General features: G+C 70.2%; 49 protein-coding genes (1 of these 49 cut by a window edge). 23 read left to right on the top strand and 26 right to left on the bottom strand.

Annotation, left to right across the window (positions count from 1 at the left end):
• Positions 1 to 230 precede the first annotated feature (230 nt).
• From R0232_RS33290 to R0232_RS33300, 3 genes are read left to right on the top strand one after another with little or no spacing between them, the layout of a single operon-like run.
• Positions 231 to 821, top strand: coding sequence for an NAD(P)H-dependent oxidoreductase (locus R0232_RS33290; RefSeq protein WP_093351348.1), 591 nt, complete (start codon positions 231 to 233; stop codon positions 819 to 821).
• 31 nt (positions 822 to 852) lie between these two features.
• Complete coding sequence (locus R0232_RS33295) at positions 853 to 1,824, top strand: PDR/VanB family oxidoreductase (RefSeq protein WP_431510772.1); 972 nt, start codon at positions 853 to 855, stop codon at positions 1,822 to 1,824.
• 8 nt (positions 1,825 to 1,832) lie between these two features.
• Positions 1,833 to 2,498, top strand: a complete 666-nt coding sequence (locus tag R0232_RS33300; RefSeq protein WP_296774963.1) for a TetR family transcriptional regulator C-terminal domain-containing protein — start codon at positions 1,833 to 1,835, stop codon at positions 2,496 to 2,498.
• Here the strand turns inward: R0232_RS33300 and R0232_RS33305 are convergent.
• From R0232_RS33305 to R0232_RS33345, 9 genes are all read right to left on the bottom strand, one after another.
• Positions 2,491 to 2,955, bottom strand: a complete 465-nt coding sequence (locus R0232_RS33305; RefSeq protein ID WP_057595876.1) for a RidA family protein — start codon at positions 2,953 to 2,955, stop codon at positions 2,491 to 2,493. The two genes, R0232_RS33300 and R0232_RS33305, sit on opposite strands and share 8 nt — an antisense overlap.
• Positions 2,952 to 4,160, bottom strand: coding sequence for an amidohydrolase family protein (locus R0232_RS33310; RefSeq protein WP_431510773.1), 1,209 nt, complete (start codon positions 4,158 to 4,160; stop codon positions 2,952 to 2,954). Before R0232_RS33310 ends, R0232_RS33305 begins: the two co-directional genes overlap by 4 nt.
• Positions 4,142 to 4,960 carry a 2-oxo-tetronate isomerase gene (otnI, locus tag R0232_RS33315; RefSeq protein ID WP_208509074.1) on the bottom strand — a complete coding sequence of 273 codons (819 nt, stop codon included), beginning with the start codon at positions 4,958 to 4,960 and terminating at the stop codon, positions 4,142 to 4,144. The genes R0232_RS33310 and otnI overlap by 19 nt, the downstream gene beginning before the upstream one ends.
• A gap of 44 nt (positions 4,961 to 5,004) precedes the next feature.
• Positions 5,005 to 5,679, bottom strand: coding sequence for an aldolase (locus R0232_RS33320; RefSeq protein WP_431510774.1), 675 nt, complete (start codon positions 5,677 to 5,679; stop codon positions 5,005 to 5,007).
• Positions 5,680 to 5,955: 276 nt separating this feature from the next.
• Positions 5,956 to 7,227 (bottom strand): 3-oxo-tetronate kinase, encoded by a 1,272-nt coding sequence (otnK, locus tag R0232_RS33325; protein ID WP_431510775.1) that lies wholly within the window; start codon positions 7,225 to 7,227, stop codon positions 5,956 to 5,958.
• 3 nt (positions 7,228 to 7,230) lie between these two features.
• Positions 7,231 to 8,244 (bottom strand): D-erythronate dehydrogenase, encoded by a 1,014-nt coding sequence (denD, locus tag R0232_RS33330; protein WP_431510776.1) that lies wholly within the window; start codon positions 8,242 to 8,244, stop codon positions 7,231 to 7,233.
• 34 nt (positions 8,245 to 8,278) lie between these two features.
• Positions 8,279 to 9,169, bottom strand: a complete 891-nt coding sequence (locus R0232_RS33335; protein WP_431510777.1) for an alpha/beta fold hydrolase — start codon at positions 9,167 to 9,169, stop codon at positions 8,279 to 8,281.
• A complete protein-coding gene (gene ltnD / locus R0232_RS33340) occupies positions 9,166 to 10,089 on the bottom strand; it encodes an L-threonate dehydrogenase (RefSeq protein WP_398500561.1) in 924 nt (307 codons plus the stop codon). The genes R0232_RS33335 and ltnD overlap by 4 nt, the downstream gene beginning before the upstream one ends.
• An 82-nt stretch (positions 10,090 to 10,171) precedes the next feature.
• Positions 10,172 to 10,981, bottom strand: coding sequence for a FadR/GntR family transcriptional regulator (locus tag R0232_RS33345; protein ID WP_398500563.1), 810 nt, complete (start codon positions 10,979 to 10,981; stop codon positions 10,172 to 10,174).
• Positions 10,982 to 11,113: 132 nt separating this feature from the next.
• Between R0232_RS33345 and R0232_RS33350 the strand changes: the two genes are divergently transcribed.
• Together R0232_RS33350 and R0232_RS33355 are read left to right on the top strand one after the other, a co-directional pair.
• On the top strand, positions 11,114 to 11,713 hold the full coding sequence (locus tag R0232_RS33350; protein WP_431510778.1) for a DUF6932 family protein: 600 nt from the start codon (positions 11,114 to 11,116) through the stop codon (positions 11,711 to 11,713).
• Positions 11,697 to 12,665: a hypothetical protein gene (locus tag R0232_RS33355; protein WP_431510779.1), complete on the top strand. Its 969-nt coding sequence runs from the start codon at positions 11,697 to 11,699 to the stop codon at positions 12,663 to 12,665. The genes R0232_RS33350 and R0232_RS33355 overlap by 17 nt, the downstream gene beginning before the upstream one ends.
• Here R0232_RS33355 and R0232_RS33360 read toward each other — a convergent pair.
• The 3 genes from R0232_RS33360 to mdeB all read right to left on the bottom strand — a co-directional run bounded on the left by R0232_RS33360 (position 12,662) and on the right by mdeB (position 17,602).
• Positions 12,662 to 13,834 (bottom strand): MFS transporter, encoded by a 1,173-nt coding sequence (locus R0232_RS33360; protein WP_431510780.1) that lies wholly within the window; start codon positions 13,832 to 13,834, stop codon positions 12,662 to 12,664. The two genes, R0232_RS33355 and R0232_RS33360, sit on opposite strands and share 4 nt — an antisense overlap.
• A gap of 3 nt (positions 13,835 to 13,837) precedes the next feature.
• Entirely contained in the window at positions 13,838 to 14,857 is a 1,020-nt protein-coding gene (locus R0232_RS33365; protein WP_431510781.1) for a GlxA family transcriptional regulator, read from the bottom strand.
• A 90-nt stretch (positions 14,858 to 14,947) separates the two neighbouring features.
• Positions 14,948 to 17,602 (bottom strand): alpha-ketoglutarate dehydrogenase, encoded by a 2,655-nt coding sequence (gene mdeB / locus R0232_RS33370; protein ID WP_431510782.1) that lies wholly within the window; start codon positions 17,600 to 17,602, stop codon positions 14,948 to 14,950.
• A gap of 105 nt (positions 17,603 to 17,707) precedes the next feature.
• Between mdeB and R0232_RS33375 the strand changes: the two genes are divergently transcribed.
• On the top strand, positions 17,708 to 18,181 hold the full coding sequence (locus tag R0232_RS33375) for an Lrp/AsnC family transcriptional regulator (RefSeq protein ID WP_057595886.1): 474 nt from the start codon (positions 17,708 to 17,710) through the stop codon (positions 18,179 to 18,181).
• Between the two features lie 43 nt (positions 18,182 to 18,224).
• Here R0232_RS33375 and R0232_RS33380 read toward each other — a convergent pair whose 3' ends face one another.
• From R0232_RS33380 to mltA, 3 genes are all read right to left on the bottom strand, one after another.
• Entirely contained in the window at positions 18,225 to 20,216 is a 1,992-nt protein-coding gene (locus R0232_RS33380; RefSeq protein WP_431510783.1) for a PhoX family protein, read from the bottom strand.
• A gap of 223 nt (positions 20,217 to 20,439) precedes the next feature.
• The gene (locus R0232_RS33385; RefSeq protein WP_431510784.1) at positions 20,440 to 22,704 is read right to left on the bottom strand and encodes a PhoX family protein; all 2,265 of its coding nucleotides are present in this window, start codon (positions 22,702 to 22,704) and stop codon (positions 20,440 to 20,442) included.
• Positions 22,705 to 22,928: 224 nt separating this feature from the next.
• Positions 22,929 to 24,080, bottom strand: a complete 1,152-nt coding sequence (gene mltA / locus R0232_RS33390) for a murein transglycosylase A (protein WP_208510294.1) — start codon at positions 24,078 to 24,080, stop codon at positions 22,929 to 22,931.
• On the opposite strand from mltA, the gene R0232_RS33395 reads away from it, so the two are divergent.
• The 3 genes from R0232_RS33395 to R0232_RS33405 all read left to right on the top strand — a co-directional run bounded on the left by R0232_RS33395 (position 24,079) and on the right by R0232_RS33405 (position 25,781).
• Positions 24,079 to 24,240: a hypothetical protein gene (locus R0232_RS33395; RefSeq protein WP_431510785.1), complete on the top strand. Its 162-nt coding sequence runs from the start codon at positions 24,079 to 24,081 to the stop codon at positions 24,238 to 24,240. The genes mltA and R0232_RS33395 overlap by 2 nt on opposite strands.
• A gap of 196 nt (positions 24,241 to 24,436) precedes the next feature.
• Positions 24,437 to 25,099: an OmpA family protein gene (locus R0232_RS33400; RefSeq protein WP_431510786.1), complete on the top strand. Its 663-nt coding sequence runs from the start codon at positions 24,437 to 24,439 to the stop codon at positions 25,097 to 25,099.
• Positions 25,100 to 25,208: 109 nt separating this feature from the next.
• Positions 25,209 to 25,781, top strand: coding sequence for an OmpA family protein (locus tag R0232_RS33405; protein ID WP_093351397.1), 573 nt, complete (start codon positions 25,209 to 25,211; stop codon positions 25,779 to 25,781).
• A gap of 61 nt (positions 25,782 to 25,842) precedes the next feature.
• Here the strand turns inward: R0232_RS33405 and R0232_RS33410 are convergent, their stop codons facing one another.
• From R0232_RS33410 to R0232_RS33425, 4 genes are read right to left on the bottom strand one after another with little or no spacing between them, the layout of a single operon-like run.
• Positions 25,843 to 26,469, bottom strand: a complete 627-nt coding sequence (locus tag R0232_RS33410; RefSeq protein WP_093351399.1) for a response regulator transcription factor — start codon at positions 26,467 to 26,469, stop codon at positions 25,843 to 25,845.
• A 43-nt stretch (positions 26,470 to 26,512) separates the two neighbouring features.
• Positions 26,513 to 28,606, bottom strand: a complete 2,094-nt coding sequence (locus tag R0232_RS33415; RefSeq protein WP_398498049.1) for a nitrogen regulation protein NR(II) — start codon at positions 28,604 to 28,606, stop codon at positions 26,513 to 26,515.
• Positions 28,607 to 28,617: 11 nt separating this feature from the next.
• The gene (locus R0232_RS33420) at positions 28,618 to 29,433 is read right to left on the bottom strand and encodes a carbon-nitrogen hydrolase family protein (protein ID WP_093351404.1); all 816 of its coding nucleotides are present in this window, start codon (positions 29,431 to 29,433) and stop codon (positions 28,618 to 28,620) included.
• On the bottom strand, positions 29,430 to 33,797 hold the full coding sequence (locus R0232_RS33425; RefSeq protein ID WP_431510787.1) for a YhdP family protein: 4,368 nt from the start codon (positions 33,795 to 33,797) through the stop codon (positions 29,430 to 29,432). Before R0232_RS33425 ends, R0232_RS33420 begins: the two co-directional genes overlap by 4 nt.
• 25 nt (positions 33,798 to 33,822) lie before the next feature.
• Between R0232_RS33425 and glnE the strand changes: the two genes are divergently transcribed.
• A complete protein-coding gene (gene glnE / locus R0232_RS33430) occupies positions 33,823 to 36,639 on the top strand; it encodes a bifunctional [glutamate--ammonia ligase]-adenylyl-L-tyrosine phosphorylase/[glutamate--ammonia-ligase] adenylyltransferase (protein ID WP_431510788.1) in 2,817 nt (938 codons plus the stop codon).
• 46 nt (positions 36,640 to 36,685) lie between these two features.
• Positions 36,686 to 37,834 carry a septal ring lytic transglycosylase RlpA family protein gene (locus R0232_RS33435; RefSeq protein WP_431510789.1) on the top strand — a complete coding sequence of 383 codons (1,149 nt, stop codon included), beginning with the start codon at positions 36,686 to 36,688 and terminating at the stop codon, positions 37,832 to 37,834.
• 140 nt (positions 37,835 to 37,974) lie between these two features.
• On the opposite strand, the gene R0232_RS33440 is transcribed toward R0232_RS33435, so the two are convergent.
• The 3 genes from R0232_RS33440 to R0232_RS33450 form a co-directional block, all read right to left on the bottom strand.
• On the bottom strand, positions 37,975 to 38,436 hold the full coding sequence (locus tag R0232_RS33440; RefSeq protein ID WP_093351414.1) for a carboxymuconolactone decarboxylase family protein: 462 nt from the start codon (positions 38,434 to 38,436) through the stop codon (positions 37,975 to 37,977).
• Positions 38,437 to 38,526: 90 nt separating this feature from the next.
• A complete protein-coding gene (locus R0232_RS33445; RefSeq protein WP_431510790.1) occupies positions 38,527 to 39,420 on the bottom strand; it encodes an RNA polymerase sigma-70 factor in 894 nt (297 codons plus the stop codon).
• 96 nt (positions 39,421 to 39,516) lie between these two features.
• Positions 39,517 to 40,374 carry a hypothetical protein gene (locus R0232_RS33450; protein ID WP_057597796.1) on the bottom strand — a complete coding sequence of 286 codons (858 nt, stop codon included), beginning with the start codon at positions 40,372 to 40,374 and terminating at the stop codon, positions 39,517 to 39,519.
• Between the two features lie 129 nt (positions 40,375 to 40,503).
• Between R0232_RS33450 and R0232_RS33455 the strand changes: the two genes are divergently transcribed.
• From R0232_RS33455 to R0232_RS33470, 4 genes are all read left to right on the top strand, one after another.
• Complete coding sequence (locus R0232_RS33455) at positions 40,504 to 41,130, top strand: glutathione peroxidase (protein ID WP_431510791.1); 627 nt, start codon at positions 40,504 to 40,506, stop codon at positions 41,128 to 41,130.
• A 326-nt stretch (positions 41,131 to 41,456) separates the two neighbouring features.
• Entirely contained in the window at positions 41,457 to 42,773 is a 1,317-nt protein-coding gene (locus R0232_RS33460) for an NAD(P)/FAD-dependent oxidoreductase (RefSeq protein ID WP_431510792.1), read from the top strand.
• Positions 42,770 to 43,573, top strand: coding sequence for a DUF1365 domain-containing protein (locus tag R0232_RS33465; RefSeq protein WP_431510793.1), 804 nt, complete (start codon positions 42,770 to 42,772; stop codon positions 43,571 to 43,573). Before R0232_RS33460 ends, R0232_RS33465 begins: the two co-directional genes overlap by 4 nt.
• On the top strand, positions 43,570 to 44,814 hold the full coding sequence (locus R0232_RS33470; RefSeq protein ID WP_431510794.1) for a class I SAM-dependent methyltransferase: 1,245 nt from the start codon (positions 43,570 to 43,572) through the stop codon (positions 44,812 to 44,814). Before R0232_RS33465 ends, R0232_RS33470 begins: the two co-directional genes overlap by 4 nt.
• 65 nt (positions 44,815 to 44,879) lie before the next feature.
• Here R0232_RS33470 and R0232_RS33475 read toward each other — a convergent pair whose 3' ends face one another.
• The gene (locus R0232_RS33475) at positions 44,880 to 45,491 is read right to left on the bottom strand and encodes a glutathione S-transferase N-terminal domain-containing protein (RefSeq protein ID WP_093351431.1); all 612 of its coding nucleotides are present in this window, start codon (positions 45,489 to 45,491) and stop codon (positions 44,880 to 44,882) included.
• Positions 45,492 to 45,607: 116 nt separating this feature from the next.
• On the opposite strand from R0232_RS33475, the gene purB reads away from it, so the two are divergent.
• The 4 genes from purB to R0232_RS33495 all read left to right on the top strand — a co-directional run bounded on the left by purB (position 45,608) and on the right by R0232_RS33495 (position 51,224).
• Positions 45,608 to 46,987 carry an adenylosuccinate lyase gene (purB, locus tag R0232_RS33480; protein WP_057593677.1) on the top strand — a complete coding sequence of 460 codons (1,380 nt, stop codon included), beginning with the start codon at positions 45,608 to 45,610 and terminating at the stop codon, positions 46,985 to 46,987.
• 203 nt (positions 46,988 to 47,190) lie between these two features.
• Complete coding sequence (locus R0232_RS33485; protein ID WP_431510795.1) at positions 47,191 to 48,324, top strand: PepSY-associated TM helix domain-containing protein; 1,134 nt, start codon at positions 47,191 to 47,193, stop codon at positions 48,322 to 48,324.
• Between the two features lie 138 nt (positions 48,325 to 48,462).
• Positions 48,463 to 50,598, top strand: a complete 2,136-nt coding sequence (locus R0232_RS33490; RefSeq protein WP_093351436.1) for a TonB-dependent receptor family protein — start codon at positions 48,463 to 48,465, stop codon at positions 50,596 to 50,598.
• Positions 50,599 to 50,663: 65 nt separating this feature from the next.
• A complete protein-coding gene (locus tag R0232_RS33495) occupies positions 50,664 to 51,224 on the top strand; it encodes a YaeQ family protein (RefSeq protein WP_431510796.1) in 561 nt (186 codons plus the stop codon).
• Between the two features lie 10 nt (positions 51,225 to 51,234).
• On the opposite strand, the gene R0232_RS33500 is transcribed toward R0232_RS33495, so the two are convergent.
• Entirely contained in the window at positions 51,235 to 51,537 is a 303-nt protein-coding gene (locus tag R0232_RS33500; protein ID WP_413762007.1) for a DUF2007 domain-containing protein, read from the bottom strand.
• A gap of 12 nt (positions 51,538 to 51,549) precedes the next feature.
• Positions 51,550 to 52,023, bottom strand: coding sequence for a DUF3717 domain-containing protein (locus R0232_RS33505; protein WP_093351442.1), 474 nt, complete (start codon positions 52,021 to 52,023; stop codon positions 51,550 to 51,552).
• Between the two features lie 495 nt (positions 52,024 to 52,518).
• Here R0232_RS33505 and R0232_RS33510 point away from each other — a divergent pair, with 495 nt between their 5' ends.
• From R0232_RS33510 to R0232_RS33520, 3 genes are all read left to right on the top strand, one after another.
• Positions 52,519 to 53,265 (top strand): TerC family protein, encoded by a 747-nt coding sequence (locus tag R0232_RS33510; RefSeq protein ID WP_057593682.1) that lies wholly within the window; start codon positions 52,519 to 52,521, stop codon positions 53,263 to 53,265.
• Positions 53,266 to 53,343: 78 nt separating this feature from the next.
• Positions 53,344 to 53,808 carry a hypothetical protein gene (locus R0232_RS33515; protein WP_208513039.1) on the top strand — a complete coding sequence of 155 codons (465 nt, stop codon included), beginning with the start codon at positions 53,344 to 53,346 and terminating at the stop codon, positions 53,806 to 53,808.
• 169 nt (positions 53,809 to 53,977) lie between these two features.
• A complete protein-coding gene (locus R0232_RS33520) occupies positions 53,978 to 54,331 on the top strand; it encodes a phage holin family protein (RefSeq protein WP_093351452.1) in 354 nt (117 codons plus the stop codon).
• A 15-nt stretch (positions 54,332 to 54,346) separates the two neighbouring features.
• Here R0232_RS33520 and R0232_RS33525 read toward each other — a convergent pair whose 3' ends face one another.
• Entirely contained in the window at positions 54,347 to 55,933 is a 1,587-nt protein-coding gene (locus R0232_RS33525) for a M48 family metalloprotease (protein WP_431510797.1), read from the bottom strand.
• A 53-nt stretch (positions 55,934 to 55,986) separates the two neighbouring features.
• Between R0232_RS33525 and moaC the strand changes: the two genes are divergently transcribed.
• A protein-coding gene (moaC, locus tag R0232_RS33530) for a cyclic pyranopterin monophosphate synthase MoaC (protein WP_431510798.1) crosses the window boundary here: on the top strand, positions 55,987 to 56,276 show its 5' portion. The gene runs 205 nt beyond the window's last position; 290 of the gene's 495 nt are visible here — the first part of the coding sequence; its start codon is at positions 55,987 to 55,989; the stop codon falls past the right edge of the window.

The raw sequence follows: 56,276 nt of genomic DNA on the forward strand, positions 1-56,276 counted from the left end.
AAGGCGCCCGCGCGCAGCAAGGCTGGCGCCTTGCAAGCGCGGGCAACGCCGCAGACGGCCCCTTTGCGGGGCAACCCGGAGGGAAGCTCGCCAGAGCCCGCCCCTCGGCGTTGCGCTCCTAGCGTGTGCGGACGCACACGCGTCGTCGCGCGCCTTGATGGGCGGGCTCTGGCGAGCTTCGCGACCCCTTGCATAGCGTTAACAGGTCCTATCGGCGAACCGGCCCTCTCATGAAAACGCTCGTCGTTCATTGCCATCCGAACCCTGACAGCTTCAACCACGCGCTCTACCGCACGGCGCTCGCCGCCCTCGAACCCCGCCACCAGGTCCGGGCCATCGACCTGTACGCCGAGGGCTTCGACCCGACGCTGACCCGCGAGGAACGCATCGCGTACCTCGACAACACCCAATTGATCCGCGAACGCGTGCAACCCCACGTCGAAGCGCTGCTGTGGGCCGAGCACCTGGTGTTCGTCTATCCCACCTGGTTCCACGGACCGCCCTCGATGCTCAAGGGCTGGCTGGAACGGGTGTGGCTGCCCGGCGTGGCCTTCCTGCCGGCCGAGCGCAAGGGCCAGGCCGCGCGCTCGGGCATGCGCCACATCCAGCGCCTCACGGTGGTCACCACGGGCGGCTCGCCGCGCTGGTTCGTGATGATCATCGGCGACCCCGGGCGGCGGCTGTTCACGCGCGCGCTGCGCGCCCTGTTCGCCTGGCGCTGCAAGGTGACCTGGCTGCAGCTGCACGACATGAACGCCGTGACCGCGCTCGACCGCACGCGCTTCATCGAGCGCGTGGCGCGCAAGCTGCAGACGCTGTGACCACGACCCCAACGATCCGGGAGAAAACACCATGAGCCTCGAACGCACGCTCACCGTCCGCGTGACGCGCATCGCGCGCCAGACGCCCGAAATCCTGGCCTTCGAACTGGCCCATCCCTGGGGCCGCGCGCTGCCCGGCTACGAGGCCGGCGCGCACATCGACGTGCACATGCCCGGCGGCTTCTCGCGCCAGTACTCGCTGGCGCGCGCGCCCTCGGCGGGCGCCGTCTCGTCCTACCTGATCGGCGTGAAGCGCGAGGCCGCGAGCCGCGGCGGCTCGGCCTCGATGCACGAGCGCGTGCGCGAAGGCGACCTGCTGCCGATCAGCACGCCGCGCAACACCTTCCCGCTGCAGGCGCAGGCGCGCCATCACCTGCTGCTGGCCGGCGGCATCGGCATGACGCCGCTGCTGGCGATGGCGCAGGCGCTGGCCGCGCGCGGCGAGGGCTTCACGCTGTGCGTGTTCGCGCGCGCCGAGGAGCACCTGGCCTTCGCCGAGGCGCTGCGCGATCCGGCGCTGGCGCCGCACGTGCGGCTGCACCTCGACCAGGGCGACGCCTCGCAGCGCATCGACCTGCGCGCGCTGCTGGCAGCGCATGCCGGCGCCGCGCATCTCTACGTCTGCGGCCCCGGCGGCTTCATGCAGGCGGTGCGCGACGCGGCCGCCGCCGCGCAGTGGCCCGAGGACGCGATCCACGCCGAGTACTTCGCCGCGCCCACCGATGCCGCCGCCACCGCGGGCCAGCCCTTCGTGTTGCGGCTCGCGCAGCGCGGCATCGCGGTGCCGGTGGCGGCCGACCAGACCGCGGTCGACGCATTGCACGAGGTCGGCATCGACATTCCGGTGTCCTGCGAGCAGGGGCTGTGCGGCACCTGCGTGGTCGGTGCCGAAGGCGAGGGTGCCGAGCACCGCGACTTCTGCCTCACGGGCAGCGAGCGGCGCCACAAGGTGGCGCTGTGCTGCTCGCGCGCCAAGGGGGCCGAGCTGGTGGTGCAGCTCTGAGACCGCGCATGGCCAGGACCACCGCCGTCGACACCGCCGAGGACGCCGAGGGCCCCGCCACGCGCGGGCGCTCGCGCAAGTACGCGCAGGTGCTCGGCGTGATCAACCAGGCCGCGATCGAGGTGTTCGCGAGCGAGGGCCTGGCCGGCGCCTCGACGCAGGCGATCGCCGACAAGGCCGGGCTCTCGAAGGCGCAGCTGCACTACTACATCGACAGCAAGGAGGCGCTGTACCGGCAGATCCTGCAGGACATCCTCACCGACTGGATCGTGGTCTTCGGCTTCGACGACGAGGCCCTGGGCCCGCGCAAGGTGCTCGGCGACCTGATCCGCCGCAAGATGGCGTTCTCGTTCGAGCACCCGCTGCGCTCGCGCATCTTCACGGCCGAGATGCTGCGCGGCGCGCCGGTGCTCAACAGCCTGATGGACACGAGCAAGCAGCGCACCGACCAGGCGGCCGCCGTGATCCGCAACTGGATGGACCAGGGCCTGATGGACGAGGCCGACCCGATGCTGGTGCTGTTCCACATCTGGGCCGTGACGCAGTTCTATGCCGACCACGCGACGCAGGCCGCGTACTTCCGCAACACCGCGCAGCACGGCGACGCGCAGGACCGCGACTACCTGGTCGAGCAGGTGACGGCGTTCCTGTTCAAGGGCGCGGGCGTCAGGTAGCGCGCACCGGCAGGTACATGGTGGCCTCGACCTCCACCAGCACCTCGTCGCCCGGCAGGAAGCGCGACACCTCCACCACCGTGCTGACCGGCGGCTCGCCCGGATAGAACAAACCGCGCACGCGGTTGTAGAAGGCGTAGTGCGGCAGGTGGCGGAAGTACTGCACCAGCTTCACCACGTCCTCCATGGTGCCGCCGTGCTCGGCCGCGATCTGGCGGATGCGCTCGAGCACGAACCAGCTCTGCGCCACGATCGGCGCCTCGAACACGTCGACCGACATCTGGCCGGTGGCGTAGCCCAGGCCCTGCAGCGCGCTGCGCCCGGCCTCGGGAATGGCGTCGTAGCCGGCGACCGCGCGGCGCGTGGCCGGGTCGACGGCGACCACGCCGCTCATGTAGACGAAATCGCCGACGCGCTTGGCGGCGGCATAGTTGGCCATCGGCTTGCCCATGCTCATGCGGTGTGCTCCAGGATCCGGCCCGCGCGGATGACGCTGCGGCGGCGGCCGCGCGGGTCGATGAGTTCGTGTTCGTCGGTGGCGGCCAGCACCACCAGGTCGGCCGGACAACCCGCGGCGATGCGACCGTCCCAGGCCAGCCCGAGCGCCTGCGCCGGCGCGAGCGTGATGCTGTCGATCCAGTCGAGCGCCGGCGCGAGGTGCGCCACCTGCACGCCGAGGCCGAAGGTCTCGACGAGGTCGTAGCTGCCGTAGGGATAGAAGGCGTCCTGCACGTTGTCCGTCGCCAGGCTCGCACGCAAGCCGCGTGCCGCCGCCTCGCGGATGCGCGTGATGCCACGCGGCACCGGCGTGCGGTCCCAGGCGCCCTGCAGGTAGAGGTTGGTGGTGGGCAGCGCGACCAGGTGCAGGCCCGCGCCCGCGCACAGCGCCAGGGTTTCGTGCGCCACGGCATCGTCCTGCACCGAGAGCGAGCAGGCATGGCCGCAGACCACGCGGCCCGCGAAGCCGCGCGCACGCACCAGCTGCGCGATGGCGCGCAGGCCGCTGGCGTCGGCATCGAGGCCCTCGTCGACATGGAAGTCGAGCGACAGCCCGTGCTTGTGCGCGAGCTCGAACACGCGGTCGAGCTTGGGCAGCAGGGCCTCGTTGCGGTAGACGAAGGCACCCAGCGCGCCGCCCGCGCGCGCCACCTCGCGCGCGATGCGCTCGCCGGCCTCGGCATCGGCGAACAGGTCGAGCGGGGTGAGCGAGACGAACTGCAGCTCGACGCGGCCGCGCCAGGCTTCGCGCAGCGATTCGAACACCGCGAGCGAGACCGGCGCCTCGGGCTGCACCCAGTCGAGGTGGGTGCGCAGCGCGCGCGTGCCGCTGCGCCAGGCGTCCTCGAGCGCGCGTTCCATGCGCGGGCGCAGCGATTCGGCGGTCCAGCCGGCGCGGTGGCCGTTCATGCGCTCGATGGCCGCGAACAGGTTGCCCTGCGCCGCGCCCACTTCCTGCACGGTGTAGTTCTTGTCGATGTGCGCATGCGCGTCGACGCAGGCGCTCAGCACGATGCCGCGCGCCGAATCCTGCCGCGCGCTCGGCGCGACCGAGGCCACGCGATCGCCGTCCAGCACCAGGTCGAACAGCTCGGCCTCCGACGCGAAGCCGCGCAGCGGCTTCGGGATGCGCAGTGCCTCGAGCTTCACTGCGCCTCTCGCCACGCGCGCAGCCAGCCCAGCCCGGCCGAAGTGCCGCCGGGCTCGCTGCCGCGCCGCGGCCGGTATTCGCAGCCGACCCAGCCCTGCCAGCCGGTCTGCGCCGACACCTCGTCGATCACCTGGAACAGGTAGGGATAGTTCTGCTCGCCGATGTCGGGCTCGTGCCGCTCGGGCACGCCGGCGATCTGGATGTGGCCGACGCGGCCGGTGGGCAGGTACTGGCGCAGCTTCATGGCGACGTCGCCCTCGACGATCTGGCAGTGGTAGAGGTCCATCTGCACCTTGAGGTTCGGCGCGCCAATGCCCTCGACGATGGCATGCGCATGGTCCTGTCGGTTGAGGAAGAAGCGCGGGATGTCGCGCGTGTTGATCGGCTCGATCAGCACGTCGCGCCCGGCCTTCGCGGCCTCCTCGGCGGCCCAGCGCAGGTTGTCGACGTACACCTGCTGCACGGCATCGGCCGTGAGGCCCTCGGGCACCAGCCCGGCCATGACGTGGATGCGCGGGCAGTCGAGCGCGACCGCGTAGTCGATGGCCTTGGCAATGCCTTCGCGGAACTCGGCATCGCGCCCCGGCAGGCAGGCCAGGCCGCGTTCGCCGCCCTCCCAATTGCCGGGCGGGCCGTTGAAGAGCACCTGCTGCAGGCCGTTGTGCTGGAGGCGCGCGACGATATCTTCCTTGGAGAAGGCATAGGGGAACAGGTACTCGACGGCCTCGAAGCCGTCCTTCGCGGCGGCATCGAAGCGATCGAGGAAATCCAGCTCGGGATAGAGCATCGAGAGGTTGGCGGCGAAGCGTGGCATGGCGTGTCTCTTGTAGGTTCTGGCGATTGTGGTCTCGAACGGATTCACCAGCGAGCACCGAAGGTCGCGCGCAGTTCGGCGATCTGTTCGGGCGACAGCGGTGCGGGTGGCGTGGCATGGTCGCGCGTCATGAGGTGGAGCCTGGCGGTCTCCTCGAGTTCCTCGAGCACGGCCATCGCGGCGGCGGGGGTGTCGTGCCACACGTTGGGGCCGAGGCGGTCGAGCATCACGGCGCGGATGGGCACGCCGGCCGCGCCGCGCTGCGCGATGACCTGGGCGACCTCGGCCGCCGCTTCGGGCGCGCCCGGGCGGTGGTAGTGGATGCGCGGCACGTGGCCGACCTTCATCACGAAATAGGGCGTGAGGGCGGGCAGCAGTTCGTCGCTGGTTCCGCTCAAGGTGAGTGCGACGCAGTGGCTGCTGTGGGTGTGGATCACGCAGGCGGTATCGGCATCGAAAGCTCTCGCTGCTTCGTAGATGCGCATGTGCAGCGCGATGGTCTTGCTGGCACGGTCGCCACTGATCTGCTGGCCCTGCGCATCGAGCCTCGCGAGCCGCGCGGGGTCGAGGAAGCCCAGGCAGGCATCGGTGGGGGTGATGAGGAAGCCACCGTCTTCCAGGCGCACGCTGATGTTGCCGGCCGTGGCGTGGACGTAGCCGCGGTCGAACAGGCTTTTTGCTGTGCGGCAGATTTCTTCTCTTGCTTTTGTTTCGGTCATTTTTGGCTTCTTGTTCGGGGTGCGTGCACAGGGCATCGGGTACTTCCCTCCGCGAATGTCCCCCGCCCTCCGGGCTCCTCCTTTATTTCGCTGCGGGAAGCACCCGATACCCTGTGCACGGGAGGCGCTGCGGTGGTGCCGGCGGTTCAACAACGATTGCGTCCAGGCTCACGTCGATGGGGTACTCCCCGTAGCGAAATAAAGGAGGAGCCGAAGGCGGGGGACATTCGCGGAGGGGAGTACCCCATCGGCGTGAGCCCGCCCCCACCCCATCAATCATCCAAGCACCGCAAACGCTTTGGTAAAGAAATCATCCCCCCCGAAGTTCCCCGACTTCAATGCGATATGCACCCCAGTGTCAGGCGCCAACGAGGAACGCGCATGACACCAAGGCACCCCCGGATCGATCTGCGGCCCGATCTGCAATTGCGCGATGCCGAGCGCCTGCACGCAAGCCCCGGAGGTCTCGCCGCCCGCCACCACGAGCTGGCGCACACCACGCTCGACCAGCCCGCGCGCGATCGCGGCGATGGTGCGCTCGACCATCGCGCCGGCCTCTTCCACGCCGAGCTGGCCTTGTACCGACTTCACGGCACCGGCTTCGGCCGTGGAGTAGACGAGCACCGGGCCCTTGTCGATCAGCGGCGCGGCCCAGGCCAGCGTCTCGGCCGCGACGTCGATGCCGGCCGCGATGCGCAGCGGATCGATGGCCAATGCGGCGCCGCCACGGCCGATGAAGTCGAGCACCTGCCGGTTGGTGGCGAGCGAGCAGCTGCCCGACACCACTGCCGTGCGGCCGCCGGCCTTCGGCAACGCGCTGGCCTGCGAGGAGGGTGCGAGCCCGAAGTTGGCGGGCAGGCCGATGGCCACGCCCGAGCCCGCGGTGACCAGCGGCAGCTTCGCGAGCGCCGGGCCCATGCGCAGCAGGTCGTCGTTGGACACCGCGTCGACGATCGCGATCGATACGCCCTCGGCCTTCAGCTGCGCGATGCGCGCCTCGATCGCTTCCGCGCCGCGCGCCACCACCGCGTGGTCGATCAGCCCCACCTTGCGCCGGCACTGCGCCTGCAGCACCCGCACCAGGTTCGGGTCGGTCATCGGCGTCAGCGGATGGTTCTGCATGCCGCTCTCGTTGAGCAGCACCTCGCCCGCGAACAGGTAGCCCTTGAACACCGTGCGCTTGTTGTCGGGAAAGGCCGGCGTGGCGATCGTGAAGTCGCTGCCCAGCGCCTCCATCAGCGCCTCGGTCACCGGGCCGATGTTGCCCTGCGGCGTGCTGTCGAAGGTCGAGCAGTACTTGAAGTAGATCTGTTGCGCGCCCTGCGCCTGCAGCCAGCGCAGCGCCTCGAGCGACTGCGCGATGGCCTCGGCCGGCGCGATGGTGCGCGACTTGAGCGCGACCACCACCGCATCCACCTCGGCGGCCAGCGGGCCCTCGGGCACACCGATCGTCTGCACCACGCGCATGCCCGCGCGCACCAGGTTGTTGGCGAGGTCGGTGGCGCCGGTGAAATCGTCGGCGATGCAGCCGAGCAGCAGCTTCGCCATCGCTCAGCCCTTCGCCGCGAGCTTGACCGCCTGCGGGTTCTCGCGCACGTAGTCGCGCAGGATCGCGTCGAAGCTGGCATCGGCCTTCAGGCCCAGCGCCTCGGCACGCGCCGCATGCACGCGGCTGGGCCAGCTCGTGACGATCTTCGCGATCGCCGCGTCGGGTTCCCAGTCGATCAGGCTCGTTGCCTCGGTGCCCGCGATGCGCTCGAGCGCCTGCGCCATCTCGCGCACGGTGGTGGTCAGCGCGGGCAGGTTGACCGCGGTGCGTGCACCCCACTCGGCGCCGCTGGCCGTGGCCGCGCGCACGATGCCCGCGATGGTGTTGCCGGGCGAGGCCAGCGCCACCGGCGTGTCGGGCGCGACCGGGCAGCGCGCGCGCTCGCCGGCCAGCGGTTCGCGCAGCATGCCGCTGAGGAAGCTCGAGGCCGCGCCGTTGGGCCGGCCCGGGCGCACCGATACCGTCATCAGCCGCACGTTGCGACCCTGCACGAAGCCCTTGCGCGTGAAGTCGGCCACCAGTTGCTCGCCGACGAACTTCTGGATGCCGTAGCTGTTCTGCGGCGTGGGCAGCGTCGTGTCCTCGATCAGGGCCGGCAGCCGCTGCTCGGGCGAATCGCCGAACACCGCGACCGAGCTCGAGAACACGAACACCGGCGCATGGCCGGCGCGGCGCGCGGCTTCGAGCAGCGCGCGCGTGGTGTCGAGGTTGCTGCGCATGCCGAGGTCGAAGTCGGCCTCGCATTCGCCGCTGACGGCGGCCGCCAAGTGGAACACGAGCTGGCTGCCCGCGATCGGCAGCGTGCCGCTGTGCGCCTGCTCGAGCAGGTCGCCCTGCAGGAACTGCACGCGCGCGTCGGCCGCGAGGTCGGCCGGCGGCGCCACGCGGTCGGCCAGCACGATGCGTTCGATGGGCTTCGGCGCGGCGCCGGCCAGTGCCAGCGGTCCGTGGGCGAGCAGCGTGCGCGCGAGGCGCGCGCCGAGGAAGCCGCAGCCGCCGGTGATGAGGATGTTCATGGTCGTCTTGTCTCGGTGGTCGTTCGCAAGTGGGTCAGAGGGCCGGCAGGAAGCGCAGCAGCGCATCGGCCACCGCGTCGGGCGCCTCGCGCTGCGGGAAGTGGCCCACGCCGTCCAGCAGCTCGCGGCGGTAGGGGCCGCTGAAGAAGCGCTCCTTGCCCGCCGAGCTGTCCGGATGATTGCACGCATCGGCCGCGCCGTGCAGCACCAGCGTGGGCACCGACAGCACGGGCGCGGGATCGAGCGCCGCGTCGTCGGCCGCGTAATGCGGATCGCCGGGCGCGTAGCCCCAGCGATGGCGGTACGAATGCACCACCACGCGGGCCCAGTCCTCGCCCTCGAAGGCGGCGGCGGTGGTGTCGAACTCGGCCTCGTCGTACCAGCCGGGCGGGCCCCAGGTGCGCCACATCATGCGCGTGAAGGCGAGGCGGTCGTCGTGCACCGTGCGCTCGCCGCGCGGCGTGGCCATGTACCAGTGGTACCAGTAGTTGCGCGCCTGCTCGAGCGGCATCGGCTGGCCCGGCGCGTTGGTGCCGTAGCCCACCGACAGCAGCGCCAGCGCGCTCGCCACGCCGGGGCGCAGCCCGCAGGCATTGGCCACTGCGCGGGCGCCCCAGTCGTGGCCGACCAGCGCGGGGCACTCGAGCCCCAGCGCATCGATGAAGTCGAGCAGGTCGCGGCCCAGCGCCGAGAGCTGGCCGCTGCGCGGCGTGTCCGCATGCAGGAAGCGCGTGGGCGCGAAGCCGCGCAGCGCGGGCAGCAGCACGCGCCAGCCGGCGGCGGCCAGGCGCGCGGCCACGCCATGCCAGCCGCGCGGGCTGTCGGGCCAGCCGTGCACCAGCACCACGGTGGCGGCGCCCGTGGCGTTCCATTCCTCGTAGCCGATGCGCAGCAGCGGCGTGTCGACGGTCCTGTGTTCGCTCACGAGGCATTTCCTTTCGCGGCCGGCAGCTCGATGCCCGGGAAGATCTTGATCACCGCGCTGTCGTCCTCGCGCGCATGGCCCGCGGTCGAGGCCTGCATGAACATCTGGTGCGCGGTGGACGACAGCGGCAGCGGAAACTTGCTGGCGCGCGCCACGTCGAGCACCAGGCCCAGGTCCTTCACGAAGATGTCGACCGCCGACAGCGGCGTGTAGTCGCCCGCGAGCACGTGCGCCATGCGGTTCTCGAACATCCAGCTGTTGCCCGCGCTGTGGGTGATGACCTCGTAGAGCGCGGCCGGGTCCACGCCCTCGCGCAGGCCCAGCGCCATGGCCTCGGCCGCGGCCGCGATGTGCACGCCGGCCAGCAGCTGGTTGATGACCTTCACCTTGCTGCCCGCGCCCGCGCTGTCGCCGAGCCGGTAGACCTTGGCGGCCATCGCGTCGAGCACGCCGCCGGCCTTGTCGTAGGCCGCGGGCGTGCCGGCGGTCATCATCGTCATCTGGCCGCTCGCGGCCTTGGCGGCGCCGCCCGAGATCGGCGCGTCGAGGTAGAGCAGGCCGAGCGTCGCGAGCCGCGCCTCGAGCGCCACCGACCAGTTGGGGTCGACCGTGGAGCACATCACGAACAGGCTGCCGGGCTTCATCGAGGCCGCGCAGCCCGGCGTGCCGCCGTCGCCGAACAGCACCGCCTCGGTCTGCTGCGCGTTCACGACGACCGAGATCACGATGTCGCTGGCGGCACCGAGCGCGGCCAGCGTGTCGCAGGCCGTGCCGCCGTCGCGCGCGAAGGCCTGCGCGACCTCGCGGCGCAGGTCGAACACGTGCGGCGCATGGCCCGCGCGGCGCAGCGACTGCGCCATGCCGGCGCCCATGGCGCCGAGGCCCACGAGGCCGACGACGGGAGGGGAGGAAGTGGTCATGGAAGGAAGGAGTTGGGTGATTTGTCAGGTCATCATACAAATTTGAGATGACTTTGTCTCGCACCGAATTCCAGCCCGCCCCTCAGGAGGCCTTCTTGCGCCGCCCCTTGCTGGCGGCGCCGCTCTCCTGCAGCCCCTCGACCAGCGGCCGCGCGAGCTGCGCGCCCTCCTGCTGCCAGAAGGCCGGGTCGGCCTGCTCGATGCGGCGGATCGCGTTGTCCATGTGGGTCTTGGCGGCCTCGCGCGCGCGCAGCGCATCGCCGGCCTCGATCGCCTCGACGATGCGCGCGTGTTCCTGCGCCACCTCGCGCGCGAAGTCGGCGCGGCGCGCCTCGTTGGCGCGCGTGACGCGGGTGGCGCCGTGCAGGAACTGTCGCAGGTACTGCAGGGTGCCGATCAGGAACGGGTTGCGCGCGGCCTCGGCGATGGCGCGGTGGAAGCGCACGTCCTCCTCGGCGCCGTTGCCGCCCACGGCCACGGCCGCATGCAGCGCCGCGATCGCGTCTCGGATGCGGCGCACGTCCTCGGCCGTGCGGCGCTCGGCCGCCAGCGCCGCCACCTCGGCCTCGAGCGCGCGGCGCAATTCGACCATCTGGATCACCGCCTCGCGCGAGGCCACGTGCGGCATCTCGAAGCGCAACGGCTCGACCCCGGCCGCGCGCACATACACGCCGCTGCCCTGGCGCGAGTCGACCAGCCCGAGCGACTTGAGCCGCGACACCGCCTCGCGCACCACGGTACGGCTGACGCCGAACTGCTCGGCCAGCGCGGACTCGGTCGGCAGCCGGTCGCCCTCGGACAAGCGCCCACTGCGCACCTCGGCCGCCAGCGCATCGGCCACCTGGTCGGCCAGGCGGACGGCGGGGGCGAGCGATTGGAAGCGGGCGGTCATGAATGGGCTGCGACTCTAACGCAGGCCCGCCGGCGGGATGCCATCGCATGTGGATGAAGGCAAGCGCGCAGTTCGGCGCATTTCCCGCGGGCATTTCCTGCGCGTCGAGTGGCGCCGTGGGGCCCGCTCGCTATGCTGCCGCTCGTGATTCCGACCTTCAATCATTCGCACGTGCTGCCGCCGTTCGAGGGCGAGCGGTTGAGTGGCGCGCACAGCTCGCCTTACTTGGTGTCGGCCTGCGAGATGGTGCAGCGCTTCGCGATCGGCACGGCGCGATGCACCATCCTCGACGGCCTGTTGCGCTATCGCGCCGAACTCCGCGGCATCGGGTTCGTCGAAGGCTTTCAGTGGCTCGATGGCAGTTTCGTCGAGGATATCGAGGCACGCGAAGGTCGCCCACCTCGGGACATCGACGTCGTGAGCTTCGCCTACCCGCCGCAGGGAATGAGCAAGACGGAGATCAATCGGATAATGGACGAGCGCCCCGATCTCTTCGATCACGAGCGCTGCAAGCAGGGGTTTCACTGCGACACCAGCATCATCAACCTGACCACCTCACCGGAGCGGTTGGTGCAGCAGACGCGCTATTGGTATGGTTTGTTTTCTCATCGCCGCGGCGATGCCCTGTGGAAAGGCATGCTGCAGTTGCCCATGGATTCCGACGATCACTCCGCCCGTGTGATGCTCGATCGACTCATGCAACAAGGAGAACCGAATGCTGGCTCAACTTGAGAAGCAATTCCTGCAGGCTGACCTGGCGCAGGTTCGTCAGTTGCTGGCGGACGGGCAGGCGCACGACGATCCGATCGCGGTGCATCAATATGCCCAGCGCGTCGCGCGCCTCGAAAAGGAACTGACCGAATTGTCGGAAGCAGGCACGAACGCGCCCGTCGGCGTGGCCTTGTTCTTCGGGGGGCGCCCGGTCGTGGGCTCGAATGGCATCAAGGCGTCGTTCGGGACGCAGGCCATCGGCAAGTTTCAGAAGCTCGTGAGTCAGCGCTATGCGGCCGCCGAGACAGGTCCGCTCTCTTCGCGTGGCCGCGTGCCGATGAGCGACGACACCCAGTTGCTGGTCACCGACGTCGTACGCGGCTCGTTCGGTTTCGTGCTGCAGGGCAGCGAACCCGCCAGCAGCGATGCACCGCTCAAGGACGCCGTGGATCACGTGGCCGATACCCTGTCCCGCATGGCGGCGGCGGACGACGCCCTGTTCGACGAAGCCTCGGCGGACGTGGACAACCGCCAGCTCGGAACCTTGCAGGAGTTCTTCAAGCTGCTCGACGACGAGGGCGCCAGTCTTCGCCTCGTGGAAGGCGAGCGGGACTTCGAACTCTCGACGCAAGCCGTTCGACGCGCACGCCAACGCGCCGAGGCGATGACCATCGAAGACCGCGTCGAGGTGCTCGAAGGCGAGGTCATCGGCTGGGCCGAGTATTCGTCGCGCTTCGAGCTGCGCCTGCATGGCGATCGGAGCGTGGTGGTCGGCACGGTGACGCGTGCCGCCATGGAGCACTCGCTGCAAGAGGGGCTGGCGCCTCTGCATCGGCATGTCCGCGCCAGAGTCAAGGTGCGCGAAGCACGGCTGCGCAACCGCACGCCGCGCAAGACATTCGCCTTGCAGGCGCTCGAAGTCATCGCGCCGCCCGCGGACTGGCCCGCGCGACCGGTCCAACAAGCGTTCTAGGCCCGCTCCACCACCGGCCGCGCGTTGAGCCACAGCAGCGTCAACGCAAACGCCAGCAGCGGCAGCATCGCGAGGTTGATCGCGATCCAGCCCACGCCCGCGAGCAGCGCGCCCGAGCCGAAGGACATCAGCACGGCCGTGGTGCCGTTGCTGAGTTCCATCAGCGCCTGCGCGGGTCCGCGCTCGTGCTCGGCGTGCGCTTCGGCCAGCAGCGTGGTGCCGGCGATCAGCATCAGGTTCCAGCCCAGGCCCAGCAGCAGCGAGCTCGCGAGGAAGTGCGCGAAGTCCTGGCCCGAGAGCGCGACCGCGGCGCTGGTCGCGAGGATCGCCGAGCCCAGCATCGCGACGCGGCGGCTGCCCCAGCGGTCGACCAGCGCGCCGGCGAAGAAGGCCGGCGCGAACATGCCGAGCACATGCCACTGGATCACCTGCGCGGCCGCGGCGGCGGAGAAGCCGCAGAAGTCCATCGCGAGCGGGGTCGCGTTCATCGCCAGCACCATGAGGCCGTGGCCGATGGCGGTCATGAGGATGGCGGCGCGCAGCATCGGCCGCGCGAGCAGCGCGCGCATCTGGGCCCAGCCGCGCGCCACGGCCGGCGGCGCCGCGCCCTCGCGCAAGCGCGACATGGCGACCACGCCGCACAGCGCGAGCACCGCGATCGCGAGGTAGGCGCCCGCGAAGGGCACGGGCAGCGCATTGCGCGTCCAGACCGCGATGGCGGGCGCAAACACCGCCGCGCAGACGCCGCCGCCGACCACCAGCGCGGCGGCGCGGCCCTTGTGGCGCGGCTCGACGGCCTCGAGCGCGGCATAGCGGTAGAAGCCGGCCGAGGCCTGGTAGCCGCCGATGCAGGCGGCGCCGAAGCAGAACACCGCGAAGCTGCCGAGCCCCAGGCCCGTGGCGCAGACCAGCCCGCCCACCACGCCGAGCAGCGCGCCGCCCATCAGGCCGCGGCGGCGGCCGCGTCGCTGCATGAACATCGACAGCGGCGACACGGCCGCGAGGTTGCCGAGCACCAGCAGCGCGAGCGGCAGGGTGGCCAGCGCGGGCCAGGGCGCGAGCCGCAGGCCCGCGACCGAGGTCAACGTGATGCCGATGATCGAGCACGACCAGTAGAGCGCCTGGCCGAGGAACAGCAGCCGGATCGCGGGGTTGCGCAGCAGCTGCATCGTTCAGCCCCCGGCGCGCGGCGCGCCTGCGCCGAAGCGCTCGGCAAAGGCCTGCGGACTCACGGCCAGGTGCTTGTGGAAGCTGCGCCGCAGCGTCTCGGGATGGCCGAAGCCGCACAGCCGCGCCACGGTCGACACCGAGGTCTGCGCATGGGCCAGCAAAGCCGAGGCGGCCTCGACGCGCACGCGCTCGACGTAGTGGCCGGGCGTCATGCCGAGCTCGCGCCGGAACACGCGGCTCAGGGTGCGCGGCGGCATGCAGGCGCGCTCGGCCAGCACCTCGAGCGAGAGGTCGCCCGCGAGCTGGCCCGGGATCCATTCGAGCAGCGACGACAGCCGCGGCGCATGCGTGGCCTCGGGCGCGAGGAAGCGGCTGAACTGCGCCTGCCCGCCGGGCCGGCGCAGGAACATCACGAGCCGGCGCGCCACCGCCAGCGCGATCGCGCGGCCGAGGTCGTGCTCGACCAGCGCCAGCGCGAGGTCGATGCCGGTGGTGACGCCGGCCGAGGTGAAGACATGGCCGTCGCCCTCGCGCCCGCTCGGGTCGTAGGTATGGAGCCGGTCGGCCGCCACCTCGACCGCGGGATGGCGCGTGCGCAGCGCCTCGACGCTGTCCCAGTGGGTGGTGGCGAGGCGGCCGTCGAGCAGGCCGGCCTGCGCGAGGATCAGCGCGCCCGAGCAGACCGAGCCGAGCCGGCGCACGCGCGGCTCTGCGCGCTGGAGCCAGGCCAGCAGCGGCGCGTTGCGCAACTGGGCTTCGGCGCCCCAGCCGCCGGGCACGAGCACGGTGTCGAAGCGCGCCGGGTCCTGGTCCTCGCGCGCGGCCTCGGCCAGCAGCGAGAAGCCGGCCGAGCAGGCCACCGGTCCGGCCGCGTCGGCCAGCAGGTGCAACGAATAGCCGGCCGGTCGGCCCTGGCGCTGCAACTCGACATTGGCCGAGGCGAACACCTGCAGCGGACCGGTGACGTCCAGCACCTGGACATCGGGATAGATCGTGCAGGCGATGGCGCGCGGCGTTTGCATGCGGGCAGTGTCGTGCGCGCGGCGATTGGCCGCAACGACAACGACCCCACGGATCCGGCCACTTTCGGCGTGGCCGGCCGGTGCGGCGGGTCAGCCCAGCGCGTGCCGCGCGGCCTTCGCGATGCTCTGCGCGTCGACGCCGAAGAAGCCGCGCAGGGCAGCGCGCGTGTCGCTGCGCCCGAAGCCGTCGGTGCCCAGCGTGAGGTAGCGGCGGCCCGCGGGCAGGAAGGCGCGGATGCTCTCGGGCACGGCGCGCACGTAGTCGGTGGCGGCCACGATCGGCGCCTTGCCCTGGCCGAGCTGGCGCGCGACGAAGGACTCGCCCGCCTCCTCGCCCGCGATGGCCCGCTGCTCGCAGGCCAGGCCGTCGCGCGCGAGCTCGCTCCAGCTCGTGACGCTGAACACCTCGGCCTCGATGCCCTCGTCGGCCAGCAGTTGCGCGGCCTTCACCACCTCGGTGAGGATCGCGCCCGAGCCCATCAGCGTGACCTTCTTCTTCGCCTTGCCCGCGGCCGGCGCGTAGGTGCCGAAGCGGTAGCAGCCGCGCAGGATGTCGGCCTCGGCGCCCGCGGGCACGTCGGGCTGCGCGTAGTTCTCGTTCATCAGCGTGACGTAATAGAACACGTCCTGCTGCTCGACCATCATCTCGCGGATGCCCGCGTCGACGATCACCGCCATCTCGCCCGCGTAGGCCGGGTCGTAGGCCTTGCAGTTGGGAATGGTCGCGGCCACGAGGTGGCTGCTGCCGTCCTGGTGCTGCAGCCCCTCGCCGCCGAGCGTGGTGCGCCCCGAGGTGGCGCCGAGCAGGAAGCCGCGCGCGCGCTGGTCGGCCGCGGCCCAGATCGCGTCGCCCACGCGCTGGAAGCCGAACATCGAGTAGTAGATGTAGAACGGCAGCATCGCCAGGCCGTGCACGCTGTAGCTGGTGGCCGCGGCGGTCCAGCTCGCGATGGCGCCGGCCTCGCTGATGCCTTCCTCGAGGATCTGGCCGTCGGTGGCCTCGCGGTAGCTGAGCACCGAGCCGATGTCCTCGGGCGCGTAGCGCTGGCCCACGCTCGAATAGATGCCGACCTGCTTGAACAGGTTCGCCATGCCGAAGGTGCGCGCCTCGTCGGCCACGATCGGCACGATGCGCGGGCCCAGCGCCTTGTCCTTGAGCAGGTTGCCCAGCAGGCGCACGAAGGCCATGGTGGTGCTCATCTCCTTGCCGGCGGCCGCGACCGCGAACTGCGCGTAGTTCGCGATCTCGGGCTTGGCCACCGGCTCGCAGGCAGTTTCGCGGCGCGGCATGGCGCCGCCGAGCGCCTCGCGGTGCTGGCGCAGGTAGCGCATCTCGGCGCTGTCCTCGGCCGGGCGGTAGAAATCCATCGCGGCCGCCTGCGCGTCGCTCAGCGGCAGGTCGAAGCGGTCGCGGAACTCGATCAGGTCGACCTCGCCCATCTTCTTGTGCGAGTGCGTGGTCATCTTGCCCTGGGCCGCGCTGCCCATGCCGTAGCCCTTCTTGGTGTGGGCCAGGATCACGGTGGGCCGGCCCTTGTGGGCGGCGGCCGCGGCATAGGCGGCATGGATCTTCACGAGGTCGTGGCCGCCGCGCTTGAGGCGGTCGATCTGCTCGTCGGTCATGCCCTCGGCCAGGCGCGCGAGCTCGGGGTTCTGGCCGAAGAAGTTGTCGCGGTTGAAGCGCCCGTCCTTGGCCGCGAAGGTCTGCATCTGGCCGTCGACGGTGGCGGCGAAGGCGCGCGCCAGCGCGCCGCTGGTGTCGCGCGCGAACAGGCCGTCCCAGTCGCTGCCCCAGACCAGCTTGATCACGTTCCAGCCGGCGCCCGCGAACAGCTTCTCGAGCTCGTCGATGATGCGGCCGTTGCCGCGCACTGGGCCGTCGAGCCGCTGCAGGTTGCAGTTGACCACCCACACGAGGTTGTCGAGCTTCTCGCGCGCGGCCAGGGTCAGCGCGCTCATCGATTCGGGCTCGTCCATCTCGCCGTCGCCGAACACGCCCCAGACCTTGCGGCCCTCGCAGTTCAGCAGGTTGCGGTGGGAGAGGTAGCGCATGAAGCGCGCGTGGTAGATCGAGCTGATCGGGCCGATGCCCATCGAGCCGGTGGGGAACTGCCAGAAGTCCGGCATCAGGTAGGGATGCGGGTAGCTGCACAGGCCGCGCGCGCCGCTGCCGTCGACGAAGGCCGGCGCGGTGAGTTCCTGGCGGTAGTGCGCGAGGTCGTCTTCGCTCAGTCGCCCCTCGAGGTAGGCGCGCGCATAGACGCCCGGCGCGCTGTGCGGCTGGAAGAACACGAGGTCGCCGCCATGGGCCGCGCTGCGCGCATGGAAGAAATGGTTGAAGCCGGTCTCGAACAGGTCGGCCGCGCTCGCATAGCTCGCGATGTGGCCGCCGAGCTCGCCATAGGCCTGGTTGGCCTTGGCCACCATCGCGAGCGCGTTCCAGCGCATCAGCGAGGCCAGCTTCTCCTCGACCGCGAGGTCGCCCGGGAACGGCGGCTGGTCCTCGGCCGCGATGGTGTTGACGTACGGCGTCGACAGCTCCGGCTGCCAGCCGATGCGCTGCTGGCGCGCGAGTCGCGCGAGTTCGTCGAGCATCTGGCGCGCGCGCTGCGGCCCGTGGACCTGCGCCAGCGCGAGGAAGGACTCGCGCCATTCGGCGGTCTCGGCGGGATCGGGGTCGTGCGACAGCGCTGCCTCGTCGAGCAGCAGGGCACGGATCTGGTCGGCGGAAATCGGGGCGTTCATGTCGGCACTTTAAGCCGCCATGAAAAGAATTGGCTACTGCTGCAGCCCGCAGCTTGACGGCTCACCAGCATAAAATTCCGCCAATCCTTCAGATCACGGCATTTCATGCAACTCGACGCGATCGACCTGCGCATCCTCGACGAACTGCAGCGCGACGGCGCGCTGTCGAACGTGGAACTCGCGCGCCGCGTGCACCTGTCGCCCTCGCCCTGCCTCGCGCGCGTGAAGCTGCTCGAGACCGAGGGCGTGATCGACCGCTACGTGGCGCTCGCGAGCGCCAAGGCGCTGGGCCTCGGCCTCAACGTGTTCATCTCGATCAGCCTCACGACGCAGAGCAAGCAGTCGCTGGCCGATTTCGAGCAGCGCATCGCCGAGCACGACGAGGTGATGGAGTGCTACCTGATGACCGGCGACAGCGACTACCTGATCCGCATCGCGGTGGCGGACATGGCGGCGCTCGAGAAATTCATCCTCGAGCAGCTCACGCCGATCCCGGGGATCGAGAAGATCCGCTCGAGCTTTGCGCTCAAGCAGGTGCGATACAAAACGGCGCTGCCGTTGCCGACAGCGCCGTCCTGAGTCGGTCTGCAAGCCGGGTGGAGCACCCGGCTTCGGACCTTGCTTACTTCGAAAGCTTCAGCTGGATCGGGTCGGCCGTGAGGTAGCCGACGGCCGCAGCGTAGCGTTCCTTGTAGTTCGCGCGCACGTACGGATCGAGCGTGGCCTGGACCTTCGAGTGGATGCCGCCCCAGTCGCCCGGGTGCTGGAAGTTGCTCATGATGTAGGTCCAGCCGTTGATCTCGTCCACGGCATGCAGGCCGGTCGACTCGCCACCCGCGGGGATCGACATGATGCGCGACAGCTTCTTGGTGTCGACGTTGTACGCCCACAGGAAGTTGTTGACGTGGCTGCTGCTGTCCTCGCCGATGAACAGCGTGCGCATCTTCTCGGAGAACTTCAGGTTGTCGGGGTTGCCGATGATGTCCGGGTTCGAGGTGTTGCCCAGCGTGTCGGACGCGATGTCCTCGCCCACGATCAGCGCGCGGGTCTGGGTCGGCACCCATTCGCTGGCGATCGCGGCGCCGTCGCCGTCCTTCTGGCCGCCCGCGAGGTTGTGGGCCATCACGCCCCCCGCGCTGAGCTTCTTCGGCAGCGCGATGTTGGTGGCGGCGGTCCAGCCCTTGCCGCCGCTGACCATCGAGTCCTGGATGTTCTGCAGTGCCGAGTAGGCGACCTTGTCCTTGATGTTGACGGTCGTGCCTTCCATCTTGGTGAAGGCCATGCTCGCGCCCTTGAGGTTGGCGTAGCGGTGGGTCTCGAGGAAGGCGGCAGCCTTCTCCATGCCCGGCTTCAGGCGGACCCAGTTGGCGGCACCGTCGCAGAACATCTTGGTGTAGCTCGCGTCGGACGGGTCGGTGTAGACCACGTCCATGATGTCGCTGGCCTTGAGCGTGTTGGCCAGGGCTTCGATCTCGGCGCTGGTGGCGTGGCCGAGCTTGATCCACGACATCTTCGTGGCGGCGGCGGCCGGGTCGATCGAGTAACCCGCGTCGTACTTGGCGACGTAGAGCGTGCCGGCCGAGAGGTCCTTCTCCTTGTCGGCCACGAACATGAAGAAGCCGCCATTGGTGTAGTCGTCGCCCATGATGGCGGTGCGCATGTCGGGCATGACCTGGATCAGCTCGTGCGAGATGCGACCCAGGCAGTAGTGCTTCTTCACGCTGCCGGTGCCGTCGGCATTGACGGTGATCTCGGGCAGGTGGCCGTAGTGGTAGGGGTTGGCCGTGGTCTCGTCGCCGAACACGTTCTTGCTGTAGGCCTTGAACTGCCCGTTGGTCGAGGCGGTGACGGCATCGGGTTCGTACTCTTCGCTCGAGAGGTGCGTGCCCCAGGGCGAGAGGCTCGCGCCGCAGGTGATCCACAGGCCGTGCGCGCTCGACATGTCGACGTTGTGGTACTTCACCAGGCTGAGCTTGCCGGTGGTCTGGTCCTGGTCGAGCGTGAGCACCGCGATCGGCGAGGGCAGCGTGCCGTAGGTGCTGTTGCCGGCGAGGTCGCGCGTGGTGTATTCGAACTGGACCACGGCGAACACCGGCTTGCCCTTGACGCCGTCGACCTTGGCATTGGGCACGGTCAGCAGCGAGGTGCCGTCGGGGCTGTCGGAGTAGAACTGGCGCGTGTTGACCGGCACCGACTTGTCGAGGATCGGCTGGTTCTTGATGTCGTAGTAGCCGCCGGCCAGGACCTTGCCGCCCTTGCCGTCCGGCACGAGGTCGCCGGTCAGGAAGAAGGGCTGGTAGGCGAGGCGGTACTCGGTCGAGCTGCCGTTGTCGAACGAGATCTTCAGCGTGGAACCGACCGTGGTGGTAGCCATGGCCGCGGGATCGGCCAGCGTGGGTGCGGCCATGCCGGTGAATTCGGCGGACTTGAACTGCGCGGCCGGGGCCGGCGCGGGTGCCGGGGGAACGATGGGCAGGAAGCCGTTGCCGCCTCCGCCGCCACCGCAGGCGGTCAGGAAGGCAACGCCGCCGAGCGGCAGCATCGGTGCTGCGCTCAGCAGCTTGAGGGCGTGGCGGCGCGAGGCGCCGGACTGCGCCTTGGTGGAATCGGACATGGATTTCTCCCGAGTTGTCGTGGGGTGTCGTGGGCGACCGTGCAGCCTCTGTTTCTCTCCGCTGCCGGTCAGCCGTGAACCTTAGTTAACTACTGTGACGACGACGTGCATCGCACATGACAAGGCCGTGACACAGCGCACGCGGATGTGACGACATCCGCGTGTCACTCCCACTCGGGAGCCCCATTCGCGGACCGGCAAGGCCGGTCCGCGGTACGGGGTTTCAGAGGCCGATCAGGCCGCCGTCGTCCTTCGTGATCACCAGCGTGGCCGAGCGCGGGCGGGCATTGCCGCCCTGTGGCCAGTGGCTGCCGAACTGGGTCGGATCGGAGATGCCCGTGCGGGCCGTGGTTTCGCCCGGATGCTGGATGTTCACGAACAGCGCGCGGCCATCACCCGACTCGGCGATGCCGGTCAGCTCGCAGTCTTTCGGGCCCACCAGGAAGCGGCGCAAACCGTCGGTGCCGGGGGCCTTGCCCACGAAGGTGTTCTGCGTTTGGGTGGTCGTGCCGTCGGTGTTGGTGATCACCTTCGCACCGCCGTCGCCGAGCTTGCCCGGCAGCGCGGCCAGCAGCATGCAGTTGGTGACGTCGGTGTAGGCACCGTCGTCGGTCTGCAGCCACAGCAGGCCCGGGGCGGCGTGGCTGAACCACATGCCGTCGGGGCTCGAGAAGTCGTTGTCGGCCGAGAGCTGCGACACGTTGACATCGGCCGCGGCAGTGGAGCGCGCGCCGAACAGGTAGACGTCCCACTTGAAGCTCAGCGCGGCCGGGTCGGCGTTGTCGTCCGCGAAACGCACGATGTGGCCGTTCGGATTGCCCGTCTGGTTCGTCTTGCCGTCCTTGATGTCGTTGTAGAAGCGCGGATTCGCGCCATTGGTCTGGCCGATGGGTCGCGAGCTGGCATTGGTGTTGGTCAGCGTCACATAGACGTCGCCGTTCTTCGGGTTCACGGCGGTCCACTCGGGCCGGTCCATCTTGGTCGCGCCGGCGGAATCGGCGGCCAGGCGGGCATTGATCACCACGTCGGCCGCATCGGCGAAGGCGTAGTTGGTGTTGCTCGAGGTGATGCCGTTGACGCCGAGCTTGAGCTCGAGCCACTTGCCGGTGCCGTCGGCATCGAAGCGCGCCACGTAGAGGCGGCCGTCGTCCATGTACTTGTCGCCGGCGGCCATGCCGCCACCGATGTCGGCCGCGTCCCAGTTCTTGGTCGAGACGAACTTGTAGATGTACTCGTTGCGCGAGTCGTCGCCCATGTACCAGACCAGCGGCTTGCCAACGACGACCGGGCCGAGGCAGGCACCTTCGTGGCCAAAGCGGCCGAGCGCGGTGCGCTTCTTCGGCGTGCTCGAGGGATTGAACGGATCGATCTCGACCACCCAGCCATAGGTGTTGTGGCCGTTGCGGTAGTCGGCGGTGGCGCTGGCGCCGAGCACCTCGGTGTTCCAGCGGCCGTACTGGTTGTCGGCGGTGTCGGGCGTGACGGTGGCCCAGAGTTCGCGGCCGGTGCCGGAGACGCCGTAGCGAGCGAAGGACGCTTTTTCCTTCGTACTGCGGTTGGGGTTGTCGGTGGCCACGATGCGGCGGAAGTAGCCAGCCCAGTTCTCCTCGCAGGTCAGGTACGTGCCCCACGGCGTGGTGCCGTTGGCGCAGTTGTTGAGCGTGCCGCGGGTCTTGCTGCCGTCGGTCGAGAACTTGGTCTTCAGGTAGTCGGTCTTGGCGGCCGGGCCCGAGAAAGCCATCTCGGTCAGCGTATGGATGCGGCGGTTGAAGCTCGAGTCCTGCTTGTAGCTCCAGGTGTTGCCGGTCTTGTTGACCTCGATCACGCTCACGCCGTGCAGATAGAACTCGCGCAGCACCTCGCCGGGCACGTTGCGTTGGCCGTCGATCAGCGACGCGCTCGTTGCGCTGCTGTAGACCGGGTTGAGCGCCGTCGGGCCCGTGGGATGCAGGAACAGCGGCGTGATCGCTTCATGGTTCATCACCAGCAGGCCGCGCGTCGCATTGGCCGCGTCCCACTTGTTCGAGCCGTTCATGCCGAAGAAGGTCATGCCGTCGTGGTGGTCGCCGGCGCGGCGGTCGTAGGTGGCCGGATCGTCGGTGCCGTCGTTCTTGTACGCGGCCACGCCGGCGGCGATCGGGTCGCCCAGGCGGTAGAGCACGCTGGCGGTGTAGCCGGCGGGCACGGTGACCACGTCGGCCAGGCTCTTGGCCACGGGGTTGAAGTTGAGCTTCAGCGGTGCCGGGGGCGCGGGCGGCGGGGGTGCTGGCGCGGGCGGGGGCGGGACGATGGGCAGGAACCCACCGCTGCTGCCACCACCGCCGCAGGCCTGCAGCAGCGCGGTGCCGGCGGTGCCGACGCCCAGGCCGAACAGATGGCGGCGGCTCAGGCGCGAAGCGATCAGGTCGTTGAACGACGGGTTCTTGCTGGGATTGGTGCCGACGTCGTCGAGATCGTACGAAGGGTCGTCGCGGGTAGGTGCGGTCATGCGCGCTGTCTTTCTCGTGGGTTGGAAAAGTAACCAGCCCGCGAAGTTAGGTAGAACGAATGACAGTTCCGTGAATTGGTCAGCTTCCGTTCAGGTTCATTCGACCTGTGTTTTTGTGGTTGTCACGATGCCGCCATGCGACGGCTCCCGGCATCCAGATGCGGACGAAAAAAAGGGGGCTTCGAGCCCCCGATGAATGGACGAGCATCGAGCCCCGCGCGGAGTCAAGGCGGCGGCAGCTGCTTCGGCCACAGCGCCCACAGGCGCAGCGACTGGTTCATGCTCGCCGCGAAGCGCCCGGCATCGGCGCCGGTGCCCGCGAAGTAGTCGGCGCGCACCGCGCCGACGATGGCGCTGCCGGTGTCCTGCGCCACCACCAGCTTCTGCAGCTGCGCGGACGGGCCGGCCGAGGCCAGCCACACCGGCGTGCCGTAGGGAATGCTCTCGCGGTCGACCGCGATCGAGCGGCCCGCGGTCAGCGGCACGCCCTGGGCGCCGCGCGGGCCGAAGGCGGCGTCGACCTCGTTCAGGTCCTCCTCGCGGAAGAACACGTAGCGCGGGTTGCTCCACAGCAGCTGCGACACGCGCTGCGGGTTCTGCGCCACCCAGGCCTTGGTGTCGTCGGGCCAGCGGCTGACCCGGCTCACGCCCTGCGACATCAGCCACTGCTGCACGCTGCGGTAGGGCTGCTCGTTGGTGCCGGCGAAGGCCATGCGCACGGTGCGCTGCGAGCCGTCGGCCTCGGTCAGGCGCAGCCGGCCCGAGCCCTGGATGTGCAGCATCAGCGCGTCGATGGGGTCGGCCATCCAGGCGATCTCGCGGCCGCGCAGCGCGGCCTGGGCCTCGGGCAGGGTCTCGATCTCCTGGCGCGTGTACCAGGGACGGCGCGGCACGAAGCCCGCGGGCACCTGGTAGAGCGGCACGTTGAACTGCGCGGTCGGCACGCGCGAGGCCTCGTACACCGGCTCGTAGTAGCTGGTGAGCTTGCCCTCGCTCGAACCGGCGAGCGACTCGACGCGGTAGGGCTGCAGCCGCTGGGTCATCCACTGGCGCTGCTCGTCGAGGGTCGCGATCGCGAGCTGGCGCACCTCGCGGCACAGCGGCGCGAAGGCGGCGTTGGGCCGCGAGCAGTTCGCCACCAGCGCGATCCAGGCCTCGTGCAGCGGGTCCTCGCCGAAGCCCGGCAGCTCGGCCCAGCCCACGGGCACCCAGCGGCTCTTGGGATGGGCCATCGATCCGGTGAGGGGGCCGAGGTCGCGCGGCGGCTGCACGACGGGGGGGCGGGCGGGGGTGTCGGGCACGCGCGGCCCGACGGAGCAGCCGGCCAGCGTTGCTACGATCGCGAGCCCAACCAGCCACTGGAGTCCATTTCTCATGGGTTTGATTTTGCTTGAAGCCCTCGCGGCCGGACTCCTGTTCATCGGCATCGTCTGGTGGACCATGTTCTCGGGCCGCAAGAAGGGCGAGCTGCACGAGGAGGACGAGCCCAAGACGGGGGACGCGAAGGACGAACAAGACCCGCCGCCGCGAACGTGAATTCGTCGTGCAGTCCCGGGTCGACGCGCGCTGTCGGAGAACACCGCATCGGCTATTACTTTGGTAGCAACCCATCGAGCAATCACGGGCCCTATCACGGCTTCCGGTGTTTCGGCGCGGCCTCGGAAGCCGTACCATCGCAGCCGCCGCAAGGCTAAGCTGTGCCCGCTTTGAATCAACCTCGAAAGGGATCGCCATGAAGAAACTCGTACTCGCCACCACCTCGCTCGCCATCGTTCTCGCGGGCTGCGCAGGCGGCGGCATGTCCGACACGCAGCGCAACACCGCCATCGGCGCGGGCGCTGGCGCCCTGGGCGGCGCCGTCATCGGCTCGGCCACCGGCGGCAACCGCGGGGCGATCGGCACCGGTGCCGTGGTCGGCGCGGCGGCCGGCGCGCTCGGCGGCTACCTGTGGTCGCAGCGCATGGAAGCGCAGAAGCGCCAGATGGAAGCCGCCACGCAGGGCACCGGCGTGGCCGTCACGCAAACCCCCAACAACGAGCTCAAGCTCGCGATCCCGAGCGACGTCTCCTTCGACGTGGGCCGCTCGAACATCAAGCCCAACTTCGCGCCGGTGCTCGACCAGTTCGCCAACGGCCTGCGCAACAACCCGGCCGCCGAGGTGCGCATCATCGGCCACACCGACAGCACCGGCTCCGACGCGATCAACAACCCGCTGTCGGTCGACCGTGCCGCGAGCACGCGCGATTACCTGGTGGCGCGCGGCGTGAACGCGGCCATCTTCCGCATCGAAGGCCGCGGCTCGCACGAGCCGGTCGCCGACAACAACAGCGACGCGGGCCGGGCGCAGAACCGCCGCGTCGAGATCTACGTCGGCGAGCGCGGACCGCGCGGCTGATCCCCGGTCGGCCGCCAAGGCGGCCGATCACCCGCAGGGAAGGCAGGCGTGCCGGACCACCGGCACCCACATCCACGTCTTGTCCAATGGTTCACCCGAGGGAATATTCATGAGGAAGCTCGTTGTTTCGAGCGCGGCCGCGGCCGTGCTGTTGTTCGTCGCCGGTTGCGCTTCGCAGTCGTCCACGCCACCGGCCGACGGGGCCGCGCCCGCCGCCAAGACCGAGGCCCCCGCCGGCAACAGCTGGACCGCGCGGCTGGCCACGTTGAAGACCGACCTGGAAACCGCCACCAAGGGCACCGGCGTGGTGATCGAGCAGACGGCCGACAACCAGCTGCACCTCGTGATCCCGAACGAGCTGTCGTTCGACACCGGCCGCGCCAACGTGAAGCGCAACCTGGCACAGGTGCTCGACAAGGTCGCCGACGGCCTGAAGAGCGCCACCGCCGCCAGCGTGCGCGTGATCGGCCACACCGACAACACCGGCAGCGAGGAAGGCAACGAGCGCCTCTCGGTGAGCCGCGCCGACAGCGTGCGCAACCACCTGGTGGGCCGCGGCGTGTCGACCACCGCCATCACCACCGACGGCCGCGGCTCGCGCGAGCCGGTGGCCGACAACGGCACGGTGGCAGGCCGCGCGCAGAACCGCCGCGTCGAACTGTTCGTGGCCGAGAAGGCCTGAGCACCGGCCCGGTCGTCGAATCGCCAGCCCTCCCCACGTGGAGGGCTTTTTTACGCGCGGCTCAGAGCCCGCGCAGCTTGTTGGCGAGCTCGACCGCCGACTTCACTTCCATCTTGTCGAACACGCGCGCGCGATGGACCTCCACCGTGCGCACGCTGATCGCGAGCTGGTCGGCGATCAGCTTGTTCGGCAGCCCCTCGATCACCAGCCGCATCACGTCGCGCTCGCGCTCGGTGAGCTCGGCGATGCGGTCGGACAGCCCGCGGCGCGCGCGCCGCGCCTCGAGCGCGTCCTGCGAGAGCAGCAGCGCCTGCTCGATGCGGTCGACCAGCGCGTTGTCGGAGAAGGGCTTCTCGCAGAAGTCGAAGGCGCCGCGCTTGACCGCATCGACCGCGGTCGGCACGTCGGCATGGCCGGTCAGGAAGATCACGGGCAGGGCCGTGAGCAGGCCGCGCTCGACCAGCCGGTCGAACAGCACCAGCCCGCTGGTGCCGGGCATGCGCACGTCGAGCAGCAGGCACAGCGGCTGCTCGGGCAGCGGGCCTTCGGCCAGGCGCTGCTCGAAGGCCTCGGCGCTGCCGTAGTGCTCGCTCGCGAGCCGGCGCGAACGCAGCAGCCAGGCCAGCGCCTCGCGCACACTGGCGTCGTCGTCGACGATGAAGATCAGGCCATCGATCAGCGGTTGCATATCGGTCGGGAAGGAAATCGAAAGGGTGGCGGGGGCGACGGCCTCAGGCCGCGGCCGGGAGGGTAAACCGGAACACGGTGCCGCGCGGCCGATTGGGCTCGAACATCAGCGCGCCGCCATGCTGCTCGACCACGGTGCGGCACAGGCTCAGGCCCAGCCCCATGCCGTCGGCGCGGGTGGTGAAGAAAGGCGTGAACAGGCGCGCGGCGACCTCCTCGCCGATGCCGCTGCCGAGGTCGGCCACCGAGAACTCGAGCCAGCGCCGCGCGTCGTCGACGCCGCTGCCGCCGACCGCCACCGCGCGCGCCACGCGCAGCCGCAGCACGCGGTTGCCGATGTTGTCGGCCGTGTCCATGGCCTGCATCGCATTGCGCGCGAGGTTCAGCAGCACCTGCTCGACCAGCGTGCGGTCGCACATCGCGGCCGGCAGCCGGTCCTCGAGCACCACCTCGATGATCACGCCGAGCTTGCGCGCCTGCAGCCGCACCAGCGGCAGCACGGCATCGATCAACGCCTGCGGCGCGACCGCCTCGCGCGTGCGGTCGCGCCGCCGCACGAAGTCGTGCACGCTGCGGATCACCTGCCCCGCGCGGTCGGCCTGCTCGGCGATGCGGCGCACCGCCATCGCCACCTCGCCCTGCTCGCCGCGCGCGTCGGGGCCGAGCATGTTGAGCGAGCCGGTGGCGTAGCTGGCGATCGCGGCCAGCGGCTGCGTGAGCTCGTGGCTCAGCAGCGAAGCCATCTCGCCCACGGTGGCCAGCCGCGCGCTGGCCTGCAGCCGCTCCTGGCTGGCACGCGACAGCTCCTCGATGCGGCGCTGCTCGCTGACGTCGATGAAGGCGCTCATCCAGCCGGTCTGCACGCGCTGCGCGTTGAGCAGCGGCGCCTCGAAGATCAGCACCGGGAAGCGGGTGCCGTCCTTGCGCATGAAGACCGACTCGAAACCTTCGCGCGGCGGCATGCCGCCGGCCAGCCGGCGCGCCTGGCGCTGCTGGTACTCGTGCGCGAGCTCGGTCGGCCAGTAGGGCGCGTCGTTGGCCTCGCGCGCCATCAGCTCCTCGGCGCTGAAGCCCACCATCTCGCAGAAGGCCGGGTTGACGTAGGTGATGCGGCCCTGCAGGTCGCGCGCGCGCAGGCCGGTGATGACCGAGTCCTCCATCGCCTTGCGGAAGGCCAGCGAATCGGCGAGGTCGCGCTCGGCGCGCAGGCGCCGCCGCGTGTCGCGCGCCAGCAGCACCAGCACCGACACCAGCGCGATCGAGATCGCCGTGACCAGCGCGGTCAGCACGTTCGGGAACAGGTCGGGCGCGGAGCGCCAGCCGTCCACGCGCAGCATCAGCGCGGCGCCGGGCAGGTCGATCAGCTGCTGCGAGGTGAACACGCGCGTGCCGACGCGGCGCGCGGTGCCGATGGCCACGAGGCGCGTGCCGTCGGTCTCGGTGAAGGCCACCTCCTGGCCGCGCGTGAGCGTGGGGCCGACCAGTTCGGCCAGCGTGTCGCGCAGCGAGTAGCTGGCCACCAGGAAGCCGCCGCCGGTGTCCATCGGCACGCACAGCTCCATCACCTCCATGCCGCCACCGCCGCCCAGCGGCACGTAGTGGCTCGGCGAATAGGCCGGCGTGCCGAGCTTGCGCGCGGCGGCGCAGGCCAGCGAGACATCGGACTGCTCGGCCGTGCGGCTCGCGGGATCGAGCACATGCAGCCGGTAGGGCGTGTCGACCGCGTCGAGCGTGCGCAGCCGCGCGTCGCGCCACTCGAGCCGCAGCCATTCGCGGTGCTCGCGCAGCAGCGCGGCCGCCGCCTCGGGCCAGTGCGAGCGGTCGGGGCCGGGCGCCTGCGTGGCGCGCAGGCTCTGGGCATTGCGCTGCAAGCCGCTGCGCAGGTCGGTCACGGCGTCGGCGGTGTCGCGGTCGAGCGCGGCCTGCACCTGCTCGACCTCGTGCTTGCCCGCGAGCCAGACCACGGTGACCAGCAGCGCCAGCACCAGGATCGCGAGCAGCAGCCAGAGGAACCAGCGCTGCCACAGCGAGCGCAGCCGCGCGAAGCCGACGACGAGGCGGCGGTAGGGCGGCACCGGCAGCGGTGGCGGCGCATAGGCCGGCTCCGGCGGCGCGAGATCGGACGCATCCACCGCCATCGCGCCCGGCCCTAAAGGATGCGGTGCGACAGCGCGGGCAGCTGCGTGCGCGCGCGCTCGACCTGCGCGGTGTCGATGTCGAACAGCACCACGCCCTCCTCGCTGGCCTGCTGCGCCACCACCGTGCCCCAGGGATCGACGATCAGCGACTGGCCCCAGGTGCGGCGGCCGTTCTCGTGCGTGCCGCCCTGCGCGGGCGCGACCACCCAGGCCAGGTTCTCGATGGCGCGCGCGCGCAGCAGCACCTCCCAGTGCGCGGCGCCCGTGGTGTGGGTGAAGGCGCTGGGCACCAGCAGCAGGTCGGCGCCCTGGCGCGAGAGCGCGCGGTAGAGCTCGGGAAAGCGCAGGTCGTAGCACACGCTCAGGCCGATGCGCCAGGCATGGCCGTCGCGCGAGGGCAGCTCGAACAGCACCGGCTCGGCGCCCGGCGCGATCACGCGGCGCTCGTCGAAGCGCTCGCGGCCGTTGTCGAAGAAGAACAGGTGGATCTTGTCGTAGCGCGCCACGCACTTGCCCTCGGGCGAGAAGGCCAGCGAGCTGTTGAAGACGTGGTCGGCATCGGTGCTCTCGATCGGCAGCGTGCCGCCGACGATCCACAGGCCGAACTCGCGCGCCGCGTCGGCCAGGAAGCCCTGCACCGTGCCCGCGCCGGCGGTCTCGCGCAGGCCCAGCTTGTCGGTGTCGCGCGCGCCCATCATGCAGAAGTACTCGGGCAGCACCGCGAGCTCGGCGCCCTCGGCGGCGGCGCGCGCCAGCAGGTCGTGCGCGCGCGCCAGGTTGGCTTCGCGGGCGATGGCCGACACCATCTGGATGGCTGCGACTTTCATTGCGTGGTCTCCGGTCTCCTGCCTTCGCCCGCGGCCGGCAGCCCCGGGATGCCCGGCAGGCTGGGAAGCGCCGGCAGGTGCGGCAGGTTGTTCGAAATGTTGGGCAGCAGCGGACGCGCCACCTTCGCTATTTTGGGGTCGGCCCAGGTGCCCTCGATCTGGAACTCCTGCGTGGCCGCGCTCGACAGCGGCTTGCTCAGCACCCACTGCGCGAGGAAGGTGCCCAGGCCGATGGCCGGATTGATCGCGGTCGCGACCAGCGCGGCGGTGCCGGCGTTGATCTCGGGCACCACCACCACGCGCAGGTTCTGCGTCTCGTGGACGATGTCGGCCGAGCCGTCCATCAGCGCGGCGGCGTTCACGCCCTTCATCTGCAGGTTGTTGGTGCTCGCGGTGCCGTTCGCGATCTTCGCGTCGCCGCGGATGAAGTCGAAGGCGAAGCCCTGGCTGAACACGTCGCGGAAGTCGAGCGTGAGCCGGCGCGGCAGCGCCTGCAGGCTCAGCACGCCGAGCAGCTTGGCCAGGCCCGGGTCGGCCTTGAGGAACTGGCCCGATTCGACGTTCACGCCGAGCTGGCCGCCCAGGCTCGGGTAGTCGATGGAGAACGGCGAGCCGCGCCAGTCGACGTTGCCCTCGAGCCGACCGTTGCCGCGCCGCAGCACGCCAGGCATGCCGAAGCGCCCGAGCAGGCTGCCGGCATCGTTGATGTCGAGCCGGAAGGTCATGGCGGTGCGGCGCTGCTCGGCGCGGCCGCCGCCGCCCGAACCCGGGACCGCGGCCCAGGTGCCCTTGGCAGCGAAGCTGGCCTCGGGCATGGTGAAGCTCAGCCGGTTGAGCAGCCATTCGCGGCCCACGCCGCCGCGGTTGACCGCATCGATCTCGGCCCGGCCCAGGCGCTTGCCGAGCAGCTCGAAGTCGTCGACCACGATGTCGAGCGCGGGCAGGGTGCTGGGCTGCTCGTCGAGCAGGGCCTCGACCTGGGTCGCCTCGGTCGGCGCGATCTTCAGCCGCGCCAGCCGCGCATAGAGCCGGCCGGCCTGGGTGTGGCGGTACTCGGCATAGCCGCTGAGCTCGGTGGCGTCGATGTTGGCGCGCCACAGCGCGCCGTCGCGCGTGCCGCCGAGCACCACCTCGTGCAGGGTGCGGCCCGCCACGCTGAGCTGCTGCGCGCGCACCGCGATGCGCGTGGGCAGGTAGGGCGAGGCCTCGTCGCCGGCCGCGGCCTGCATGTCGGCCGGGCCGGTGCCGGCGGCTTCGCCGAAGGCCGCCTGCCAGGCCGCCATGTCGAGCCGCGCGAGGTTGATGTTGGCGAGCACGCCGCGCTCGGGCACGCTCGCGGTCTCGTTGGCCGCGAGGCCGACCGCGATGGCGCCGCGCAGCACGCGCGGCTCGCTGCCCGAGATGTCGCGCACGTACTGCACCGAGCCGACGCGGCCGATCTCCAGGCCGATCTGGTCCTGCGTGGCGACGCTGGCCGCGCCCGCGCTGCCCGCCGTGCCGGCGCGCGCCTCGCGCTGCACGATCTTCTTCTCGATGCGCAGCGGCATCTGCTCCTCGGCGCTCTTCGCGAGCGGCGCCGGCAGCTGCAGCGCCAGGCCCTGCAGGCTGCTGGCGACCGAGAACTCGGAGGCGCCCTCGCGCATCGAGAAGCTCGCGGTGTAGGGCGCGCTGCCGGTGGCCTTCTTCGCCAGCCGCGCGAGCCAGTCGACCTCGCGCGCGGCGCGCATGCCGTCGGCGCTGACGTTGCCCTGCGCGCGGATCGCGAGCTCATGGCTCGCGGCCGGGCCGGTGTAGCGGCCGCGGCCGTCGATGCGCACGTCGCCGCCGAGCAGCCGGGCCTGCACGCCGGCCAGCGCGAAGCCGGTCTCGGTGAAGTTCAGCGTGCCCTTGGTCTGGGTCAGCAGCGGCGCCTCGGGCACCGGCTGCACCTCGTTGTTGTCGCCGAAGGCCACGCTGGCCTGCACCTTCGCCTTGTCCATGGCCTCGAGCGGCAGCTCGAGGTGCAGCTTGTAGTCGGCCACGCCGTTGGCGCGCACGCCGCGCAGGAACTCGCCGGCATCGCCGGCCAGCGGCGCGCCCACGCGCAGCAGCTCGCCCAGCGGCCCGCGCGCCTGCGCGTCGACCTTGAGCAGCGCGGCGTGGTGCGACATGTCGGCGATCTGGGCCTCGGCCTTCGACACCTCGATGGCGGTGGCACCCGCGAGCCGGCCGCGCGCGTTGCGCACCTGCATGCCGGCGCGCTCGAAGATCAGCTCGCCCGACAGGCCGGTGATCGCGGGCCACTGGGCCACGCTGGGCGCGGCGGGCGGGGCGACGGTCGGCGGGGTGGGCGCGGCGGCGACGCGGGCGGCAGCGGTGCCGCGCGCCGTGGCCTGCACGGCGGCGGGCGCCGGCGTGGCGGCCGCGGGCACATGCGGCGGCGCATAGGCGTAGTACACGTCCTGCACCTTGGCCGCGATGCGGAACTCGCCGAGCCGCGGGTCCATGAAGGGCATGTCGTGCAGGTCGCCGCGCACGCGGAAGTCGACGCTGCTCGCGACGCCCTTGGTGACCGCGTCGCGCACGTAGTCGCGCGTGTGCTGCGGGATGTCGAGCGGCAGGTAGCGAAAGACCCGCGTGCCGTCGGCCCGGGTCAGCTTGCCGCGCAGGTCGAGCACGCCGGGAAAGCGCGCCTTGCTGCTCGAGGTGGCCGGGTCGCTGGTGCGCCAACTGGCCTCGGCATCGCCCTCGGCATCGACGTTGGCGAAGCGCAGCTTCGACACCTGCAGCTGCGTGTTGCCGTTGTCGATCTTCCATTGCAGCTGGGCCGAGAGCCGGTCGACCGGGATCGCGGGCTCCTCGAACACGCCGGGGAATTCGAGCCCGCCCTGCGCGATCGCGAGCGTGGCGCTGCCGCCCGCGTGGGTGGCGTCGAATTCGAGCGTGGCGCCGCTGAGGCCGGGGGAGCCCGGATGCACGCGCGGGGGGACGGCCGCGGTGGCCGTGGTGCTCGCCGAAGGTGCGGAAGGCGTCGGGGCGGGCGACTTGGCGGCGGGCGTGGCGGGCGCGGCAGCAGGGGTCTCGGCCGGCGCCGCGCCGGCCTGCGAGGCGATGCGCAGCCCGCTGACACGCCCCTTGGCCTGGTAGCGGTCGGGCGCGCCCAGCGAGCCCTGCCAGTTCAGATCGATGCGCTCGACCAGCCCGCGCGGGCCGTAGGCATCGAGCACGCGGTGGGTGGCGTCTCCGAGCGGCAGCCGGTCGGCGATGAGCGCCAGCGCCGCGAGGTCGAGGCGGTCGGCGCGCAGCGCGCCGTGCTCGGGCGTGCGGCCCTTGGCGGGCGTGTGCTGCAGCCAGAGGTTGCCGCCGGGCCAGCGCAGGCCGTCGGCGGTGTCGAACTGCAGCGCAGTGGTCGAGAACTCCATCGTGTCGACCGTGAGCCGGCCCGCGAGCCGGCCCGTGACCGCGCGCAGCACCAGCGGCTGCAGCCCCTTGCCGAGCGAGGCATCGACCCGGTCGAGGCCGAGGTCGGCGGCGGCGCCGACGATCTGGCCATCGTCCACGTCGGCCCACAGCCGCAGCGCGCCGTTTCCCTCGCGGATGCGCGCATCGATCGATACGTAGCGCCCGAGCCGGGTCACGTCGATGTAGGGCAGGTCGGCGTAGATCTGACCGTCCCAGGTCTGCCAGCGGCCGGTGCGCACCGACAGCAGCGGCTGGCGGAACTGGCCGCGCAGCGTGAAGCGCTCGCCCCAGCCGGCCGGTGGCGTGGCGTCGAGCCGCAGGCCATGGCGGCGGCCGCCGTTGCGCGCCACGAAGCGCACGTCGGTCAGCATCAGCGGCTCGGCCTGGCGCTGCTCGTCGGTCCAGCGCACCGTGCCGCCTTCGATCACCAGTTCGCGCTGCGCGAAAAACCAGTCGGCGGCGCGGGTTTCTCCGGTCGTATCGGTCGACATGTGCAGGCCCGCGACATGGAGTTTTCCCTGAGCGTCGCGGCGCACGTCGAGCGCCGGGCCCTCGATGTAGAGCTGCTCGAAATTGAAGCGCCACAGCGAGCGCGGCGAGACGCTGGCCACCACGCGCACGAGGCGCAGCGCCTCGCGCTGCTGCGCGTCCTGCAGCACCACGTCGCGCAACTCGAAGGCGGGGAACAGGCTGCCCGAGCGGGCCGTGATCGAACCGATGCGCACCGGCACCCCGATCGCCTTGCTGGCCTGCGCCTCCAGCGCACCACGGTAATCGCCGATTCGCGGCACAATCCACGCGTGCAGGACCACGACTGCCAGGGCCAGGAGAAGCCACGCAGCCACGAGAAGACCCAGGAGCCAGCGCGCCGTCACAGCGGTGATCTTGAGCAGACGTGAAGGGGAAGACACCGTGTCGTTCATTGAGGATCGCGCTGTGCCGGGAATTATGACCGCCACCATCGGGACGGGTTCCGCCGCAACCAGCACCAGTTTGAATCAGTTGTCAGCTACAGCATCGACGAACCCCGACGCGGACAAGCCCGCCTTGTCCTCCTATTCGCGCTTCGTGCAGCGCTTGCGCCGCCGCTATGCGGGCGAACTCGCGCTGCTGCCCGAGGGCGAGCCGCGCCGCGCATCGATGACGCAGGCCTACGAGGCACTGCGCGCGCGCGGCGACGGCGTGGGCGACGCCCTGCGCATCGTGCGGCAGCTGGTGATGGAACGCCTTGTCACACTCGATTGCGACCGCCAGGCGCCGCTGGCCGTGGTGACCACCGCGGTCACCGAGCTCGCCGAGTTCGCGCTCGACACCGCCTGCCGCGAGGCCTGCGCCGAGCTCGACGCGGCGCATGGCGCGCCGCTGGGCGCCGACGGCCAGCGCTCGCAGCTGTGGATCGTGGGCATGGGCAAGCTCGGCGCGCGCGAGCTCAACGTGTCGAGCGACATCGACCTCATCTACCTCTACGACCAGGACGGCGACACCGCTGGCGACCCGCAGGGCCGCGGCAAGCTCGCGAACCAGGAGTACTTCGCACGCGCCGTGAAGCGCATCTACGCGCTGGTGGGCGACACCACCGAGCACGGCTTCGTGTTCCGCGTCGACCTGGCGCTGCGGCCCAACGGCAACTCGGGGCCGCCCGTGGTCTCGCTCGATGCGCTGGAGGAGTATTTCCAGGTGCAGGGCCGCGAATGGGAGCGCTTCGCCTGGATGAAGAGCCGCGTGGTCGCGCCCACCGAGGTGGTCGCGCAGGGCCAGGCCCAGGGCCTGCGCGGCGCGGTGCTGCCTTTCGTGTTCCGCCGCTACCTCGACTACAGCGTGTTCGATTCGCTGCGCGTGCTGCACCGCCAGATCCGCGAGCAGTCGGCGCGCCGCAGCGCGGGCCGACCCGAACGCGCGAATGACGTGAAGCTGTCGCGCGGCGGCATCCGCGAGATCGAATTCACCGTGCAACTGCTGCAGGTGGTACGCGGCGGCCAGTTCCCCGAGCTGCGCACCCGGCCCACGCTCGATGCGCTGCAGCGGCTCGCGCGCGCCGGCCTGATGCCGCAGGAAACCGCCGACGCGCTGGCCGCGGCCTACGAGTTCCTGCGCCAGGTCGAGCACCGCATCCAGTACCTGGACGACCAGCAGACCCATGCGCTGCCCGTGGCCGACGAGGACCTGCGCTGGATCGCGCAGACGCTCGGCTATGCCGACTGCTGCCCGTTCCTGGCCCAGCTCGACACCCACCGCGAATTCGTCGCGCAGGAGTTCGACAAGCTGCTGGGCGGCGACAAGCCCTGCAACGGCAAGTGCAACGGCGCGCGCAAGGCCGCCGCGCCGGCCGAGCTGTCGGACCTGCTCGACGAGCTGCCGCCGGCCTTCGCCGAGCGCATCAAGGACTGGTGCGAGACGCCGCGCATGATGGCGCTGCGCGATGAAACGCGCGCGCGGCTGCGCCAGCTGGTGCAGCGCACCGGCCAGTGGCTGCGCGAGCCCGACGGCGACAGCCAGGGCCAGACCAACCACCCTGTCGAGGCCGCGCTGCGCTGGGCCGACTGGATCGAGCCGCTGCTGCGCCGCGAGAGCTATTTGGCGCTGCTGGTCGAACGGCCCGCGGTGCAGGAACGCCTGCTGCGGCTGCTGGGCTCGGCGCGCTGGCCGGCACGCTACCTGATGCAGCACCCGGGCGTGATCGACGAACTGGCCAGCGACGAGATGCTGTCGGGCCGCTTCGTGGCCGCCGAGTTCGAGCGCGAGCTCGAGGCGCGCCATGCCTCGCTGAGCCGCACCGGCGAGGCCGACGAGGAGCGCCTGCTGAACCTGCTGCGCCACGCGCACCATGCCGAGGTGTTCCGCACCCTGGCGCGCGACGTGGACGGCCGCATCACCGTCGAGCAGGTGGCCGACGACCTCAGCGCGCTGGCCGACACCACGCTGCGCGTGACCGCCCGCTGGTGCTGGCCGCACGTGCGCAACCGGCACCGCGAGGTGGCGCAGTTCGCGATCATCGGCTACGGCAAGCTGGGCGGCAAAGAACTGGGCTACGGCAGCGACCTCGACATCGTGTTCGTCTACGACGACGACGACGAGCGCGCCGGCGAGGTCTATGCGGCCTACGTGCGCAAGCTCATCAACTGGCTCACGGTGAAGACGCGCGAGGGCGACCTGTTCGAGATCGACACCGCGCTGCGGCCCAACGGCAATTCGGGCCTGTTGACCACCAGCTTCCAGGCCTACGAGAAGTACCAGCTCGGCCGCGGCAGCAACACCGCCTGGACCTGGGAACACCAGGCCATGACGCGCGCGCGCTTCGTGCTCGGCAGCGAGGACCACGGCGCCGAGCTCGGCGCGCGCTTCGACCAGGTGCGCGAGGCCGTGCTGGTGGCGCCGCGCAACCGCGAGGCGCTGAAGGCCGAGATCATCGCGATGCGCGACAAGCTGCGCGGCGCGCGGCCCGTGAAGGCCGACCGCTTCGACGTCAAGCACAGCCCCGGCGGCATGGTCGATGCCGAGTTCGCGGTGCAGTTCCTGGTGCTGTCGGCCTCGAGCGAGCATCCCGAACTGATCCCCAACCTCGGCAACATCGCGCTGTTGATCCGCGCGGAGGACGCCGGCCTGCTGCCCGCGGGCGTGGGCCGCAACGCGGCCGCCGCCTACCGCGAGCTGCGGCGCGTGCAGCATCGCGCACGCCTCAACGAGGAGCCGACGCAGGTGACGCCACCCGCGCTGGCCGCGCAGCGCGAAGCGATGCTGGCGCTGTGGAGGGCCGTGTTTGGTTGAGGCGCGCGGCGCCCGCCGACCCAGCGCGGCCTGCGCCGCCTGTGCGGTGGCTGTCGCCGTCCTGCTCGCGGGCTGCGCGAGCGGGCCGCGCAGCGGCGGCGGCGGTGGCCGCGACGGCCCGGGCGCCAGTCCGCCCTCCAACCTCGAGCGCGTGCCCGACGCCGAGCCCCGCATCGAGCCGATCCGCGGCAGCGGCGGCACCAGCAAGCCCTACACCGTGCTCGGCCGCGGCTACACGCCGATCACGGATGACCGGCCCTTCCGCGAATCGGGCCTGGCCTCCTGGTACGGACGCAAGTTCCACGCGGGCTCGACGGCCAGCGGCGAGCCCTACGACATGTACGCGATGACGGCGGCCCACAAGACGCTGCCGCTGCCGAGCTACGTGCGCGTGCGCAACCCGGCCAACGGCCGCGAGGCGATCGTGCGCGTGAACGACCGCGGGCCCTTCGTCGACGGCCGCGTCATCGACCTGAGCTACACGGCCGCGCTCAAGCTCGACCTGCTGCGCGGCGTGGCGCCGGTGGAGATCGAGCGCATCACGAACGAGGACATCCGCACCGGCGCCTGGCGGCGCGGGTCGGACACGATGCTGGCGGCGGCGCCTGTCTACACGGCACCCGCGCCCGCACCCGCACCCGCGGCACCGGTCTACGTGCCGCCGCCGCCGATGCCGGCCCGCGCGGCCGCCGCACCGGTGGCCGTGCCCTCGGCCTGGGTCTCGACGGTGGGAACGAACGCGCCCGAGGCTTCGACGATGCCGGTGGCGCCGCCCGCCGCGGCCGGGCCCGCACCCGGCGCCGACGACGAGGTCGAGCCGCCGCCGGGACCGCGCCCGCCCATGGTGGTGAATGCCCTGCCGCCGCTGGCACCGGCCGCGGCCGCGCCGCCGAGCGGGCCGACGCCCGCGGCGGTGGCCGCCGCCGCCGCGGCCTCGCTGGCCGGGCCCGACACGCCGTCGGCCGGCTTCTGGGTCCAGCTCGGCGCCTTCCGCGAACGCGGCGGCGCCGAGACCCTGCGCGCCCAGGCCGCGCGCGGCCTGCCTGCGCTCGCGCCGCAACTGCGCGTGTTCAGCGAGGCCGGCACGCACCGGCTGCAGGCCGGGCCCTTCGCCTCGCGCGGCGAAGCCGGCGAGGCGGTGTCGCAGGTGCGCGAGAGCCTGCGCATCTCGCCGATGGTGGTCGAGCGGCGCTAGGAGCGTCCGGCCGCCGCGCTCACAAGGTGCGAAGAAACCGTAGCGAGCGCCCCGAGGTCGCGCCGAGGACCGGAGCCGTACCTCGTACGGTGAGGACCGCCGCTGCGATCGGGGCGCGCAGCAGGTTTATTCACCCCTTGTCATTCGAGCGGCTTGACCGGCGCGGGCACGTGCATCGCGACGTTCATGCGGTTCCACGAATTGATCTGCGCCACCGCGACCGTGAGCTCGGCGATCTCGAGGTCGCTGAAGGCGGCCTTCAGCGCCTCGTACTCGGCATCGCGCGCATCGTGGCGGTCGGCCATGCGCGTGAGCGACTCGGCCCAGGCCAGCGCGGCGCGCTCGCGCGCGTCGTAGAAGCTCATCTCGCGCCAGGTCGCGAGGCTGTTGATGCGCTGCCAGCCTTCGCCCTCCTTGCGCAGGTCGCGCACGTGCATGTCGAGGCAGTAGGCGCAGCCGTTGATCTGCGAGACGCGGGCGAACACGAGGTCGACCAGCTTCTTCTCGAGCGTGGTGTCGGCGATGGCGGTGTTGACCGACAGCAGGGCCTCGAAGGCCTTGGGCACGGTCTTGAACCAGTTGAGGCGGGGGGTGGTGTTCATGGCGATGTTCTCCAGTGGTTGACGATGAAATCGGGATACACACTGAAGACGCGCCGGCCCGCCGGCCTGTGACACGAAGTCGGAAAAAAATCAGCGCGCGAAGGCCGCGGCGATGCGCGCGAGCTTGTCGGGATTGCGCTGCGCGCGCACGCGCGCGATGCGGTCGCCGTCGAACTCGAAGGTCTGGGCCGACTCGAGCACGCCGCCGATGAAGCGCAGCAGGCCCGGCTCGCCGTTGAGGTCGACCAGCTCGGTGCGCACGCTGCGTTCCGGCTCGCCGAGCGCGTGGCGCCGCTGCACGGCGAAGTAGAGCTGCGCGATGCGGCGCGCGCCGACCAGCCCGTGCGTGAAGGTCTGGACCTTGCCGCCGCCGTCGCCGACCAGTTCGGCCTCCTCGGTGAAGAAGGCCTCGAGCTCGCGCACGCTGCCCTTGGCCGAGGCCTCGGCGAAACTGCGCAGCAGCCGCATCTGGGTCTCGCGCGACACGCGATAGCGCGGCCGCCCTTCCTGCACCTGGGTCTTGGCGCGGTGCACGAGCTGGCGGCAGGCGGCCTCGCTCTTGCCGAGCATGCGCGCGATCTCGTCGTAGTCGGTGTCGAACACCTCGCGCAGCAGGAAGGCCGCGCGCGCCTCGGGCGCCAGCCGCTCGAGCACGGTCAGGAAGGCCACCGAGACGTCGTCGGCGCGCGCCAGCACTTCCTCGGGCGTGGCCGGCGACTCGGTGAGCATGGGCTCGGGCATCCAGTGGCCGCTGTAGTGCTCGCGCTGCACCTTGGCCGCGCGCAGCCGGTCGATCGACAGCCGGGTCACGACCGTGACCAGCCAGGCCTCGGTGCTGTCGAGCGCCTCGGTGGCGGTTTCGTGCCAGCGCAGCCAGGCGTCCTGCACGACCTCCTCGGCCTCGGCCACGGAACCGAGCATGCGGTAGGCGATGCCCTGCAGGCGCGGGCGGTGGCGGTCGAAGGCGAGAGTGGCGGCGTCCATGAAGGCAAGACGGCTGGCGTTGCCGGTTTGTGACGCGGGGCCTCGAAAAAAAAATCGCCCCGGCGTGCGGGGCGATTTTCTGCTGTCTTTGCTTGCTTACGCGCCCTGGTATTCGGGCTTGGGGCCGAGGCTGGCCGCCAGTTCCTTGCGGTAGCGGTTCAGTTCCTGGACCGTCTTGAAGCTGCGGTTCATCAGCAGGCTCAGGTTGTGCAGGATGCGCTCGCCGACCTTGGTTTCCCAGACGGCGTCGAACTTGATCTGCTTGTCGAGCCAGTGCTCGAGCCAGTCCGGATCGGGCATGCGGCTCTGGATCGTGTCGTTCGGGAACAGCGCCTTGTTCACGTGCAGGTTGGTCGGGTGCAGCGCCTGGGCGGTGCGCCGGGCGCTCGCCATCAGCACGCCGACCTTCGTGAAGGCCGAACGGGCCTCGTCGCCGAACTTCTCGAGCGCGCGCTTCATGTAGCGCAGGTAGGCGCCGCCGTGGCGGGCCTCGTCCTGGCTCAGCGTGGTGTAGATGTGCTTGATGACCGGCTCGGTATGCCACTGGGCGGCACGGCGGTACCAGTGGTTGAGGCGGATCTCGCCGCAGAAATGCAGCATCAGGGTTTCGAGCGGGGGCGCCGGGTCGAAGTCGAAGCGCACCTCGTGCAGCTCGGCCTCGGTGGGGGCGTGCTGGGGGCTGAAGCGCTTCAGGTACTCCATGAGCACCAGCGAGTGCTTCTGCTCCTCGAAGAACCAGATCGACATGAAAGCGGAAAAATCGCTATCGTGGCGGTTGTCGCGCAGGAACATCTCGGTGGCCGGCAGCGCCGCCCACTCCGTGATGGCGTTCATCTTGATGGTTTGCGCCTGCTCTTCGGACAGCAGCGAAGCGTCGAACGACTGCCACGGGATGTCCTTGTCCATGTCCCAGCGGACGGATTCGAGCTGTCTGAAGAGTTCCGGATAGAGCATCTATATCTTTCTAAGGCCGCCGATTTTAAACGGCACGTTTGGCGCATCCATGACAGGCGCGCGATGATGCGAATACGTGCGCCGTCGCGGCACGGATGCGCCCCCCTTTTTGTGAACCAGGAGCCCGCCATGCGAACCCCCACCCCATTGTCGGTCCCGATGCTCCGTACGTCGGCAATGGCCCTGATGGCCGGCCTGTTGACTGCAACAGCACCGGCCTTCGCCCAGCAACCCGCGGCACCGGCCGCCGAACCCCAGGCGGCAGCGGGCTGTCCCGCCATACTGCAACACACCTTCCCGCGGCTGCAGGACGAAAAACCACAGTCCCTGTGCCAGTACTCGGGCAAGGTGGTGCTGGTGGTCAACACGGCCAGCTTCTGCGGCTTCACGCCGCAGTACAAGGGTCTGGAAGCGCTCGACACCAAGTACCGCGGGCGCGGGCTGGTGGTGCTCGGCTTCCCGTCGAACGATTTCGCCCAGGAATCGGCCTCGAACAAGGAGATCGCCGACTTCTGCGAAAGCACCTTCGGCGTGAAATTCCCGATGTTCGGCAAGTCCTCGGTGCGCGGCTCGGACGCCAACCCGCTGTTCAAGCAGCTGGCCCAGGCCTCGGGCACGACGCCGAAATGGAACTTCTACAAGTACCTGATCGGCCGCGACGGCAAGGTGGTGCAGGCCTGGTCGAGCATGACGGCGCCCGATGAGAACGCCTTCATCGCGATCATCGAGAAGCAGTTGGCGGCCAATCCGGGCTGATGCCGGCAGGTTCGCACCAGCGATCGAATTCGAAACTGATCAGTTCACACGAAGACGTATCGGTAATATTATTTACCGATGCGTCAATCAGATTGTGAACGGATCGTCACAAATGCTTACCACTGCGGTGGGAACCGTGCGGCAAAGTCCTCGCTCATAACTCGCGTGGGCAGTGAATGCCCCACGGTTTTCATGTTGCGAGGTCTTCCGGGCGCTTGCCGTCTGGTCGAAATCCCGAGGCGATTCTTCTCCTCCTCCCTCCCTCCCTCCTTCGCGTCGGGGCGCCTCGCAGCATTTTTGTCTTCCAGCCAACCCGGGGCGGTGCCATGAGGCCGCCGGCCCGGGTCGCCATCGTCGGCGCCGGCATCTCGGGACTGGCCGCAGCCCACGCGCTGCACGATTCGGCCCGCATCACCCTCTTCGAAGCCAGTGACTACTTCGGTGGCCACGCCCACACGGCCACGGTCTCGCTGCCGACATCGCCCGGTTCGGGCGAACGCGTCGCGCACGGCGTCGACACGGGTTTCCTGGTCTACAACGACCGCACCTACCCCGAGTTGATCCGCCTGTTCGCCGACCTGGGCGTGGCGACCGCCGACTCGGACATGTCGTTCTCGGTCCAGGCCACGCGGCCCGGCGGCGGCCGGCTCGAGTGGAGCGGCAGCAGCCTCGCGACCGTGTTCGCGCAGCGCCGCAACCTCGTCGATCCGCGCTTCCTGGGCATGCTGGCCGACCTGATGCGCTTCAACCGGCTGACCACGCGCATCGCGCTCGCCGGCACCGAGGGCGAACTGGCGCAGCCGCTCGGCGAGTTCCTCGATGCGCACCGCTTCGGCCCGGCCTTCCGCGACTGGTATTTCCTGCCGATGATGGCCTGCATCTGGAGCTGCCCGACCGCGCAGATGCTGGCCTTCCCGGTCGCGACCATGATCCGCTTCTGCCACAACCACGGCCTGATCCAGATCGCCAACCGGCCGCAGTGGCGCACCGTGCGCGGCGGCTCGCAACGCTACGTCGAGAAGATCGTCGCGGGCCTGTCCGATGCGCGCCTGAACACGCCGGTGCGGCGCATCGAACGCAACGCCGACGGCGTGCGGATCGCCACCGACGCCGGCACCGAGGCCTTCGACCACCTGGTGCTCGCCACCCATTCCGACCAGGCCCTGGCGCTGCTGGCCGAGCCCAGCCCCGACGAGGCCGCGGTGCTCGGCGCCATCCGCTACCAGCCGAATCACGCGGTGCTGCACACCGACGCCTCGGTGCTGCCCGAGCGGTCTTCCGCCTGGGCCGCCTGGAACTACCAGCGCGCGGACGGCGCGCGGGAATCGGGCGGCGTCTGCCTGCACTACCTGCTCAACAAGCTGCAGCCGCTGCCCTGGTCGCAACCGGTGATCGTTTCGCTGAATCCGGTTCGCGAGATCGCGCGTAGTGAGGTCATGGCCGAATACGACTACGCCCACCCGGTGCTCGATCTCGAAGCGATCGATGCCCAGTCGCGGGTGCCCGCGCTGCAGGGACAGCGCCGCACCTGGTTCGCGGGCGCCTGGATGGGCTACGGCTTCCACGAGGACGGCCTGAAGGCAGGCCTGGCCGCGGCCCGCGGCCTGCAGGCGCAGCTGGCGACCGGGAAAGCCGCCCCATGACCACGGCGGGGCCGTTGCCGCTGATCGGCTTCGGCGAGGTCCGGCATGCACGGCTGCGCCCGGCCCGCAACGCCTTCGCCTACGCCACCTTCTTTCTCATGCTGCCGATGCGCGCCCTGCGCCGCGACGGCAGCCCGGCGCTCGCGTTCAACCGCCGCGGCGCGCTGTCCTTCCACGACGTCGACCATGGCGACGGCCGCGCGCCCGATGCCGGCGGCGCGCTCGCCTGGCTCGACGAACTGCTGGCCGCCCACGGCATCGACGACGCCGACGGCGAGGCCTGGCTGCACTGCTACCCACGGGTGTTCGGCTACACCTTCAAGCCTGTCAGCTTCTGGTACTGCCACGACCGCGCGGGTGCGCTGCGCGCGATCGTGGTCGAGGTCAACAACACCTTCGGCGAACGCCACTGCTACCTGCTCGACCGGCCGGCCTTCGGCCCCGAGCTGCGCGCGACCAAGGCCTTCCACGTCTCGCCGTTCTGCCGCATCGACGGCAGCTACCGCTTCCGCTTCTTCACCGACGCCGAACGCACGCGCACCCTGGTGCGCATCGACCACGACGACGCCGACGGCCCGCTGCTGCAGACCAGCGTCGGTGGCGAACTCCAGGCGCTCGACGCGGCCAGCCTGCGGCGCGCGCTCTGGCGCTACCCCGCCATGACGCTGGGCCTGATCGCCCGCATCCACTGGCAGGCCGCGCGGCTGTGGCTCAAGCGCGTGCCCTTCGTCCACAAGCCGGCCCCGCCGCTTCATTCCGTGTCGCGCGGCGAGCCGCGCCAGCCGCAGGCGAATCCATGACCCCGACGACGACCACTGCCGACTCGCCCGCCTCGGGCTTCCACCTGCCGCAGGACGCGCCGCGCGCGGCCCGCAGCGTGCTGCGCCTGCTGCAGCGCCTGGCGCACGGCTCGCTGACCGTGCGACTGCCCGACGATTCGGTGCGGCACTTCGGCGCCGCGCCGGGCGAGGGCCCGACCGCCTCGCTCACGCTGCGCAACTGGACCGTCTGCAGCGCCGCGCTGAAGTCGGGCGACATCGGTTTCGCCGAGAGCTACATCGCGGGCGACTGGACCACGCCGAACCTGGTCGAGCTGCTGCGCGTGTTCGTGGCGAACCGGCGCGCGATCGAGAACGTGTTCTACGGCAGCTGGACCGGCCGCCTGCTCTACCGCCTGCGCCACCTGCTGCTGAACCGCAACAGCAAGACCGGCAGCGCACGCAACATCCAGGCGCATTACGACCTGGGCAATGCCTTCTACGAACTCTGGCTCGACGAGACGATGAACTACTCGTCGGCCTGGTTCGAGGGCGACCTGACGCGGCCGATGCCCGAGGCGCAGCACGCCAAGGTGCGGCGCGCGCTCGCCATGGCGGGCGTGCGGCCCGGCGACCGGGTGCTCGAGATCGGCTGCGGCTGGGGCGCGCTGGCCGAGAAGGCCGCGACCGAATTCGGCGCCGCCGTCACCGGCGTGACGCTCTCGCACGAGCAGCTCGCCCACGCGCGCCAGCGCACCGAGGGCCTGCCGGTCGACCTGCGGCTGCAGGACTATCGCGACATCGGCCGGACCACCGGCGACGCGCCCTTCGATGCGATCTGCTCGATCGAGATGGTGGAGGCCGTGGGCCGCGAATACTGGCCGACCTACTTCGCGAGCGTGAGCCGGCTGCTCAAGCCGGGCGGGCGCGCCTGCATCCAGAGCATCGTTATCGACGACGGGCTGTTCGAGCGCTACGTGGACGCCACCGACTTCATCCAGCAGTACATCTTCCCGGGCGGCTGCCTGCCCTGCCCGCGCGAGTTCCGGCGCGCCGCCGAGGCCGCGGGCCTCGAGGTGGTCGACGAATTCGCCTTCGGCGCCGACTACGCCGAGACCCTGCGGCGCTGGCGCGAGCGCTTCCTGGCGCAGCGCGCCCAGGTGCTGCAGCTCGGTTTCGACGAGCGCTTCATGCGGATCTGGGAGTTCTACCTGGCCTACTGCGAGGCCGCCTTCGCCGAGCGCAGCATCGACGTGGTGCAGTACACGCTGCGCAAGCCCTGAGGCCGGGCCGACGGCAAAAAAGCGCCTTTCGGCGCTTTTTTCATGGGCGAAAGCCGTTCAGCGGCTCAGGGCTGGGTGTCGATGAAGCTCGGGCGCTGCATCAGCTTGTCGTAGAGCTTCGCGAGGTTCGCGTGCTCGGCGCGCCACTCGATCTCGGGGAAGCGCAGGTTCAGCCAGCCCAGGGTGCAGCCCACCGCGATGTCCGACAGGCTCAGGTGGATGCCGCTGCAGAAGGGCTTGTCGCCCAGGCCCTTGGCCATGGCGGCCACGCCGGCCTCGACCTTGGCGCGCTGGCGGTCGATCCAGGCCTCGCTGCGCTCGCCGTCGGCGCGGCCGGACCAGGTGCGCTCCAGGCGCCAGAGCACGCCGGCGTCCATCACGCCGTCGGCCAGGGCCTCCCAGGTCTTGACCTCGGCGCGCTCGCGGCTCTGCTGGGGAATCAGCTTGCCGACCGGCGACAGGGTGTCGATGTATTCGACGATCACGCGCGAGTCGAACATCGCCTCGCCGCCTTCCATGATCAGGCACGGCACCTTGCCCAGGGGGTTCGAATTGGCGATGGTCGTGTCGGGCGACCAGACGTCCTCGATCACGAACTGGTAGTCGAGCCGCTTCTCGGCCAGCACCACGCGCACCTTGCGCACATAGGGACTGGCGGCGGATCCGATCAGTTTCATGAAGGCTCTCTCCCTCGACATTGATAACGTTTGTTCATAATCATTTTAGGGGAACGCCAAAGCCCGGCTTTCGGTGTACCGGGTTCGTCCCCGGGCGGCCCGCCTAAAATTCGGGCATGAGCTTCTCCACCGTCTCCGCCCTTTCCCCCCTGGACGGCCGTTACGCGGCCAAACTCGCGGCCCTGCGCCCCCTGATGAGCGAGCAGGGCTACATGCACCGGCGCGTGCAGGTCGAAGTGGCGTGGTTCATCGCGCTGTCGGACTGCGGCTTCGCCGAATTCAAGCCCCTGACCGGCGGCGCCCGCAAGTACCTGATGGGCCTGGTCTCGCACTTCTCCGAGGCCGACGCGCTGGCCATCAAGGAGATCGAGAAGACCACCAACCACGACGTGAAGGCGGTCGAATACTGGATCAAGTCCAAGTTCGAGGCCCGCCCCGAGCTGCTGGCCGCGGCCGAGTTCGTGCACTTCGCCTGCACCAGCGAGGACATCAACAACACCAGCCACGCCCTGCAGATCCAGGCCTCGCGCGACACCGTGCTGCTGCCCGCGATCGACGGCCTGATCGCCAAGCTGCGCGAGATGGCGCACCAGTTCGCCGACGTGTCGATGCTCTCGCGCACCCACGGCCAGACCGCCAGCCCGACCACGGTCGGCAAGGAGATCGCCAACGTGGCGGTGCGGCTGTCGAAGGCGCGCGCGCAGATCGCCTCGGTGCAGCTCCTGGGCAAGATGAACGGCGCGGTCGGCAACTACAACGCCCACCTCGCGGCCTGGCCCGACTTCGACTGGGAGGCTTTCAGCCGCAAGGTCGTCGAAACCCCGGCGCCGCTGGGCCTGGGCCTGAGCTTCCAGCCCTACAGCATCCAGATCGAGCCCCACGACTACATGGCCGAGCTGTTCGATGCCGTGGCGCGCGCCAACACCATCCTGGTCGACTTCTCGCGCGACGTCTGGGGCTACGTGAGCCTGGGCTACTTCAAGCAGCGGCTCAAGAAGGGCGAGATCGGCTCCTCGACCATGCCGCACAAGGTCAACCCGATCGACTTCGAGAACGCCGAGGGCAACCTGGGCCTGGCCAACGCACTGCTGCGCCACCTGAGCGAGAAGCTGCCGATCAGCCGCTGGCAGCGCGACCTGACCGACAGCACGGTGCTGCGCAACATCGGCGTGGCCTTCGGCTACGCGACCCTGGCCTATGCGAGCCTGGCCACCGGCCTGGGCAAGCTCGAGCTCAACCGCGACGCGCTCGCGGCCGACCTCGACGCCTCGTGGGAAGTGCTGGCCGAGCCGATCCAGACCGTGATGCGCCGCTTCGGCGTGCAGGGCGCCTACGAGCAGCTCAAGGAAGTGACGCGCGGCCAGACCGTGACGGCCGAGGCGCTGCATGGCCTGATCCGTTCGCTCGCGATTCCCGAAGAGGAAAAAGCCCGCCTGCTGGCCATGACACCGGCCAGCTACGTGGGCAAGGCGGCCGAACTCGCCGGTAGAATCTGACGCCCTGTGCATCGATGCACCAACCTCTTTTCTAAGCGGTTGGTTCGCTCGCTGAGGCCGCCTGAAGCCGTCCGAGGGCGGCCGATTCGTTTCGATCGCCCTTTCCGGTTTCCTTCCAATTTCCTAGCCAACGCACGCCGCATGCCGGCCGTGCGCCAGCCAGCAACACTTCCGTGCGGGACGCCTCGGCGTCCCCGTTGTCCATGCTGCGCGCTTCCCTGCGACGTCTCTGGCTCAAGATCCACCGCTGGGTCGGCCTCACGCTCGGCCCGATCCTCGCCGTCACCGCCCTGCTCGGCGCGGCACTGGTCGTGGGCCAACCGCTCGACCGCCAGGCCCATCCTGAACTCTTCGTCGCGCGCACGGCCGGCGACGCCACCGCGACGCGGCTGCCGCTGGAACCGCTGCGCCAGCGCCTGCTGGCCGAGTTCGGCCCCGACACCAACCTGACCCTGCGCCCGCCGCGCCAGCCCGGCGACAGCTATTGGGTGCTGGTGCGCGGCAGCTGGGACGGCACGGTCTACCTCGACCCCTTCACCGGTGCCGAACAGGGCCGGCGCGGCACCCAGGAAGGTGCCTACAACCTGATCTACAAGATCCACAACAGCCTGCTGCTCGACAGCACCGGCAAGGGCATCCTGGCCTTCGTCGCGCTGTCCTACCTGGTGCTGCTGGTGACGGGCCTGGTGCTGTGGTGGCCGACGCGCTGGCCGCCCTCGCTGCGCATCGTGCTGAACCGCGGCCTGCTGCGCGGGCTGTTCGACCTGCACCGCACGGGCGGCGCGGTGCTCGGCCTGCTGATCGCGGTGTCGGTCGCCACGGGCGCCTACATGGCCTGGCGACCGCTGGGCGATTTCATCTCCGCCGCCATGGGGCAGAAGCCGGTCAAGCCGCCGACGATCGCCAAGGGCTCGGCGCACGGCCCGCGCCTGCCGCTGGACGAGCTCGTGGCGCGCGCGCAGCAGGTCCATCCGGGCCAGCCGATCGGCTACGTGGCGGTGCCCGGCAAGGCCGACCGGCCCGTGCGCGTTCGCTTCAAGCTGCCCGACGACCCGCATCCCAACGGCATCAGCTCGGCCTGGCTCCACCCGGTCACGGGCGAGGTGCTGGCCGCGCGCAAGTGGCAGGAGCTCGATGCCGGCAACGGCTCGGTGGCGGTGATCTTCCCGCTGCACACCGGCGAGCTCGGCGGCGTGGTCCACGAGATCGTGACCGCGCTGCTGGGCCTCGCGCTCGGTGGCCTGGGCTTCAGCGGCATCTGGCTCTGGTGGCGGCGCCGCCGCACGGCCGCCGAGGCGGCCAGGCGCAGCGCCGCGGTCGCGCGCCCCTCGTCCTGAGCCCCACGCCAGGCGATTCGACGACGGCGCGACGACGCCGGCCTGCCCGAACGACGCGCCCCACGCCCGCCCGTTCCTTCTTCAATTTCAAAAACCCGAGGAGTTCCCGTGTCCCCCTTCCAACGCACCGCCATCGCGATGGCCCTGCTTCCCCTGAGCCTGCCCGGCTTCGCCGCCGAGGGCGATGCGCCCGCGGGCGCCGACGGCAAGGCGCTCGAGGCCATCACCGTCACCGGTGACTGGCTCGGCAGCCCGACCGAGAAGAAGGTCGTCGAGCATCCCGGCGCGCGGACCATCGTCGAGCAGCGCCAGATCCGCGAGAGCGGCTCGTCGAGCGTGCGCGACGTGCTGCGCCAGATCCCCGGCGTGCAGGTACAGGAGAGCAACGGCACCGGCGGCAGCGACATCTCGCTGAACGTCGGCGTGCGCGGCCTGACCTCGCGCCTGTCGCCGCGCTCCACCATCCTGATGGACGGCGTGCCGCTGGCCTACGCGCCCTACGGCCAGCCGCAGCTGTCGCTGGCGCCGCTGTCGCTGGGCAACATCGAGACCGTGGACGTGGTGCGCGGCGCGGGCTCGGTGCGCTTCGGACCGCAGAACGTGGGCGGCATCATCAACTTCGTGACGCGCTCGATCCCCGAGAAGTTCGCCGCCGAGGCCAGCATCGGCGTGGAGAGCGCGGGCCATGGCGGCGGCACCAAGTCGACGCCCAGCGTGTTCGTCGGCGGCACCAACGACAAGGGCCTGGGCCTGGCGCTGCTGTACTCGGGCACGCACGGCGAAGGCTTCCGCCAGAGCAACGACAAGACGAACATCGACGACGTGATGCTCAAGGGCAGCTACCGTTTCTCGAAGACCGACGACATCGCGGTGGCGCTGCACCACTTCGAAGGCCAGGGCCGCATGCCGGGCGGCCTGACGACGGCGCAGTACGCGCTGAACCCGTTCCAGTCGGACCGTCCCTTCGACGAGTTCACCGGACGGCGCACCGACGGCTCGCTGCGCTACACGCACAACGACGGCATCAACAAGTTCGAGCTGCTGACCTACTACACCGACTCGTTCCGCGGCAGCCACCTCGAGCAGGAAGGCACGGGCAGCAGCGCCAACCAGCGCCGCCTGACCGCCGCGCCACGCGAGTACCACACCTTCGCGATCGAGCCGCGCTACTCGCGCCTGATCGACTCGGGCAGCGTGGTGCAGGAAGTCAGCGTGGGCTACCGCTACCTCAAGGAGGCCAGCTCCGAGGTGGCCACGCGCAGCAGCTACTACCGCCCGCGCCTCGGCTTCGACGCCAGCACGCTGGCCCAGCCGGCCTACCAGACCAGCGCCGGCGGCACCACCGCCAACGCCTTCTACATCGACGACCGCATCGACTTCGGCAACTGGACCGTGACGCCCGGCGTGCGCTACGAGGCGATCCGCTCGCACAACGACGTGGTGGGCCTGACCAACGGCCGCATCACCAGCGTGATCGCGCCGAAGATCGATTCCAACGAATGGCTGCCGACCGTGTCGGTGATGTACCGCATGAACGAGCGCTGGTCGCTGTTCGCGAACGCCGGCGTGTCCTTCGGGCCGCAGCAGTACGCGCAGCTCGCCCAGTCCACCGATGGCCTGCATCCCGAGAAGGCGAAGACCTATGAGATCGGCACGCACTACAAGGGCGAGGCCTGGAGCTCGGAGCTCACGCTGTTCAACATCAACTTCGACAAGGAACTGCAGCTCGCTCGCTCGATCACCGGCGACGTCGGCCAGTGGACCGACCTGGGCGCCACGCGCCACCGCGGCCTGGAGTCGGCGCTGCGCTACGAGCTCGGCGACCTGAGCCCGGCCCTCAAGGGGCTGTCGGTGTCGGCGACCTACACCTACACGCAGGCGATCCAGAAGGCCGGCGCCTTCGCGGGCCGCGACCTGCCGTTCTACTCGCGCCAGGTGGCCACGCTGGGCGCGCGCTACGAGCGCGGCCCGTGGACCTTCAACGCCGATGTGTACGCGCAGTCGAAGCAGCGCTCGCCGGGCTCGCCCGACACCAATGCGCGCTACGTCACGCTCGAGGACAGCACCGGCCGCCTGGGCAACATCCCCGGCTACGCGGTGATGAACGTGCGCGCGGGCTACGACTTCGGCCCGACGATGCGCAACCTCAAGCTGGCCGTGGGCGTGAAGAACCTGTTCGACCGCCGCTACTTCAACCGCTCGGTGGACAACAACGGCGGCAAGTACGTGGGCCAGCCGCGCACCGTGTACCTGCAGGCCTCGGTCGCCTACTGATCGGCCGGCGGGCATCTCCCGGGGCCGGCGCCGGCCCGGGAGCGCGCGCATACACTCGCGCACCCATGGCGCTCAAATCCACCATCTTCAAGGCCAACCTCGCGGTGGCCGACATCGACCACGGCTACTACGCCGACCACGCGCTCACGCTGGCGCGCCATCCGAGCGAGACCGACGAGCGGATGATGATCCGCCTGGTCGCGCTGGCGCTCAACGCACACCAGCTGCAGGACATCTGCAAGGGCGACGGCACGCTGGCCTTCGGCGCCGGCCTGTCGAACGTGGACGAACCCGATGTCTGGCTGCGCGACTTCACGGGTCAGACCCGGCTGTGGATCGAGGTCGGCCAGCCCGAGGACAAGCCGGTCATCAAGGCCTGCGGCAAGGCCGACCAGGTGATCGTCTACTGCTTCAACCACGCGGCCGAGATCTGGTGGCGCGGCATCGAGAACAAGCTCTCGCGGCCGCAGAACCTGCGCGTCTACCGCGTGCCCACCGCCGCCTCGCAGGCGCTCGCGGCGCTGGCACAGCGCTCGATGCAGCTGCAGGCGACGATCCAGGAGAACACGCTGACGCTCGGCGATGGCGCGAACAGCGTCGACATCGAGCTGCTGCGCTGGAAATAACGCAGGGGCTTCAGGGCGGCATCATCTCGCCGCACTGCCAGCACTGCTCGAAGCCGCCCTCGATCCGCTCGCCGCAGACGCACTGCCAGCTGCGCTGCGGCCGATGCTGCAGCGCATGCAGCAGCCGCTGGGCGAGCTCGAACTGGCTTTCGTCGTCGATCCAGATCTCGGGCAGGCACTGGTCGGGCGGCAGCTGGCCGGCCGCCGCGCCCAGGTATTCGCGCTGCACCGTCGCGGCCACGCCGTCCTCGCGCAGCGCGTGCACCCACAGCGTCGCGATGGCGAGGTTGGGCGCTTGCGCGAGGCGACGCATGGGGCCGGCCGCTCAGTTCGCGTCTTCGGGCCCGGTGGGCACGGCGGGATCGTCCGGCTCGTCGGGCCACTTCGGCGGCTCGGCCTCGCGCGCGCGCTCGGCATAGCGGTTGAAGCGCCAGGCCGAATCCTCCATGGTGATGCGGCGCCAGGTGACGCGCTTCTCGGCCGGCGTCATCGCGGGCCAGTGCTGCACCTCGTCGAAGCTGCGCCCGCAGCCCTTGCACTGGTCGTCGCCCTGGCTGGTGGAGCAGATCGCGATGCAGGGGGTGTCGGGCGTGCTCTGGTACCAGTCCAGCCAGGCGGCCCAGGCCTTGGCCGGGAAGCCGACCTCGTCGACCTCGTCCTCGTGGTGGTAGACCATGAGCGCATAGACCTCGGCCAGCGCGCGCAGCTCGGGCGCGAGCGTGACGCCATCGGGCGAGGGGCTCTTCTCGCGCCAGTGATTGATGGCGGCCTCGATGTCGGTGATGTGGATGGCGGCCATGAACGCAGAAAGATCGGCAGGGCGGGCGATCATAGTCCGCCAATGTCCCGAGACCGCCGAAGGTTATCTTTGCTACCAAACCTGTAGCAATAGACCTTGCTGCGATGCAGGTTTTGAGCGCCTTCCTTTTGAAGGCTTGAAACTTTCGGTTGCCAGCGCGCGAGCGCCGATGCTCTAATCGCGCCCACGAAGGGGAGTAGCTCCCGGCCGTCGCACCCACGACGGACATCGCCAGGTCGTCAATACGAAGCACAACACTTCCGGCCTGTCGGGCATTGCGCATGTCGGCGAACGGCCGTGCGCATGCCGAGCCAGACCTTCGATTTGAACCTGTGCAGGTTTGGTCGAAGCGTCGTTGGATCCCCCGGTGTCACCCGGTTTCATTTCCTCGCTTCGATCAGCCCGCCCGGGATGAATCGAAACGCATCGCATGTGCCATGCCCGCGGCCACCACGCAACGGTGGGGCGGGACGGTCACAAGACACAGAGGAAACTATGGAACAGTTCATGACCCCGGAATTCTGGGTCGCCGTCGGTCAGATCATCATGATCGACATCCTTCTTGGCGGCGACAACGCCGTCGTGATCGCGCTGGCCTGCCGCAAGCTGCCGCCGGCCCAGCGCACGCAGGGCATCCTGTGGGGCACCGCCGGCGCCATCCTGCTGCGCGTGATCCTGATCTTCTTCGCGCTGACCCTGCTGGCCATTCCGTTCCTGAAGCTCGTGGGCGCGATCCTGCTGCTGTGGATCGGCGTCAAGCTGCTGGCGCCCGAGCATGACGACGCGCACGGCAACATCGCCGGCAGCGACAGGCTCTGGGGTGCCGTCAAGACCGTGATCATTGCCGACCTCGTGATGAGCGTCGACAACGTGATCGCCATCGCGGGTGCCGCCCAAGGCGCCGGCGAAGGCCACCAGATGCCGCTCGTGATCTTCGGCCTGCTCGTGAGCATCCCGATCATCGTCTGGGGCAGCCAGCTCGTGATCAAGCTGATGGACCGCTTCCCGATGATCATCACGCTCGGCGGCATGCTGCTGGGCTGGATCGCCGGCACCATGGCCGTGTCCGACCCCGCCGTGGTCAACCCCGCCGCCTGGACCTGGGTGCCGAAGCTGCCGCAGACCGATGTCGTGAAGTACGCCTCCGGCATCATCGGCGCACTGCTCGTGCTGGCCATCGGCAAGTGGGTGGCTGCACGCCAGGCTCGCGCCAAGGCATCGACGCCGGCCACCGCGAGCTGAGCCCGCTGCCCGTCCCACGAAAGTCCCCTATCCATTTCGACCCGTCTCTGCCACTCTAACTACCTGAAGGAGCACCCTATGGAAAAGATCATTCTTTACGTCGACGACGCCGTCTACGCCTGCGAACAGTTCGCCGAACTGGCGCCGGACGCCGACACCGTCGTGGCGCGTCACTGGGTGCTCGTGGCCTGCGCGCCGCGCATGACGCATCGCATCAGCAAGTGGGTGAGCCACAGCGCACGCGAGAACTGGCGTGCGAAGTGGTTCAGCAAGCTGCAGGCGCAGCTGCTGCCGCTGCTGGAGCGCAATGGGGGGCAGGTCACGGCCGTGCTGGCCAAGGGTCCGCTGACCGAACTCACGCAGCAGCTCAAGCGCGAGCACATGGCCGTCCACGTGGTCGACGCCCGCCGTCCCAAGGTCGGCGTGGACCTCGAGCCGGTCACGCCCGAGCAGAAGCCGGCCGGCCAGCAAGGCTGGGCCTTTCCCGGTGCCGTGATGGGCATGGGCGCGCTGCTGGTGTTGGCGAACGAACTGGCCGAGTAAGAGGACCGCGGCGTCAGCGCCGCGCCTTCCCGCTCAGACGACGGCTCCTTCGGGAGCCGTTTTTTTTGTGCCATGCCGATGGGCATCGCAGTGCCGACGCCCCGTCCCACGCGGGTTCGCGGGCATGTCCGTCTCGCCGCCGCCCCGGCGCTGCGGTATCCTGGGCCGCATGCGCATCCTCCTCAAATGGCTGCTCAGCGCGGTGGCGCTGCTCGCGGTGGCCTACCTCTACAGCGGCGTCCAGGTCAGCAGTTTCGGCTCGGCGCTGATCGCGGCCGTGGTCATCGGCCTGCTCAACATGATCGTGCGCCCGGTGCTGGTGGTGCTCACGCTGCCGGTCACCATCGTCACGCTCGGGCTGTTCCTGTTCGTGATCAATGCGCTGATGTTCTGGGCCGCGTCCGGCCTGCTGGCGGGCTTCCACGTCAACGGCTTCCTCGCCGCGCTGGTGGGTTCGCTGCTCTACTCGGTGCTCAGCCTGCTGATCGAGAGCGCGCTCGGCGGGCTGCTGACGCGCCGCTGATCCGCCACCCCTGGCTCAACGCAGCGCCGGCTCCTCGGCCTGCCGCTTCACCAGCACCTCGATCTCGCGCGCGCGGGTGTCGATGATCGACGCCTCGAAGTGGTCGATCGGCACCGCGCCCGGTCGGCCGCTCTGGCTCTGGCGGATCAGTTCCTGCGCCGCCTTGAAACGGTCGCGCGCGGCCGGGTAGTCGAGGATCGCCACGTTCGACTCGGCGTCCGCGCGCACCGCATGCAGCGTGTCGTTCTGCGCGCCGTAGAGATTGGCCAGCGTGCGCCAGGCCGTGGCATCGCGCGGATTCGCCGCCACCCAGTCGCGCAGCACCGGGATCATCGGCGCGGGTTGGCGGCTCGCCACCGCGACATCGGCCGCCAGCAGCATCTCGGGCCGCGACTTGGCCTTGCCGTCGAGCAGCGAGGCCGCCTTGGCCACGCCAGCGCCGCCGGCCGCCAGTTCGATCTCGGCCTGCAGCCAGCGCGCCTGACGCGCGGCCGGAACGTCTTCCGCCGTGCGCTCGACCAGCCGCTGCGCCAGCGCGCGCGCCGCCTTGTAATCGCGCAACTCCTTGGCCGACAGCGCCGCCGCGTAGAGCGTGCCCGCCTGCTGGGCCGGCGTGCTCTTGGCGAACTCGCCGGCCGAGGCCGCGTCGACCCATTGCCGCAGCACGTCGACGCCGGGGCGCGTCAGCACGCGCGCGCGCGAGGAGACCATCGCATGGTCCATCAGCAGCACCGGCGGCGGCACCGTGTCCATGCGGAACTGGAAGCGGCCCTGCATGTCGGAGATGCGCTCGGTCGTCAGCGGATGGCTGCGCAGATAGGGGAAGGAGCCGTTGTCGTTGAGCCGCGAGGCGTACTGCAGCTTCTCGAACATCGTGGCCGCGCCCTGCGGCGCGAAGCCGGCCTGCGTCATCACGCCGAAGCCCACGCGGTCGGCCTCGCGCTCCATGTCGCGCGAGAAATTCAGCTGGTTCTGCATGAACGCCGCCTGGCTGCCCAGGACCATCGCCTGGCCCGCGTCGCCGCCGCTGCGGCTCTTGCCCGCAGCGATCATGCCGAGGATCAGGCCCGCGAGCATCAGCGGGAACTGCTTGTTCTGCTTGTCCATCATGCGGGCGATGTGCCGCTGCGTGACGTGCGACAGCTCGTGCCCGAGCACCGTGGCGAGTTCGTCGCGGCTGCCCACCGCCGCCACCAGCCCGAGGTTGAGCCCGAGGTAGCCGCCCGGCAACGCGAAGGCGTTGATGTTGCGATCGCGCCCCAGCATCACCACCCAGGCATAGCGCTCGTCGAGTTCGGGCGTGAGTTCGCCGCGCACCCGCGCCGCCGCCAGCAGGCGCTGCCAGATCTCCTGCACGTAGTCGGCGATCACCGGGTCGTCGATGTAGTCGGTGTCGCGGTAGAGCTCGCGCGCGATCTGGTCGCCCAGGTGGCGCTCGGCGGTCGCCGTCATCTCGCCGCCGTCGCCGAGCCCCGGCAGCAATTGCGCGCGCGCCAGCGGCGGCATCAGCACCTGGGACGCTATTAAAACGCTAGCGCAAACCGTCCGCAGGGTGGGGACGAAGGGTCGTTTCTTGCGAGGGGGTGGGGTCCAGCGTGGCATGGCTTGTCCAGAACTCGGGCTCGTATGATGCACCTCCCTCTTGAACGTTCACCATGAGCTCACTCACCCATTTCGACGCCCAGGGCCAGGCCCACATGGTCGACGTCGCCGCCAAGCCCGCCACCCATCGCGTGGCCGTGGCCACCGGCCGCATCGAGATGCGGCCCGAGACCCTGGCGCTGATCGCCTCGGGTAGCGCGAAGAAGGGCGACGTGCTCGGCATCGCGCGCATCGCCGGCATCCAGGCCGCCAAGAAGACCAGCGACCTGATCCCGCTGTGCCATCCGCTGGCCATCACCCGGTTGGCGGTCGACCTCGCGCTGTCGGATGCCGGCGACGCGAC

Source organism: Variovorax sp. DAIF25 (genome assembly GCF_050711835.1).
Taxonomy (GTDB): domain Bacteria; phylum Pseudomonadota; class Gammaproteobacteria; order Burkholderiales; family Burkholderiaceae_C; genus Variovorax.

Coding starts and splice junctions, on each gene's coding strand:
- R0232_RS33475 (WP_093351431.1), bottom strand. CDS start 45,491: ATGAAACTGATCGGATCCGCCGCCAGTCCCTATGTGCGCAAGGTGCGC.
- R0232_RS33500 (WP_413762007.1), bottom strand. CDS start 51,537: ATGCGTCGCCTCGCGCAAGCGCCCAACCTCGCCATCGCGACGCTGTGG.
- R0232_RS33440 (WP_093351414.1), bottom strand. CDS start 38,436: ATGAACACCACCCCCCGCCTCAACTGGTTCAAGACCGTGCCCAAGGCC.
- R0232_RS33400 (WP_431510786.1), top strand. CDS start 24,437: ATGAAGAAACTCGTACTCGCCACCACCTCGCTCGCCATCGTTCTCGCG.
- purB (WP_057593677.1), top strand. CDS start 45,608: ATGAGCTTCTCCACCGTCTCCGCCCTTTCCCCCCTGGACGGCCGTTAC.
- R0232_RS33495 (WP_431510796.1), top strand. CDS start 50,664: ATGGCGCTCAAATCCACCATCTTCAAGGCCAACCTCGCGGTGGCCGAC.
- R0232_RS33395 (WP_431510785.1), top strand. CDS start 24,079: ATGGGTTTGATTTTGCTTGAAGCCCTCGCGGCCGGACTCCTGTTCATC.
- otnK (WP_431510775.1), bottom strand. CDS start 7,227: ATGGCGAAGCTGCTGCTCGGCTGCATCGCCGACGATTTCACCGGCGCC.
- R0232_RS33295 (WP_431510772.1), top strand. CDS start 853: ATGAGCCTCGAACGCACGCTCACCGTCCGCGTGACGCGCATCGCGCGC.
- otnI (WP_208509074.1), bottom strand. CDS start 4,960: ATGCCACGCTTCGCCGCCAACCTCTCGATGCTCTATCCCGAGCTGGAT.
- R0232_RS33305 (WP_057595876.1), bottom strand. CDS start 2,955: ATGAGCATGGGCAAGCCGATGGCCAACTATGCCGCCGCCAAGCGCGTC.
- R0232_RS33415 (WP_398498049.1), bottom strand. CDS start 28,606: ATGGCGGTGGATGCGTCCGATCTCGCGCCGCCGGAGCCGGCCTATGCG.
- R0232_RS33445 (WP_431510790.1), bottom strand. CDS start 39,420: ATGGACGCCGCCACTCTCGCCTTCGACCGCCACCGCCCGCGCCTGCAG.
- R0232_RS33385 (WP_431510784.1), bottom strand. CDS start 22,704: ATGACCGCACCTACCCGCGACGACCCTTCGTACGATCTCGACGACGTC.
- R0232_RS33420 (WP_093351404.1), bottom strand. CDS start 29,433: ATGAAAGTCGCAGCCATCCAGATGGTGTCGGCCATCGCCCGCGAAGCC.
- R0232_RS33410 (WP_093351399.1), bottom strand. CDS start 26,469: ATGCAACCGCTGATCGATGGCCTGATCTTCATCGTCGACGACGACGCC.
- R0232_RS33490 (WP_093351436.1), top strand. CDS start 48,463: ATGGCCCTGCTTCCCCTGAGCCTGCCCGGCTTCGCCGCCGAGGGCGAT.
- R0232_RS33355 (WP_431510779.1), top strand. CDS start 11,697: ATGCTGGCTCAACTTGAGAAGCAATTCCTGCAGGCTGACCTGGCGCAG.
- glnE (WP_431510788.1), top strand. CDS start 33,823: ATGACCGCCACCATCGGGACGGGTTCCGCCGCAACCAGCACCAGTTTG.
- mltA (WP_208510294.1), bottom strand. CDS start 24,080: ATGAGAAATGGACTCCAGTGGCTGGTTGGGCTCGCGATCGTAGCAACG.
- R0232_RS33320 (WP_431510774.1), bottom strand. CDS start 5,679: ATGACCGAAACAAAAGCAAGAGAAGAAATCTGCCGCACAGCAAAAAGC.
- R0232_RS33425 (WP_431510787.1), bottom strand. CDS start 33,797: ATGAACGACACGGTGTCTTCCCCTTCACGTCTGCTCAAGATCACCGCT.
- R0232_RS33405 (WP_093351397.1), top strand. CDS start 25,209: ATGAGGAAGCTCGTTGTTTCGAGCGCGGCCGCGGCCGTGCTGTTGTTC.
- R0232_RS33300 (WP_296774963.1), top strand. CDS start 1,833: ATGGCCAGGACCACCGCCGTCGACACCGCCGAGGACGCCGAGGGCCCC.
- R0232_RS33450 (WP_057597796.1), bottom strand. CDS start 40,374: ATGCTCTATCCGGAACTCTTCAGACAGCTCGAATCCGTCCGCTGGGAC.
- R0232_RS33375 (WP_057595886.1), top strand. CDS start 17,708: ATGCAACTCGACGCGATCGACCTGCGCATCCTCGACGAACTGCAGCGC.
- R0232_RS33520 (WP_093351452.1), top strand. CDS start 53,978: ATGCGCATCCTCCTCAAATGGCTGCTCAGCGCGGTGGCGCTGCTCGCG.
- R0232_RS33515 (WP_208513039.1), top strand. CDS start 53,344: ATGGAAAAGATCATTCTTTACGTCGACGACGCCGTCTACGCCTGCGAA.
- R0232_RS33510 (WP_057593682.1), top strand. CDS start 52,519: ATGGAACAGTTCATGACCCCGGAATTCTGGGTCGCCGTCGGTCAGATC.
- R0232_RS33290 (WP_093351348.1), top strand. CDS start 231: ATGAAAACGCTCGTCGTTCATTGCCATCCGAACCCTGACAGCTTCAAC.
- R0232_RS33365 (WP_431510781.1), bottom strand. CDS start 14,857: ATGCAAACGCCGCGCGCCATCGCCTGCACGATCTATCCCGATGTCCAG.
- denD (WP_431510776.1), bottom strand. CDS start 8,244: ATGAACATCCTCATCACCGGCGGCTGCGGCTTCCTCGGCGCGCGCCTC.
- mdeB (WP_431510782.1), bottom strand. CDS start 17,602: ATGAACGCCCCGATTTCCGCCGACCAGATCCGTGCCCTGCTGCTCGAC.
- R0232_RS33470 (WP_431510794.1), top strand. CDS start 43,570: ATGACCCCGACGACGACCACTGCCGACTCGCCCGCCTCGGGCTTCCAC.
- R0232_RS33485 (WP_431510795.1), top strand. CDS start 47,191: ATGCTGCGCGCTTCCCTGCGACGTCTCTGGCTCAAGATCCACCGCTGG.
- R0232_RS33360 (WP_431510780.1), bottom strand. CDS start 13,834: ATGCAGCTGCTGCGCAACCCCGCGATCCGGCTGCTGTTCCTCGGCCAG.
- R0232_RS33380 (WP_431510783.1), bottom strand. CDS start 20,216: ATGTCCGATTCCACCAAGGCGCAGTCCGGCGCCTCGCGCCGCCACGCC.
- R0232_RS33465 (WP_431510793.1), top strand. CDS start 42,770: ATGACCACGGCGGGGCCGTTGCCGCTGATCGGCTTCGGCGAGGTCCGG.
- R0232_RS33460 (WP_431510792.1), top strand. CDS start 41,457: ATGAGGCCGCCGGCCCGGGTCGCCATCGTCGGCGCCGGCATCTCGGGA.
- ltnD (WP_398500561.1), bottom strand. CDS start 10,089: ATGACCACTTCCTCCCCTCCCGTCGTCGGCCTCGTGGGCCTCGGCGCC.
- R0232_RS33455 (WP_431510791.1), top strand. CDS start 40,504: ATGCGAACCCCCACCCCATTGTCGGTCCCGATGCTCCGTACGTCGGCA.
- R0232_RS33525 (WP_431510797.1), bottom strand. CDS start 55,933: ATGCCACGCTGGACCCCACCCCCTCGCAAGAAACGACCCTTCGTCCCC.
- R0232_RS33345 (WP_398500563.1), bottom strand. CDS start 10,981: ATGACCGCCCGCTTCCAATCGCTCGCCCCCGCCGTCCGCCTGGCCGAC.
- R0232_RS33505 (WP_093351442.1), bottom strand. CDS start 52,023: ATGGCCGCCATCCACATCACCGACATCGAGGCCGCCATCAATCACTGG.
- R0232_RS33350 (WP_431510778.1), top strand. CDS start 11,114: ATGCTGCCGCTCGTGATTCCGACCTTCAATCATTCGCACGTGCTGCCG.